Here is a 53,792-nt window from a genome sequence, read left to right as displayed (position 1 = left end):
TGGGACGCAAGGTGAAACTGAGCATACCGGTTCAAGTGGTGTGAAACGGTCGCCCACGCTTCCACTCGCCACGGCGGTCACGCTTCCGGCGTCGGTCGACAATCCTCACTACCGCCAGATCGGGGGTGAGCAAGCCGTACGCCGCTTGGTCGAGCGTTTCTACCAGTTGATGGACGAGCTGCCCGAAGCGCGGGCCATTCGGGCGATGCATCCTCCGGATCTCGCTCCGGCCAAGGAGAAGCTGTTCCTGTTTCTGTCCGGCTGGCTCGGCGGCCCGCCGCTGTATGCCGAGCGCCATGGACCGCCACGGCTTCGGCAGAAGCATCTGCCCTTCCCCATCGACACCGCCGCGCGGGATGCCTGGATGGCTTGCATGAACCGGGCGCTGGAGGAGCAAGTTTCCAACGCCGATCTGCGAGCCCAACTCGCCGCTTCTTTTTTCAAAACCGCAGATTTTCTTCGCAACCAACCCTGAAGGAGTGTTATGACCACTATCACCGAAACACCTCTCGCCAGCCTGGACGCCGAAAAGCGTCTCATCTCTCCGGTTTTCAAGGGAGAGACCAAACCGGGATATTTCGGTTTCCGGGGCGAGATCGCCTTGAAGTTCGCGCAACAATTCAGCGATGAGGCGCGGCCCCCTGAGATCCGCTTCGATCAGGTCATGATCGTCGCCAAGGCCGGCGAGCCGACCATCCCGTTTCTGGCGGGCGTGGCGCTGTCCCTGGAGCACCTCAAGCTGTTGTGCGAGGTCGTGGGGGACAAGCTGTCGCCCACCGGAAAATATTTCTTCTTCGCCGGCAACCTGGATATCTCGAGCCGCTATCAGATCGCTTACGGCGGGACCACCTTCTGGGTGCTGCCGCTGGAGGAAGCGACCGTGTACAACGAACTCCGCGACTTGTTCAACATCGATCGCGGCGATCTGAAAAAGCTCGACACCGCCGGCAAGCTGCAGATCATCGCCGACGCCGCCGCCGAGTTCACCGAGAAGTTTCCGGAAATCACCTTCGAGGAAGGCCTGAAGATCATGGGGCCGATCAAGATCCCCGAGAATCGGCCCGTTTAGACGGAATGGGATTCGCCCTTGCATGGCGCAAGACATCGCCCGCATCGGTCACAGCACCAATCTGGTAGGCGTCCCGACCGGGCTCTTGGCCAGCACGGCATTCAACGAGCACCCGCTGCCGCTGCATATCAGCGGCGTGCGGGAAGCGAATTACGGATTGTTCGATCGGCTCAGGGAAGCCGAGGACGCTCAAACGGCGGCGGAGATCTTTCAGGAATACATGTACGTCCTGTTCGGCCTCAACGGCGAACCGCCGGCCGGGCAGGACGGTACCGGTCCGCGCCGCTTCCGTTCCAGCTATCTGAAGCTCTTGAGCGGCTGGGGGTTCGATTCCAACAATCCCCAGGGCGCGGTTCTCAAGGGCTGGGTGGAAAGCCGCTTCGGCCTGTTTCCGACCTTCCACAAGGAGCCCTTGACGCGCTTCACCTCTCCGGCCTGGATCGCCTATATCGAGGAAAAGATGTCGAGCCGTTTCCACAACAACAGCATCAATCTCCAGCTCGACCTGATGTATGAATTCTGCCAATGGGCCATCGCCCGTTTCGGCTTGTGGGGTCGACGCCATGTCACCCTATACCGGGGCGAGAATCACTTCGACGAACAGCGTCAGATCGGTCCCCGCGAGGGCCGCTGGCTCAATGTGCGGCTCAACAACCTGGTGTCGTTCACGGCAAACCGGGAGACCGCCTGCGAGTTCGGCGACTTCATCCTGGAGGTACAGGTGCCCGTGGTGAAAATCTTCTTCTTCAATAACCTTTTGCCGCGCCATCCGCTCAAAGGCGAATGGGAATACCTGGTCATCGGCGGCGAGTATCGGGTCAAGGCCTCCTACTACTGATGGACACGCAACTACTCCATGACCGCGCCCTCGGTGCTTATTTGGGACTCGCCGTCGGCGACGCTCTGGGCGCCACCGTGGAGTTCATGACGCCGCGGGAAATCCGGCATCAATACGGCGTCCACGACAAGATCGTCGGCGGCGGCTGGCTCAAACTCAAAGCCGGACAGGTGACCGACGATACCGAAATGTCCCTGGCACTGGGCGGGGCGATCATCGAAAGCGGCGGCTGGGACCTCAAGGCCGTGGCGGAAGCCTTCGCCGCGTGGCTCAAGCGAAAACCGCCGGACGTGGGCAACACCTGCCGCCGCGGCATTCGCCGCTATCTGCTGGACGGAAGCCTTTCCGGACCTCCGAACCCCGGCGACGCAGGCAACGGCGCCTGCATGCGCAACCTGCCGGTGGCCCTCGCCACCTTGGGGGATGCGGACGCCTTCTCCCTGTGGACGCTGGAGCAGTGCCATTTCACCCACCACCATCCGCTCTCCGACGCGGCCACGCTGACTCTGGGCCGCATGGTGCAGCGCCTGGTTTGCGGCGGCTCGCCGGAAGACTGCCGTCCGCTCGTCGCGGCGCTGGTCGAGACCCATCCGGAATTCTGCTTCGATCCCTATCCCGGACGCGCCAGCGGCTACATCGTCGACACCGTACAAACCGTGCTGCATTTTTTCCTCGGCACGGACTCCTTCGCCGGCTGCGTCGTGGGCGTCGTCAATCAAGGCGATGACGCCGACACCACCGGCGCGCTCGCCGGCATGCTGGCCGGGGCGGCTTACGGAGTCTCAGCCATCCCCGCGCGCTGGCTGAAAAGCCTGGACACCGAGGTGGTACGGCACATCGAGCGGCAGACCGCCGCCTTGCTCGGAATCGCGGACGAACACGCGCAATCGCCGGGCTGGGTTCCGCCAACCGGCACTTGACTTCGAGAGGACGGAAATCATGGGCAATTTTTCGATCGCGTTCGAAGGTTATTGGAGAGAAAAGAAAAAGAGAGGGATGCCCGCTAAATCCGGGGTCTATTGCGTTTACACCTGTATCTACAGCGGCAAGAAGCAGACCTGCTCGCCGCAGAAGCTCATCTATATCGGCGCCTCGGAAAACGTTCGCGACTGCCTTGAGGATCACGTCAAACAGGCCGATTGGGAATCCCACATCGACACCGGCGAAGAACTCTGCTTCAACTTCGCCCCGATGGATGCCGAAACGCTCGAACGCTGCGCGGCGGCGCTGATCTTCAAGCACAAACCGCCGGAAAACAGCGAATACGTCCGCGACTTTCCGTTCGATACCACCAGTCTCACCCTGTCCGGTACCGCCGGATTTCTGTCCAAATCATTTACCGTGTGAGGATTTTCAACATGTTTACGAAAGCCTGCGACTTGAACGAACTCCGGGAGGGAAAATACGAAGTGGTGGCGGTCAACCGCACCCTGATGCTGGTGGTTTGGCCACAAGGCGACCAGCCCCGTGCGTTTCAGGGGCTGTGTCCGCATTTCAAGGAGCCGCTGGCCGATGCCCGATTCGATGGCAAAACCCTGACCTGCGCGCACCACGATTGGGCATTCGAAGGCGCTACCGGGGCCTGTGTCAAGGGCAAGCCCTGCACGCTCGCCGAATATCCCCTGAAGATCGAGGGCGAGGAGGTGCTGATCGATACCGACGGGATTACGCCCGTGTTCGTCGGCTAGCCGGAGCAGAGGCGTAGGATGTGCTGAACGCAGTGAAGCGCATCGTTCGCGAGTGATGCCTGTCCTGAGCCTAGTCCAAGGGCGCTTCGTACCTCAGCGCATCCTATGAATTCTCCTACAAAGCGGATCGAATCCATGGCAACCATTCTTTTTTACGAAAAACCCGGCTGCGCCAATAACGCCCGGCAGAAGCACCTGTTATTGGAAGCCGGACACGAGCTCATCGTTCGCAATCTTCTCGAAACCCGCTGGACCGCCGAAGATCTGCGCGCGTTCTTTGGCGATAAGCCGGTGTCCGAATGGTTCAACCGGGCGGCGCCCAGAGTGAAATCCGGAGAGGTGGTGCCGGAAGCGTTCGGTGAACAGGAAGCGCTGGCTCTCATGCTCGAAGATCCCCTGCTGATAAGACGGCCTTTGATGCAAGTGGGCGAGCGCCGGGAAGCGGGTTTCGACACGCAGCGCGTCCACGACTGGATCGGTCTGGCTCCGGCGATAAGCGACGGTTCGAACCTCGAACAGTGCCGGCGCGCCGAACACTGTCCGACGCCGGCCGGGAAGCATTCAGTCTGATGAATTCTGATAAGGCCTGCGTCGGGAAAGGATTCCCGACCTACGAATCCGCCACCGAGGAACGCCGAGTAGGTCGGCAATCCTTTGCCGACTTTAGGGCGTGCGTCGGGAAAGGATTCCCGACCTACCAACCCACCACCGAGGAACGCCGGGTAGGTCGGCAATCCTTTGCCGACGCCATGAAGCTACCGGGGGCGCAACCATGAATACCGTATCGGACGCTCTGGCGCGGGTACTGGCCTATCACGAGCGGACCAAGCATCGGCTGGAGCGTTATGCCGCGGGACCGGAAACGCTCGATTGGGACAGCCAGCCAGACCCGTTCCGCCGTTTCGAGGGCGCCCCCGCGATCCGGCTGCCCTTGGCCGCGGATCGGCTGGCGACGCCCTTCGGCGCTTTGTCTACACCCGAAACCGTGACGCCGCAAGCGCTTTCGCTCGAAACCGTCGGTATCTTGCTGGAATTGTCCCTGGGACTCTCGGCCTGGAAAGAGTACGGCCCGGACCGCTGGGCCCTGCGCTGCAATCCGTCCAGCGGCAATCTGCATCCTACCGAAGGCTATGTCGTCTGCCTATCGGTTCCCGAGGTTCCCGACGGCGTGTACCACTATGTCAGCCGCGATCATGTCCTGGAGCAGCGCTGCCGGTTTGCCGAGCCCTCCACGGCCCCGCGACTGTTCGTCGCCTTGAGTTCGATCCACTGGAGGGAAGCCTGGAAATACGGCGAACGGGCCTTCCGCTATTGCCAACTGGATACCGGCCATGCCATCGGCGCATTGCGCTACGCCGCAGCAACCCTGGGCTGGCGCCTTAGTTGGGTGAGCGGTATCGGCTTTGCCGAATTGGCCGCCGGTCTCGGGCTCGATCGGGACGAGGACTTTTCCGGAGCCGAGCGGGAGGAAGCGGAGCTGCTGCTCGAAGTGATCGCAGATCCCGACGACGCGAATTCCGGGAAGTTCGATCCCTCGGAGCTGGTTCCGCCGGAAAGCGCGTGGAGCGGGCGGGCCAACGTGCTCGATCCCCATCCCATGTACCGCTGGCCGACAATCGAAGAGGTCGCGGAAGCAACCCGAGCGCTCGCCACTCCGCCCGAACCCGGCGTGATCGAAACCTACCCGCCGAGGCGGACCGATTGCCCGGAGCCGGCTGCCGCGCTCATCCGGCAAAGGCGCAGCGCGCAACATTTCGACCGGCGAGAAGTACTGAGCACCGCGGGCTTTTACCATCTGCTGGATGCCCTGCTGCCCTGCCGGATTACGCCCTGGGACGTGTGGAACCTCACCCCGCGCGTGCACCCGGTGTTCTTCGTGCATCGCGTCGAGGGGCTGGAGCCGGGACTCTATGCCCTTCCGCGCCGGACCGCGATCGAACCCGAACTGAGAGCCGCCTTCCGTAGCGATTTCTCCTGGACCAAGCCGGCGGGTTGCCCGGAACATCTGCCCTTGTTCAGGATCGCGGAGGCCGACTGCGGCAAGCTGTCCAGAGCCCTCCACTGCCACCAGGCGATCGGCTCGGACTGCGCTTTCGCCTTGGGGATGCTGGCGGAATTCGAGCCGATCGTCGCCGCGCAGACGTGGCGCTATCGGCAATTATTCTGGGAGGCGGGGCTATTGGGCCAGGTGCTCTATCTGGAGGCGGAAGCCGTCGGCATCCGCGGGACCGGCATCGGCTGCTATTTCGACGATGTCTTTCACGACCTCCTCGGACTTTCCGGCCGGGCCTTTCAGTCCCTGTACCACTTCACGGTGGGTTTCCCGCTGACCGACACGCGGATACTCACCCTGCCGCCCTATGCGGGGCGCGATCCGGACTGATCCGCGCATGACAGTACGACTTTTTACGAATCCCGAGAACAGTTCATTGAGCATTACGGTGGATAGATACATGAGCAAGATCACTGATGGTACGACTGCGGAAGGAGAATCAAGCGATGCCTGACACACAGGAACCTGTAATCGTCGTGGCGGAAGGCGAACAGTATGCGCTCTTGTCCAGCGGAAACGGCGCCACCTACATACTCCGCTCAAAGGAAGACCGGGCATCGACTTACATCGAGGGGGACGATGTCGCGGCGTTTCTCACGGAATTCGACACAGTGAAGGCGCAGTACCCGAACTACGACACCGATCGGCTGCTGGCCCAGCTTTGGGACCAAGGCGGCTATAGCTGGATGGCGACTCCGGACGAGGAATGAACGAACCGGGCAAGTACTTTGAATATCGAGGAGACGTTATGACCGCGGAAACCGCGTGGCGACGGCTGAACGTCGCCGAAACCCAAGCTTTGCTGGAACAGCCGGAGCTCTTGATTTTCGATGTGCGAGACGCGGATTCGTTCGCGGCGGGACGCATAGGAGCCGCTCGGCATCTGTCGGGTGCCAATCTGGAGCAGGTGCTCATGCGGACGCCCAAATCGCAGCCGGTGCTGATCTACTGCTATCACGGCAATGCCAGCCAGACCTATGCGCAAATGTTCCGGGACTTCGGCTTCAAGACGATCTACGATCTGATCGACGGCTACGAGGCCTGGCGCGCCACCGTGCCCGCGCCGGGTTCCGCGGACTTGAGCCCTGCCCTTCGCGACTGGCTGAGCGAACAGGGTTTCCCGCCCGACAACATCGAGGCAACCCGCGACAACCGGATGACGCCCCTGATGCACGCCTGCCGGCTCGGCGACAAAGCCATCGTGGAGGCGCTGCTCGAAGCCGGAGCCTCGCTGGAACCCCTCAACAGCGACGGCAATAATGCCCTCTGGCTGGCCTGTTACGGGGAAAACCTCGGCGTCATAGGTCGCTTGATCGAGTGGGGCATCGCCGTAGACCATCAGAACGAGAACGGTGCGACTTGTCTTATGTACGCCGCATCCACCGGCAAAACAGCGGTCGTCGCTCGCTTGCTGGCGGCCGGCGCCGATACCGGCATCAAGACCCTGGACGATTTCACCGCCCTGGACATGGTCGCCAATCTGGATTGCTTGAACTTGCTGCGCGCAGCGGCACGCTAGCGATCCGTGCCGCTGCGCGCAGATTTGTCGACCGGCCTAGGCTTCCATGGCGTGGTGTTGAACCCCGCTATGCACCTTCACTCCGGTCTTGGGCTCCGCCCAGGCGAATCCCGCGTCCGGGTCCATCGGCGCCAGCCCATGCTCCTGCATGAGCTGGTCAGCCAGATCCGCGAGCTTACTTTCCAGGCTTTGAGCCGGATCATTATTGGGATCTTCGAACCGGTCCAGAGAAATCTCCGGGCCTTCTTCACCGTCGATCATGTGGATGAGGAAAAGCTCTTCGATGCCGGGGCGTCCGTGTACCGTGGCCCTGAAGGTTTCTCCCCGATACGAGAATTCACGCACCATGTTACCTCCTGATCTTGGATTATTTTTGGTTAATAAAAATAAGAACTTATCTAAGTGCGCGCGAGGCACTTCGGGGCCAAATTCTACCACAAAAAGTATGGTTATTTTGCAACCCGATACGGTCTCTTTGCTGAACTAACAATCGCCGGTTTGCCGATACACGGCGTCAAAGAAGCCGCCAGCCTATCCGTTATTCGAAGAGGTTTAAAACCATGAAATACGCTTTTGCCCCTCCTCAGATCGTTACGCTTCCAGCCATGTCGTGCAATCCGTTTCCGGTGCGGCGCATCTTCTGCGTCGGACGCAATTATCCGGAGCATGCGCGGGAAATGGGCGCCGACCCGGAGCGCGAGCCGCCGTTCTTCTTCATGAAACCAACCGATACCATCCTGCCCAACAACTCGGTCCTGCCCTATCCTCCCGGAACCGAGAATCTGCAACCGGAAGTGGAACTGGTCGTCGCCATGCAGCTCGGCGGGAGGCAAATCCCGATCGAGATCGCCAATGATTACATCTTCGGCTACGCGGTCGGCCTGGACATGACACTGAGGGATGTGCAAAAGACCGCGCGCGAAAAGGGACTGCCCTGGGACATGGCCAAGGGATTCGATCACTCGGCGCCCTGTTCGGCGATCACTCCGGAGTTCTATACGGGCGTGATCGCCCAGGGCAAGATCGAGCTCAAGGTCAACGGTGAGGTCCGTCAGAGCGCCGACGTTTCGGACATGATCTGGAAGATACCCGAAATCATCAGCTATCTGTCCACAATGGTGGAAATCTGTCCCGGTGACCTGATCTTTACCGGCACGCCGGCCGGGACCGCTCCCGTGGTCAAGGGCGATGTCATCGAAGCGACGGTTGCCGGACTCGAACCCTTAATCATCACCATAGGATCATGAAACTCTATATGACGCCCGGTTCGTGCTCGACCGGCATACACATTTTGTTGGAAGAATTGGACCTGCCTTTCGAGGCGTATCTGGTCAATCTCCTGGCGGGCGATCAGAACCGGCCCGATTATCTGGCCCTGAATCCGAAAGGCACGATTCCCACCCTGGTACGCGATGACGGCTCGGCGCTGACCGAGTTTCAGGCCATCGCCTGGTGGCTGGCCCGCGCCTACCCCAAGGCGAAACTGCTGCCGGACGATCCGGACGGCGAAGCGCGGGTGATCGAGGCCATGGCCTATGCCGTGGGCACGATCCACATGCAGGGTTTCGCTCGCATATTTACCACCGATCAATTCACGTCCAACGAAGCCGACCAAGACGCGGTCAAACGGCGTGGCATAGAGATCGTCGCCAAGGGTTACGCGGTGCTGGATACGCTGCTGAGCGGGCGGGAATACGTGGCGGGGCGGTTTTCCATCGCCGATGCGGCGCTTTTCTACGTGGAATTCTGGGGCGATAAGCTCAAGCTCGAACTGCCGGAAAACTGCCGGGCGCATTATCGGCGCATGCTGGCCCGGCCGGCCGTGCAGAGGGTATTGCGGGAAGAAGGCTATCGTGTTTGAGAGGGTGTATCAGCGGGTTTGTCGGCAAAGGATTGCCGACCTACGACTGCCCTTAGTTCCCTCTCTCGGAGGGAGAAGGAGCCAAATCCGTAAGTCTTGAGACTGTGTTTTTTTCGTCCGATCTAAATCTTTAACTTCCGAGGAGAACGACGCACCATGACCGAAGCCATGCAGGGCCGTTGCCGCTATTTCCTCACCTACACCGGCGTGAAACTGCCGCTCAAGCTGATGACCGAACTGGAACCCGCCCAACTGGAAAACCGCAACACCTATTTCCGGGGATATTTCGACGATGAGGGCCGGCTGGTCGGCCTGCAAAAGCTGGTCTACGGGGAAGTGGAAATGGAACACCGCTATGCCTACCACGCCAACGGCGCCCTCAAGTCGGTCGAAATCGTCGACGCCGACGGCGAATTGAACGGGATGGCGTTCGACGAGAACGGCGAACCGATCTAAAGCCGCTGACTACGAGCGGCACCCTAAAGTAGGTCGGCAATCCCTTGCCGACGCAGAACTCGTCGGGAACGGATTCCCGATCTACTGGCCCGGAACGCGCATGTCCATGGTAGGGTGAGTTAGGTACGCCCTCACACAAGGTGCGGTTGGGCCAACGGGTTCGTCGGCAAGGGATTGCCGACCTACGAATGCTTGAGTCGATCTACCCTGGCCGAAGGCGCCAGCGACTTCCGCCAAGCCTGTTTTGCCGTCCGAGCGGGATGAAAACGCTCTAACTTTGGCGCGCACGGTAACCCACCAACACAAGGCTACCGAACATCGGTGGGTTACGGCGCACTCGAAGTACGGTGATCGACCATCAGCGCATACCGGAGTGCGCCTAACCCACCCCACTAAATCCCGGTTATCGTTTGTATATTCAAGAGAGCGGAGCTGTGGTATTCGGCACATCCCGAGGACCTACCGGTCACGCCGGATGCCATCCACAGCCAATACCACGATCTCGACCAGTTTGTGATCCTTATTGCCGAGGCTGACCGAAGAAGGCCATCCATTGAAAAACGACCACGTTGCTATGGGCGCCATGGTGTAGTCGTAAGCAATCAGTGACCCACTCTTGCGCGCTTCCCTCAACTTCCCTTCAATGATCATCTGTCGCCAAGCCCAAAGGTCGGCACCGGAATCCAGAGCTTTCATGCACACCACGCTATTCATTTTCAATCGACCGGGAATCTTTTGCACAATATCCTCCCGGCCTTTCTGACTTACAACTTTATGCTCCGTCACCTCGGTCTCCGAACCGAGTGTGCAATTGCTGAAGTAAACGTGGAACTCACCGGCCTGCAATTCAAAGACCATTCCGGAAGCCGGATCGCTGGAACTATCGATATTCGCAGAGTAGCTGGAACTCCCCAGCGAACTATTGACCGGCAGTCCGCCAGCCGCCGCGGTTGAAGTGATCGAGACAAGTCCGAGAGCCAGAGTCAAACCAGCAATGTGTTTCATGACCGTAATCTCCTTTCGAGTGGAAGTGAAATAACGCAGGGGAATAATTCCTGTCGCGTGACTTCTCTGTCTCAAAAGCGATGCCAGGTCGTGAGAGAAACGGGAACAACGCTCCAAGGCTTTGTTTTAGCATCAAATTATTGAACAAGGAGGAAAAGCGGCGGGTTCTCGGCTCGACCCAGCCGAGGCCGTTTTTTACGTCAATTCGTATCTAATACGATATGTCGTAAATTTGGTCATGACCTACTTCCATGCGAATACGAAAACGGCACATATCCAACAAAAAACGACCAAACCCGATTGGCAGGGCGGATCGCGTGCTGCAATCCTTTCTGCGGGGTTAGCTCACCTCGTCTATCCAGGCCATCTGCACGGCTTCGAGCACTTTCTCGTTGCATTTCTCGGCGCTGTCGTCGAAGCCGTCCAGGCGCATGATCCAGTCGAGCAGATCGGTGAACCGCACATACTTGGGATCGACGTCGGGATGGCTCTCGGCCAGCGCGATGGCGATGTCGAAGGTATCGCTCCATTTCATGGGCTTGCTCCTCAAGAGAAGGTTGGTGATGAAGTCTGGACTGGAAAACCCGTGTTATTCCAAATTGCTTTCAATAAGGAATTAATTTTTGTAGGGTGGGTTAGGCCGCGAGGCCGTAACCCACCGAGCGGCCTCGAATCGGTGGGTTACGCTTCGCTAACCCACCCTACGTAATATTCACTCGAATGCCGAATGGAATTACGCGTCGGCCCAGCGTTCGCTGCGCAATGCTTCGGCAATGGCCCGAGCTCGCTTTTCGAACGCCTGCGCCGAAACTTCCGGGTCGGTTTCGGTCGGCTCGGAGGCGGGCGCCATCTGTCCGGCGAAAGCCTTAAAAGCTAGCCGAAGCAGCTCGGCCTTGGGATACTCCGCACCGGCCCGCCCCGGATAGGCTCGATAGTCGCAGGCGCATACCGCCAACAACTGCTCGAAACGCTCGGGGTAATGGACCGCTTCCGCCCGTTCCAGCATGGCGGCGATCGCCGCGGCCCGCATGTCTACCGCACGGTGGACTCGATCGCATTCGCGCAGCACCAAGAGCGCCAGGTCGCGGCATTCGGCGGGAACCTTGAAGCGTTCGCAAACCGCTTCGACCAGGGGTTCGCCGCGTGCTTCGTGACGGTAGTGGGCGGGCCAGAATTCGCGCGGCGACGCCGCTTTCCCCACCTTGTGCAGCAGCGCCGCCCAGCGCGTGGCGAGCGGGGCGTCTATCCGCGCGGTTTCGTCGATCAGAAGCAGCTGGTGTTCGCCCACGTCGACTTCCGGCGGATCGTCCGCGCTCTGCGGAATTCCGAACAGCGCGTTCAGTTCCGGCAGCAATCGAGCCAGAGCGCCGCAACCGCGCAGGACTTCCAGCATCCGCGACGGACGCCCGCCCATCAGGCCTTGGGACAATTCCGGCCAGGCCGCCTCGGGATTCACCGCGTCGAGAGCGCCGTCCGCCACCAGGGCGACGAGCCTGACCATGGATTCGGGTGGCACCACGAAATCCGGGATGTGCGCGGCGCACGCCGCCAGCCGCAGGATGTCCAGCGGATCCTCGCCTAGAGCGGGTGGGATGGCATAGGTAATCATGACGAGCAGCTGACTTCGATGTTCCGCAGTTCTTCCGGAGGCGGGGCGGCATAGGCGTCCATCTCCGGCTGCTCGTCGTAAGGCCGGGCGAGCAGACGAACGAGCTTGGCGACTTCGGTATCGTCCCCGGCTTCGGCCCTTTCGATGGCGGCCTGGGCCAGATGGTTGCGCAGCACGTACTTGGGGTTGACGCGGTTCATGTCCCAGGCACGGGCCTCGTCGTCGGTGTTTCCTTCGGCGCGCAATCGTGCCCGGTAATCGGCGATCCAGGCGTCGTAGGCTTCCAGGTCCACGATCTCCTCGCGGGCCCCGACCGCCGGCTCGTCGCTGTCGGTACGCACCTTGGAAAGATGACGGAAGCTCCGCGTGAAATCGCTCTTGCCGCGCTGAAGGATGGCCAGGAATCGGTTGACCAGATCGACATCGCCGTCACGCACCTCGTAAAGGCCCAGCTTGTCGGCCCAGCGGCGCATGATCGCCTGGGTATACACCGGGGCGTAGCGCTCGAAAATGCCGGTCGCGATTTCCAGGGCCTCCTCCTCGCTGTCCGAGAGCAGCGGCAAGGTCGCCCGCAGCAGCCTCGAGCAATTCCACTGGCCGATTTCGGGCTGTGCGTAATAGGCGTAGCGGCCCTCGAAATCGGAATGGTTGCAGATATGGTATTGCCGGAACGCGTCCATGAAGCCGAAGGGACCGTAATCCAGGGTCAAGCCCAGAACCGAGAAATTGTCGGTGTTCATGACGCCGTGGCAGAACCCGAAGGTCTGCCACTGCGTCATCAGCCGGGCGGTGCGCTCGACCACCTCGCCGAGCCAGGCGGCATGACGGTCGGAACGGTCTTTCAGATGCGGGAAATGCTCGTCGATCACATGGTCGGCCAAAGGCGCAAGGTGCTGGCGCTGTCCGTTGTGATAGAAAAACTCGAACTGTCCGAAGCGGACGAAACTGCGAGACACCCGGCAGACCACGGCCGCGGTTTCCACCGTTTCGCGGTACACCGGCTCCGGCGACGCCACCAGGCTCAGGCAGCGCGTGGTCGGTACGCCGAGGGCGTGCATCGCCTCCGAACAGAGATATTCCCGTATCGAGGAACGCAGCACCGCGCGCCCGTCGAGCCCGCGCGAATACGGCGTCGGCCCGGAACCCTTGAGTTGAAGCTCCATCCGCGCCCCGGCGGGCGTCCGAACCTCCGCGATCATGAGGGCACGCCCGTCCCCGAGCTGAGGAACCCATGCCCCGAACTGATGCCCGGCGTAGACCGATGCCGAAGGCTCGTATTTCGGCCACGGCCGGTTGCCCGCGAGAATCTCCAAGAGTTTCGGAGAATCGGCCTCGCTGACGTCGAGCCCCAGTTCCAAGGCCAGAGATCCGTTGAAGTGGACCATCCTGGGCTCGGGCAAGGGCGTTGCCGACACCGGGACATGATAGGGCTCGCCCAATTCCTTGTAGCGCGGAGCCAAGGGGAGCTCCCGATGAGAATGGCGCGGAGAAAACCCGTGCATCGTTTCGGATCGCAGTGGCGTACGGTCCGCCTGACCCCGCCTCGTTGAAGCTTTCCGACGTGCGGGCATGGCGCCGGCGTGTGCGTTACGAGTCTCAGTCATCGCCGGCGCTCCCGGAAAAGACTTGAGGGTCGATGCTCCATTCTTCGACCACACGCCCGGATTCGGCGCCTTCCGGATCGAAGCTGCGTTCCTCGAAGTAAACCCGGCCGTCCCGCGCCATGACCAGGGCGGTGCTGGAGCGGGTTCCGGATTCCGCCCCCACCACGAAACAGGCGGACAGGCGTTCTTCTTCCGCGCGGCTGATGCCGGTATCGGGGAGCCCTTCGTTTGTGGTTTCGCGATCCGCCAGCATGACGAAACCCGCTTTCGCGAAGTCGGCCGGCGAGACCGGCTTGGCGGTGCAGATCGGATCGTCGGCGCCCCGGACGCCGGCCTTGGAGAGATCCGAGTAAGCGCCCAGCAGCATCGCGAAGCCGCCGTGCGTTCTCAGATAAGAACCCAGCAGCGTGTCCAGGCGCACGCACTTGGGCCAGGGTTCGTCCAGCAACCCGTCGGACAAGGTGTGAATGCCGGGAGTGAGCGCCAACGGCAAGCGGGCGCGGGTGGCGGCGTAGTACATGTGACGCGGCGAGCCGATCAGCAGATTGAAGGGCGAATGTCCGCCCCGGCTGCGAGCGAAGCGGCGGGCGTGGACGACCGGCTCCTCGCCGGAAGAGAGATAGTCCAGCGGCAGCTGGCCGCGCGTCGGCGCGTCCGGGTCCGAAGGCGCGCCGTCGCGAAACGGCGTGACCAGCGCGAAACGCCCGTCGCGGGCAACGCCGAACCAGGTTCCGCCCCGCGCCAGGTCGCGACCGCCGAGACAGGCGGGCTCCTCCGGCCACCATGCCGCCGGTGCGGTCGCGCGTTCATGCCTTTCGTCCCGGTTGGCGATCAGAATCAAGGGAAAATCGGGGTGGGCCCCCCAGGCCAGTGCGACCGTGCTCATAGAAAAACCCGATCCTTAGTCGAATACCCCATCCCATACGCCGAGCTGCGGGAAAGCCCCGAATCGGGACAAGTGCATTGACCCGGATACGTCGAGATCGCAATATGCGCACTTTCACACATGACAAAATCACCCATGTCGGAAGAAACGATGCCGGATGAATCCGGTCCTCTGGCCTTCTTCAAGGCGCAGCACCAAGCCTTTACCGAAACCCTCGCCGCCCGGCGCGGTCGCGAAGACCTGATCGACGGACTCTTGGAACAGGCCTTCAGCAGTTTCGAAGGCAATGTCGAAATTCAGTCCGAGGGACTGCCCCCCTTGGCCTGCCACAAAGGATGCTCCACCTGCTGCACGCTCCGCGTCACGGCGACGGCGCCCGAAATTCTGCTGATCGCGCGTTACGTTCGTTGGGCCTCCGACGCGCTGAAACGCGCCGAAGTCGATCTCGAGCAGCGCCTAGCCGATGCCGATCGCGTAACCCGAGGCTTGAGCGAAGAGCAACGGGTGGCTCTCAGGCGCCGGTGTCCCTTCATTGCCAACGGCGTCTGCGTCATTTACCCGGTACGGCCACTCGCCTGCCGAGGCCATGCCTCCTACGACAAGCGCGCTTGTGTCGAGGCCGCGGCCGGACGCGCCGGCGACATCCCCTTCTCCGCCCCGCACATGACCGTCCGCAGCCTGGTTCAGCACGCGATGCAATCGGCGCTTCGGGATGCCGGCTCCGCGTTCGGCGCCTACGAGCTCAACCAGGCGGTCTCCATGGCCTTGGCCGACGGCAAGCTCCAGGAACGCTGGACGGCGGGCGACGACGTCTTCGCCGACGCTTTGGCGACCGAAATCAGCCTCGACGAAATGGCGAGCACCTTCGAGGCCATCAAGGCTCATCCGTAGGGCGGAATAGCGAAGCGTATTCCGCCGAATGGCTTCCGTGTACCGCTCTGCGGGAAACGCTATGCAGCCAGACCCAAGTCCATCCCCCGGAAAATCGAGCAGCGCTTGAAAACTTCCAGGGACGGCGGCACCCGCTTCTGCTGACAGTATTTCGCCACCAGCTTGGCCAGTCCCTTGATGTCACGCCCGGTGGCTGCCGGAAACAGATCCGCCAGCTCGTCGATCAGCGGCGGGGCGACCTCCAACGCGAACTGTTCGGTCATCACTTTCCAGATCTTGATCCGATTTTCCCGATCCGGCGGGTAGAACTTGATCAGCGCGATACAGCGCGACACGATGGCCTCGTCGATGTCGTCCACCCGGTTGGTGGTGAGAAACAACAGGCCGTTGAAATATTCGAGCACCCTCAGAAACACCCCGACCACGGCATTCATGGTGATGTTGTCGTCGCGCCGCTTGATGTAGACGTCCGCCTCGTCGATAAGCATCACCGCACCCCAGCGCTGGGCACGGGTCAGAACGTCCTTGAGCGCCGTTTCCATGGCAGCGACATTCAGCCCCAGCTGACCGGAATGCACCCGATACAGCGGCCGCTGGATGATTTCGGAATAGACCTCCGCGGTCAAAGTCTTGCCGACGCCGGGAGGACCGGCGCACAGCACGGTCGTGCCTCCGGACTTGCCGGCGACGATATCGTCCATCAGGACATCCATCTCGGCGGTCAGGATGTCGATGAGATCGGTCTGTTCCTCCGGCAGAATCAGCTTTTGCTTCAGGGCCGGCTGATACTCGTAGGGTGTGATGTCGTCCACGTGCACCCAGAGATAATGGTGCAGGTCAAGGTGGAACATGAGGATGTAGAAATGCACCGGCAACTGGGTGAACAGTCCCTTGGGCATGGCGTCCTGAGACTCCCGGACCTCGTCCTCGGCCTCATAGTGATTGCTCTTGGCCGCCTTGCGCAGATAAGGCCCCAGAATATCCCCGGGCGCATCCAGGGTCAGCGCGCGCGAGCTCAGGATGCCCTCGTCGTTGACCAGGCGCGCGCTGCCGCCGCCGGACGAGAGCACCACCACGTCCTTGCGGGACCAATCGGTATCCCGGTGCGAAGCCGTCGGGTCCTCCGCGTAGAAACCGGTGCCTTTTCCGGAAAACTGGGCGCCGTAACGGGCACGCCAATCGAAGTAACGCTCCGCGGTCTCGTCGTAGTTGCGGATGAGCTCCGGCGTTTCCTTGAGGAAACCCTTGGCGGCGAAAATCTCTGCCACCGTCTTGCCGGCGATGTCGCTCGGCATGATTCGGATGGTTTGGGTTGCGATCGCCCCTTTGGCATTGGCTTTCAGCTCGATGAAGACTTTCCCGATCTCGTCGTTCGAGGCCGGGGTGTAGTCGAGCCGGGTGATGACATAAGGCAAGGGACGGCCGGCCACGCTCGCGGTGAACAGCCAGCCGCGGATCGCATCCGCCGCCAAGTAGCGGGCGATCGCAGGCAGCACCATCTCGAGGTCTTCGGCTTCGAAGCGCACCCCGTCGTCGTTCATGGCCTGCTGCAAGGTGGCGAGTTGCGCGGCCTTGGCCTGCATCTCCGGCCCCGCCTGCCGGTAAAGATTCCCTAAAAACGCGAGCGCAGGGCTCGACAGTTGCCTGAACGGCACCTCGACGCGATTGCCGAAACGCAATTGTTCCTTCAAGTGCGCCAAATCCGGGAACTCTTCGACCATCGCTTCGATGTAGGGCCGCTCGATCTGAAGCTTCATTCTCTGCTTATCCCCAAAAAGCCGTTTATGAACCTCGTGCTAAGCCGCCTGCTCCGTTGGCGTCAAGGCAGTGATGCTCAGGGCATGGATGTCGCCCGGCATCATTTCGCTCACCGCCGAATAAACCAGTCGATGGCGCTCCAGCGTCGAACGGCCCTCGAAGCGGCGGGAACACACGGTCACGAAAAAGTGGCCGCCACCCTCGTGGGCATGGCCGGCATGGGACCGGCTGTCGTCGACGATTTCCAGGTGAACCGGCTCGAAGGCCTGTTCCAAAAGCGCCCGAAGACGGGCGCCGCGATCCGTAGTCATGAGCCGTTGCCTCCGCGATTCATCTCAAAGGTATAAACGATCTCTCCCGAGCCATGCGGTTCGTAGGTCGGCAATCCCTTGCCGACGAAACGGTCGATCCGCGCCTTGCGTCGGAAAGGATTTCCGACCTACGGAACCGCCGACGCCTCCCTAACCTCCGTACGCCGCTGCCTACGAGATTCGGATTAGGCCACGGCCCTGCGGGACTCCGCCGGCGTTCCGGTGAGCCCGGCGACGAACTCGGCCAAGGGCATGTCGATCCGTTCGATGCCCTGTTCCGCGAGGAACCGCGCCTCATTGCGGGTGAGATCGCCTTCCAGGACCGCGAAATGCCGGTCGCTGGAACGCTTCATGATCTGCCGCGCATAATTGCGCTCCAGCTGGTTGCGGAAACGGCAGCCCAGGAACAGGAAGCTGCGGCCCGTCCTGATGTCCTTTACCCGGTCCGGAATCGGCGTCTGGATATCGATTTCGGTGAGAACTTCCACGTAGTCGGAATCCGAGACGATGAAGTTGGACGCAGGCGCGATGGAACCCAGCGGCTTGTAGAGCAGGGTCGCCCATCCCGCGGCTTCCCCCGGCTCCGCCTTTGTGTCGTCGGCATGGAAATAGTGAACCCAGTCTCCCAGGTGCTCCGCGCGGCTCACGCCCTGCACTTGCCCGAAATCGCGGCGCGAAGCCAGGGCCGCCGCCATGCTGGCGTCGTACCAGACGTCGACGATCAAGGGCAGCGGGTTCGGGAGATTCGCCAGGAAACCGTGCAGAACGGTCGGTTCCGGCGGGCTCCGAAAGGCTTCCTGCAAAAGTCCGACCAGCGTCTTCCGATGCTTGAAATTCTCGATGTATTGACTGGCGGCGGTAAGATTCTTCCGGATCTTGTGGGGCACGGTGACCTTGGCCGTAATCAGTTCCACCAAGGCCTCCGGCGAACTCGGAATCGCGCCGCCGGGCGCCAGACTCAGAATCTCCGGGCCGAGATACGGAATGACCCGTCCCGCCGCCAAATCTTCTGCCAATTGACTCGGAAACGGCGTGCTCATGATGTCATCCCCGCGGCGCAAGAGGCCTTCAAGGCGTCCACCTCGGTGCGCAGCAGGCGGAACAGCCCGCGTCCGCCGGACAAGGCCTGGTAACTGTTCTGGGTGTTGTTGCACAGGTATTTGTACCAGTCGTGCGGCTCCACCCCTGACGGACGCTCGCCGATTTCGGCCACGGTGCCGTCCGGAAAGAAACGCAGGTGAATGACGCATTCCGTCCGCTGCTCGGCATTGAACGTCGCGCCGGACGCGACGACGGCCGATTGGGGTTCAGAAGGAGTAGCGACAGCTTCTTTGGTATCCATAACAATGATCCTCTGGTTAATGGTTTATAAGTTCGATTATTACTTTGTTATGAACGCCCAGGGCGGCCTGACAAGCCAGCCTGGACAGCGATTCGGCTCCGCAAAGCTGCGTGAGCCGATCGCGTTCTGCCTGGCGCACCTTGGATAAGCCGCGCCAGCCCTGCCGCACGAGCACATGGCACTCGCCGCAGCGGGCCCGTCCACCGCAACGGTGGGCGACAGCCTCGCCCGCCGCCGCGATGGCCTCGAGCAAATTGGCGCCTCTCGCCACCTGCACCGTCTTGCCCGAAGGCAGTACGGTCACCCAGGCTTTTGCATTCCGCCTCTTTTCGGTCCGCAAAAAGCCCGACATGGTTTCGGAGCGGCGTCAGAGGTAAATGGCCGATCCCGCCCCGATATTGATCGAGGCGTCCTTGGCGGTCTTGACGATGAAGCCCACCTGGTCCTCCGTGATATGGTTGTGGAAAGGCAGCGCAACGGCGCGGTCCGCCAGCTTCTCGGTGACGAAGAAATCGCCCTTGCGATAGCCCAGGTTTCCGTAAAAACGCTGCTGATGCAGTGGCCGGCAATAGGCCACGGCCTCGATCTGCTCGGTTGCCAAATCGTGAATGATGGCGTCCCGGCTGGAACGGGAAAAACGGGTGCCGAGATGGACCAGGTAGAGAAACCAGTGCGCCTCGTCCACGTCCGGAGCGAGATACGGCGGCTTGATGCCCTCGAAGGATTGCATGTGGGCGTTGTAATAGGCTTCGATCTCTTTCCGGCGCTCCAGGATTCCCGGAAGACGCTTGAGCTGCACCAGCCCGAGAGCGGCGCCGAGTTCGCTGAGTTCCGCCCGATACGGCGGCGTTTCGCCCAGTACCACCGAATGCCGTTCGTCGAGGCGGCGGCCTCGGAAGCTCCGCAGCCGAGCGGCCAAATCGCCGTCGTCGGTCACCACCATGCCGCCCTCGCCGCAGGTCAGCGGCGACGGCTGGGACAAATCGAACACCGAACAGTCCCCGAAGCTGCCCACCAGCTTCCCCTGGTAACGCGAACCGATCGCCTCGCTGGAATCTTCGATGAGCAGCAGGCCGTGTTTCGTGGCCAATTCACGGAACGCCGGCCACATCGCCGGATGGCCGTTGGTATTGCCGGCGACTATGGCGCGGGTTTTCGACGTGATTCCCGCCGCGGCCTTTTCGGGAACCAGCGTCCCCGACCAATAATCGATGTCGGCAAAGATCGGCGTCGCCCCGGCCAGCGCGATGCCGTGAACGGTTTCGCGGAAACCGAACGCGGACGCGATGACTTCGTCCCCCGGACCTATGCCGTAGGCCTTGAGCGCCAGCATCAGGCCGATGGTGGCGCTGCTCACCGCCACGGCGTGTTTGCGCCCGAGATATTGGGCGAAAGCCTCTTCGAAAGCTTCGACCGTGGGCCCCGCGCTCAGCCGCGGCGATTTCAGGACCTCTTCCACGGCTTCGAGTTCGGACAGGCTGATGTCGGGGTCCGAGAGCAAGATGGTAGGTGAGTTTTTCATGGTCGATAACTACCGTTTCTGGGCGACGATCAGACCGGTTGCCGCGGCCGGATCGCCGGTAATGCGTACGCAGTGTTCCGAGGTGTCTATCAGGTAAACGCAGAACTCGGGAGTTTCGAATGTCGGAGTTTCGGAACTCATGTCGCTGGCGTCGCAACGTGTCAGCGACAGCCCCGGAAAATTCTTGCGCACGCTCGCACAGCGTTCGGCGGCGGGCGCCTCGCCTTCCAGAAGCATCCGGATTTCCCCGAGCGCCTCGTTACTGAGCGCCATGGTCAGTCCCCGCTCACCCGACGCGCGTCGACCGTGATCGGCAGCGCGGTATCGGCGGCCATGGCAGGCAGCGACAGCTCCCAGCCGTTCGCCAGCGTCACCATTCCGCCCCACAGTTCCGGCTTTTCCTGGGAAACGATGGGTTCCTCCAGGTCTTTTTTCGGAACGTAAACGGACAGCTCGCCGGCGGAATTTCTTCTGATCATGACCTTCATGCGGTACTCCAGTTGGTTTCAAAAAATCAATGTTTTGTAGTTTTGTAACTTGTAGGATGTGCTGAACGAAGTGAACCGCATCGTTCGCGATTGATGCCTGTCCTGAGCTCAGTCGAAGGGCCTGTCCTGAGCCTAGTCGAAGGGCGCTTCGTACCTCAGCGCATCCTACGTCTTGCCCTTTCTCACGCTGTGAGGGGAGACAAAGGCCGGTGCTCCTAGGAGTCATGCGGCCTCCGCCTCGAACATTCGGACGATTTCCGGAAGCACCGCTATGATCCGGTCGATTTCCTCTGCCGTGGTATAGCGGCTCAAGGAGAAGCGGATCGTGGCCAGCGAGGCTTCCGGGGCCAAGCCCATGGCGGTCAACACGTGCGAGGGTTCGGTTCCGGAGGCGGTGCAGGCCGCTCCGGCCGAGGCGCAGATTCCAGCCCGGTCGAGCTTGTCGAGAACCGGCTCGGCCTCGATCGTTCCCAGGCACAGGCTGGTGGTGTTCGCCACCCGCTCGGCGCCGCCGCCGTTAACGAAGGCACCGGGAATACGCGCCAGCAGTTCCGCCTCGAGACGATCGCGCAAAGCCCCGATCCGGGACCCGGAGTTTGCCGGAGCGGCTGCGGCCAATTCGGCCGCCACCCCGAGGGCGACGATCCCCGGCACGTTCTCGGTGCTGCCGCGGCGCCCGCGCTCCTGGTGTCCGAACAAAAGCGGCGGAAGCTTTCGGCCCTTGCGCACGAACAGCACGCCAATGCCTTTGGGTGCATGAATCTTGTGGCCCGAAAAGGACAGGAAATCCACCGGAACTCGGGCTAAATCGATGGGCGTCTTGCCGACCGCCTGAACCGCGTCGGTATGAAACAGCGCGCCCCTGGCCTGGGCTATCGCCACGGCTTCCTCGACGGGGAACAGGACGCCGGTCTCGTTATTGGCCCACATCAGCGAAACCAGGGCCGTATCCTCGGTCAGGGCGCGTTCGAGTTCTCCGAGATCGAGCCGCCCCTGTCCGTCCACCGGCAAATAGGTCACCCGCACGCCCTGGGATTCGAGATGGCGCAATAGGGCCAGCGTTGACGGATGTTCCACCCGGCTGGTGACGATGTGGCGCCGCCCCGGCGACAGGGCGAGCGCTCCCAGAACAGCCTGGTGATTGGCCTCGGTGCCGCCGCTGGTAAAGACGATTTCCGGCGGCGTGGCGCCCAGGAGCGCCGCCACTTTGGCGCGGCCGGCGATGCTCTCGACCTTGGCCGCTTCGCCGGCCCGGTGCTTGCTGGACGGATTGCCGTAACTCTCCCTGAGACACCGGGCCATCGCGTCGGCGCACTCCGGCGCTACCGCCGTGGTGGCGTTGTTGTCCAGATAAATGATTGGGTCGCTCATTGCCAGAACTGCCTATCCGGGTCTTCGTTCAAAAGTTCGAGAATCTGAGACAAGGCGTGGTATTCGCCGTGCTCGATCCATAGGCCCGCCTTGTGATCCTTGCGGTACAGCCTCCAGCACCGCGAACTATCCTGAAATTCCAGCCGGGCGATATCGATCACCCCGCCATCGGGATCGATGTTCCGCGAGCAGCACGGGCTGACGATTTCATATCCGGCCTCGATCGGACGGACCACCGGAGTCACGTAGCGGTAGCGCTTGCGCTTCCCGAGCGCGCGGTCGATACGCTTCCGATCCACCTCGTTGGGATGAGGACACACGGACATCAAATTGGATACCGCAAGATTGCCGTTCATCGGATCAAGACCTCCGCACAACTCTTTCCGTCCATGTTCCGTCCGTTCGCTCTCGCTCGTTCCCAAGCTCCCGCTCGGGAACGCGGCCTCGAGAAGCTCCCGCTTCGCGACACAGGAAGCCGGAGCTTCCTAAAGATCCGGTTCCCAACCAGAAGTCGGGAACCAGCGTAATGCGTATGCCGTCTACAGAATCCCGGCCACCTGCCCTCGGGCTTGGTCGGATCGAAGCTCCTCTTCTAAGCAGCCCACGACGCAGCCGTTCGGAAACTCGACCAGGTACACGGGAATTTTCGCTTCCTCGTGGAATCCCACCTGCACGATCTCGCCTTCGCTGCCCGCTGCCACCAGCAAGGCCCCCGGCTCGCGATCAGGATAAGTGCCGTCGTTGAAGAGATCCGTTTCCGCCCAGACCTTCTGTCCCCATTGATAAATCGGTGTGCGTGGCTCGATCATGCCGTCTCCCCTCCTTCGGGAACCGGAACGGTTTTCGGGGGCGGCGGATTGTCCAGGGATTCGATTTCGCGGCCCTTCATGCCCACCGCGTAACCCCGTTCCGGAAAATCCACGGCGTAGATGTAAAACTGTTGAAGGAAGGTGTTGATGCTCTTGATGTATCCCACCTCACCTTTCTTGACCAGGACCTCGCCGATATCGCGGCCGTTAAACGTGCCGTCGTTCCGGACCACCTTTTTCGACTTCACCTTTTCGCCGAACTTGAAGCGCGGCGGATCGTTCAATTCGTTGACATCGCTGTCGCGTACAATAGTGGTAGCCATATCGCTCCTCGATGAGTGATTGTGGTTTAACAAGCTTCCGGTAAAACATCGGCATCGTGCCGCCCGGCGAGGCGCTGCTCGACCAAGTCCCGCACCGTGGCGTCGGAATCGCCGCGCATCGGCGCGAGCTCGGCGAGATCCAGCCGGCTGGCGACCTCGTAGCGCACGCGCCAGTCGGGGTCGTCCCGATAATGTTTCAGTTGACCGGCATCCATGCGTCTAATCGCTTCCAGCCGCACGTCCAGTTCCGGGTCTTTCGCCATCGTGTGCAGCCATTCGGCGCCTGCGCGCCGCGCCACGACCTTGCGCACTTCCCGATCCGGATCGTGCAGCATCCGAACCAGCATGCTCGGCGGAAGACGCCGGGCTACGATCTGCCTGACGTAGTAGTCGGGATCGTCGATCATCGAGGCGAGATCACTAAGCTCCAGGCGTTCCGCCACCCGGATGCGCACCTCCCGATGCGGGTCCCGGCCGAGCGCCTTCAGATGCCGGGAGCGAAGCGGCAGGCGCTGCGCTACGCTCTGCCGCACGGTTTCGTCCGGGTCCGCGATCAGGCGCGGCAACTGAAACACCTCCACGTATTTCGCCGCCACGGCCCGCGTCTCGAAATACGGGTGCTCCAGATACTCCTTGGCGAGATGCGGATTCCACCGGAAGAACCGGTCGATACGGCGGGCGTAACGGTCATGCACGCAAGCATGGCCCAATCGGCACCGCCCATTCGCCGATTCCGCAAGGCGCTCGCATCCGGAGCAGTCCAGCAGATTGCCGTGCCAGTCGCGGGCTTCGTCGATTTCAGTCGTCGTCCCCATTGGCTTGCCTCTCAAGGACATCCAGCAGCACCTTGCCGCCGAGCTTGTCGCCCGGGTCGAGTTCGACCAGTTTCTCGACGGCGGCCCGCCCTTCCTCAATCTGTCCCAATCGCAGATTCAGATAACCGTAACCCTTAAGGGTAAACAGGAAGAATCGGGGCAGAATCGCGTCAAAGCTGCCGAAATCGGCGTCCGTCGCTTTCGCTGCACGCCAGTCTTCCGGCAAGCCGTTGTCGAGAGCGGCTTTCTTCAGACAGTCGCGGGCAACGTCCAGGGCCTCCTGCAACCGGTTCTTGTAAAAATAGAACCGGTACAGGCCGATATACACGGCGGCGTGGCCAGGTGCCGCCTGCCAGGCGGCTTGCAGGTGCGCAAGCGCTTCCTCGTCCCGGTGGTAGCTAAGCCCGGCCTGGCGCAGATGCCGCTCGGCCTCTTCGGGCAATCCCGAGCCCAGGCAGGCTGCCGCGGCGGCATCTATACCAAGTCCGAAGTCCGAAGCATCCGGCATGAGCGATGGCGCCTCTGAGGATTGTGCTTGCGCGAAACTGTTCTGCATGTCGGCGCAACCGTCCGTCAATGACTGCTCTTGACCTGGATGGAGGACACCGACACCGTCGCTGCGCCCGCCGAACTGCTGCTGCTACAAGTGCCGCAACCCGTCGAATTGGGGTTGTGGAACACGAATCCGCTGGACGTCGGCGTCTCGGAAAAGTCGATGGTGACGCCCTCCAGCAGCAAACGGCTTTCCGCCGGCAGGAACAGTTTGAGGCCGTTAACTACGACCACGGCGTCGCCCGCCTTGGGCTCGGCTTCCACGCTGAATTCCGATGCCAGGCCGGAGCAGCCGCCGGGGCTCACCGACAGGCGAAACCCAGCGTCTTCACCGACGCCGCCGAAGCGCACCATGCGCCGGATGAACTTTTCCGCAGTCGGGGTAATAGTCAGATCCATGGTATCCACCTAGGCCGCTTGGTAACGGGGATAGTTGTCGTCGATGATGCAAGTGTCGTCGATGGGGCAGACGGCGACGCATTGCGCTTCGTCGTGATGCCCGATGCACTCGGTGCACTTGGCGGGGTCGATGACGAAAAGACCGTCCTTCGTCTCGGAAATCGCCTGGTTCGGGCATTCGGGCTCGCAAGCGGAACAACCGGTGCAGTTGTCTTTCACGATCTTGTAGGCCATGTGTTTACTCCTCTGTCAGTGGTGGGGCCGCCTTCCGGGACTAGCCGTCCCGAAAGGCGGGTGAATACCGGAAAACGGTAGCTCTAAGCCGCTTCCGCGGAGGTCAGCGCACCCTGGCGGATTTGCGCGTCGCCGCGTTCCACGTGCTCGATTTCGCCGCTTTTCACCTTGTCCAAATAATCCTTGAAGTAGGCGATCGCGGATTGCTCGATGAACTCGCCCGCGAATTGATCGACGGGATCGATGCCGGCCGCCTTCAGATCGTTCTTCGGACAGCCGCCGATCTTGGCCACGAATACCGCGTGGCAGTCGTTGATGGCGCGGATGATGGTCGCGAGAGAATCTTCCTCGCCATAGCCGCCCTGGCAGTAAAGATCGACCCGGCGGTGGCCGACGAATTTGGCGCCCGCGGTCGAGAGCTCGTAGACCTGGAACTCCTTGGCGTGTCCGAAATGCTCGTTGACCTTGCCGCCACCCTTGGTGGCCACGGCGATGAGCATCTTGATGTCGGAATGCTCGCCCGCCAGGGATTCCATCTCGGCTTTCTTGGCCGCGACCACCGCGTCACGCTCCTTCTCCACCGCCGCCTGATAGGCCTTGCGGGATTCGAGGTCATAACTGACTTCCATTTCCATGATCTTGTCGGTGGTGAACTCGGCGCTGCGGTCCTCGCCCAGCAGCCCCACCGCGTCGGCTCGGCACTGGCGGCAGTGGCGCATCATGTTCATCTCGCCCTCGCAGCTGTCCTGCAGCGCCTTGAGCTCCTGGGCCGTGGGGCCGCGCTGACCGGTCAGGCCGAACACCGTGCCGTGCTCGGGCGCCGAGATGAGCGGCATGATGTTGTGCAGGAACGCGCCGCGCGATTTGACGGCTTTGTTGACTTCGACCAGGTGCTGGTCATTGATCCCCGGGATCATCACCGAATTGATCTTGGACAGGATGCCGCGCTCGGTCAGCATCTCGAGCCCTTGCAATTGCCGATCGGTCAGGATCTTGGCCGCTTCGACGCCGTGATAGCGCTTTTTCTTGTAGTAGATCCAGGGATAGATCTTGGCCCCGACTTCCGGGTCGATCATGTTGATGGTGATGGTGACGTGATCGATGTTGTACTTGGAAAGCTGCTCCACGTGGTCGGGCAGCGCCAGGCCGTTCGTGGACACGCACAGCTTGATGTCCGGCGCCGTTTTGGCTATCAGTTCGAAGGTTTTGAAGGTCTTCTCCGGATTGGCGAGAGGATCGCCGGGACCGGCGATGCCGAGCACGGTCATCTGGGGAATGGTGGACGCCACCGCCAGAACCTTCTTCGCGGCCTGTTCCGGAGTGAGTTTCTCGCTCACCACGCCCGGACGGCTTTCATTGGCGCAATCGTATTTCCGATTGCAGTAATTGCATTGGATATTGCAGGCCGGAGCCACCGCTACGTGCATGCGCGCGTAATGGTGATGGGCCTCCTCGCTGTAACATGGATGGTTTTTGACCTTCTCCCAGATTTCGGGTGGCAGGTCGTTTTCGCCCGCACCGGAACCGCAACTGGCTTTCCCGGATCCTCCCGAGGTCCCGCAGCCTTTATGCTCGGCGACCTTTTGCATGATTTCGTCTACGTCCGCTCCGGCGTGCGTGTCGACGCCCTCGGCACCCGATTGATGCTGCACTGTCTGCATGGCTTGCTCCTGTCTGTCTATTCGCGCTGTTCCGTCTCAGTGCGGGCATAGCGGCACTTCCTCATCGTGCGGCTTGACCGTCAGAGCCGAAACATCCGTTGAACCTAGTACCGATGGTTTACAGTGCAATCCGCGTACCATCCATATATGCCTTTATATTCAAGTGGATAGATTCATTCCAACCGGCATGGGAATGTCCGGACAAATACAAAGCAGCCAACATTCATGGGAATTTGTTTAAAAGCGGACAAAAAAAAGGCGGTCAACGACCGCCCGAGTTCGCCTTTCGCATGCGATAGCGTTTACATCATCGACTGCTCGTAATTCTGGATGCCGATCTTGGCGATCAGACCCAATTGCGTTTCCAGCCAATCGACATGTTCCTCCTCGCTTTCGAGAATGTGTTCGAGGAGTTCACGGCTCACGTAATCGTTGACCTGCTCGCAATAGGCAATCGCCTCGCGCAGCAACGGAATGGCGTCCATTTCCAGGGCCAAGTCGCATTCCAGCATTTCCACGGTGTGCTCCCCGACCTTGAGCTTCCCCAAATCCTGGAGGTTCGGCAGGCCTTCGAGGAATAGCACGCGTTCGATCACCTGATCGGCATGCTTCATCTCGTCGATGGATTCGTGATACTCCTTCTCGTTGAGTTTATGCAGGCCCCAGTTCTTGAACATCCGCGCGTGCAGGAAATACTGGTTGATCGCGGTCAGTTCGTTGGTGAGGACTTTGTTGAGATATTCGATAACCTTGCTGTCGCCTTTCACGGGGAAAGTTCTCCGTTTGTATTGTTATTGAAAAAGTAGCCCAAACGCGGCGCACTCAATCATCATCGTCGTCATCGCTTGCGGTGCGGCGACGCTTGACGGTTTTCGGATCGGCCGTGATGGGACGGTAAATTTCGATGCGGTCTCCATCGTTGATCGGACTGTCCAGCTTCACCAGCTTGCCGAATATACCGACCTTTTGCCTGGTCAGATCGATTTCCGGGAAGCACTCCAAGATACCCGAGCGGCGGATCGCTTCTTCCACCACGCTGTTGTCCGGGACCTCCAGCCGCATCCATACCTGGCGATCCGCTTCCGCGTAACATACACCGACGTGCATATCTCTTCACCCAATTAGACGTTTTCGGCCAAAGGCTGTTCGATCGCCGCGTTTCGCAGCGGCCTGCGCGCCAAACGCTTATCCAGCAATCTTTTTCCGGCAAGAATAAAACCCAGCATCAGGAAACCGCCCGGCGGCAAGGCCATCAGCAGGAATCCGCGATACTCCGGGATCAGCGTGGTTTCCAGCCAGGCGAACCCCTGCCCCAACAGCAGGGAAGCATTGGCGAACAGCGTTCCCGAGCCGCTAACTTCCCGAGCCGCGCCCAGGACGACCAGAGCCAGCGTAAACCCAAGCCCCATCATGAGCCCGTCGAACAGGGCGTAAACCGGCGGCTTGCGCGAAGCGTACGCTTCCGCCCGGCCGAGAATGGCGCAGTTGGTCACGATCAGCGGAATAAAGAGCCCCAGCACTTTGTGCAATTCATGCAGCCAGGCGTTCATCAGCATGTCCACCAGGGTGACGACCATGGCGATCAGCGCCACGAAGACGGGAATTCGGATTTCCGACGGTATGAGCAGCCGGCCGTAAGAAATCAACAGATTGCATACCATCAGAACGGCGGTCGTGGCGAGCCCCATGCCGAGCCCGTTGGTGGTCGTGCCGGTGACCGCCAGGAGCGGGCACAAAGCGATGCTCTGGCTGAAGACGATGTTGTTGCTCCACAAACCTTCTTTGGCGATTCTGCTCAAGGATTCGGACATGACGGCTTTCCTCCGCTACTCGGTTGCCGTTAAAAGCTCCTGGCGGTGGCGCTCGAAGAATTTGAGCCCGCCTTCGACGCCCTTGACCACCGCCCGCGGCGTAATGGTGGCGCCGGCGAATTGGTCGAAGTCGCCGCCGTCCTTTTTGACCCGCCAGCCTTGCGGGGACGTATTGCTCAGGGATCGGCCGTTAAACCCCAGAATCCAGCCGGACTTGGAGGTTTCGACCTTATCGCCCAAGCCCGGCGTCTCGGCATGCGAGATAACCCGAACGCCCAGGATTTTTCCGTCGCGGTCCACGCCCACCATCAGGGTAAGGTCGCCGGCATAGCCGCCGGTAGCCAGCATCTTGAACGCCACGGCGCTGACTTCGCCGCCTTTTTTGGCGACGAAAACCTCGGTTCGATCAAGGCCGGTCCCTTCTCCCGCAGACGGAATCACCCGCAGGCTTGCAAGCACGTCGTTATCGTAAAGCGCTTCCGGCAGCACCTGTCCCAGCGTCGCCCGGAGATCTTCGGCCTGGCGCTCCGCGATCGCCTCTTTGGTGATCAGATCGCCTATCCCTAAGAGCAGACTGGCAGCCAGGGCGCAAACGGCCAGCAAATAGGTCTGATAGTCCAAACGCTGCCGAAGCGCATCCAGATCATCGAACTTTCGGCGCAGTCTTTGCCATCGCAGGAGTGCAAATTGCAGAAGCGTCTCTTTATTCAAGGCGATCATTCTTTACCCTCCGGCAATTTCAAGGGCTTGCCCTTGTAATCGCGCCCGTAGATGCGGGGCCGGACGTAATAGTCGATCACCGGGGTCAACGCGTTCATCAACAGCACGGCGAAGCCCACGCCCTCGGGAAACCCGCCCCAAGTACGGATGACGAAGATCAAGAGCCCGCAGCCGGCACCGAAAATCAGCTGCCCTTTTGGGCTGCCGGGCGAGGTGACGTAATCGGTTGCGATAAAGAACGCGGCCAGCATCACGCCGCCGGCTCCGAGGTGCCACAGCGGACCGAGATAACGATCGCCGTCGATGAGGTGGAAGATGGTTGCGAGGCCGGCAACGGTGACCAGCAAGGCTACCGGGATGTGCCAAGTGATGATCCGCTTCCAAAGCAGCCATACGCCGCCGACCGCCACCAGCAGGGCCGAGGTTTCGCCAAGGCTGCCGGGAATCCAGCCCAGCCATGCTCCGGCCAGGCCGAACTGTCCGTTCGCAAACGCCTCGACTAGCGTTTTGCCTTGAGACAACTCGGTCTTGGCATGGCCTATGACGGTCGCACTGGCGAAACCATCGATGCCGGCACCGCCAAAGGTGATTCCCAATGCCTGGAGCAGGCCGGGGGCGTGCCCGGAGAATAGAGGCGCAGGCTGGACCCAGGTCGTCATTTCCAGCGGAAACGACACCAGCAGGGCGACACGCGCGAGCATCGCCGGATTGAACAGATTTTGGCCGATGCCGCCGTAGATCTGCTTGCCGACGATGATGGCGAGACCCGCTCCGGTCACGCCTATCCACCAGGGCGCCCAGGGAGGAAGGCTCAAAGCCAGCAACCACCCGGTCAACAGTGCGGAACCGTCCAACAAAAAAAGCGAAGCCGGTTTGCCTGCCAACTTCAGGCAAACGGCTTCGAACAGCACCGCTGACAAGACAGTCGTCAAAAATAGATAAAGGGCCGGCCAGCCGAATAGAAACAGGCCGAACGCGGTAGCCGGCAACAGCGCCAATACCACCTGCGCCATGATGGCTTGCACCGGATGGTCGGCGCCGGTTAATGGAGCGACGGGCAGGTATACCTTGCTCATGACGCATCCTCCTTGGCGGAAGCCTGCGCCTTGCGCGCAGCAGCCGCTTGTTTGGCCCTTTCCAGCCGCAGCCGCTTCTCCTCGGCCAGGCGATTGGTCTGTTCGGTTTTCTGCTGGGCCTGTTGGCGCGCCATCAATTCCCCGCTCGCATATTTGAAGTAATGCACCAGGGGAATTCGCGACGGACAGACATAGGAACATGAACTACAGCTGATGCAGTCCCTAAGCCCGAAACTCACCGCGGCATCCAGCTGGCCGGCGCGGATGCGGGTCATCATTTCCAGCGGCAGCAATCCGACCGGACAAGCCGAGACGCAACGCCCGCAGCGGATGCAGGGCCTAGCGTCCGCGGCCTGGATTTCTTCGGGCGTCAGCGCCAGGATGCCGCTGGTGCGCTTGACCAAGGGCACTTGAACGTGAGGCAGATGATCGCCCATCATCGGCCCGCCCATCACGTAGCGGGCCGTCCGTTCGGGCTTGTGCCCGCAGAAGGCGAGCAGCTCGGACAACAGCGTACCGAACGGCGCCTCCACGTTGCGCGGCGACTCCACCGCTTCGCCGCTTACCGTAACCACCCGGCTGATCAGCGGCCGCCCGTTACGAACGGCCCGTTGCACGGCATAAGCGGTCGCGACGTTGTGCAGCAGCACGCCCACGTCGGTGGGACGCCCCCCCGCGGGCACTTCCTTGCCGGTCAGATGGGTGACGAGATTCTTTTCCCAGCCCATGGGATACAGGGACGGCACCTGCACGACCTCGATGCGGCCGTGTTTTTTCGCCGCATCGAGCATGGCGGCATACGCTTCCGGCTTGTTGTCCTCGATCGCGATCAGGGCGGTCGGGCATTGCAACCCGTGCAGCATGATCCGGACGCCCTCGACGATCTCCGCGGCGCGCTCCCGCATCAGCCGATCGTCGCAGGTCAGATACGGTTCGCACTCGCCGCCGTTGATGATGAGCGTGTTGATCCGGGTCCGCCATCCGAGGTTCAGCTTCATCGCCGACGGGAAGGCGGCTCCGCCCAGGCCGACGATGCCGGCCTGGTCGACACGGGCGCAGATCTCTTCGGGCGTCAGGCCGAACGGATCGGCTTCGTCGGGCCCCTCGATCCAGCGATCCTCCCCGTCCGGTTCGAGAACGATGGTCGGGGTCGGGAGTCCCGAAGGATGCGGCGCCGGATATTCTTCGATGCCGGCCACGGTTCCGGAAGTCGAGGCATGCACCGAGGCCGAGACCGCACCCCGGCTCGCCGCGAGCAACTGCCCTTTCAGCACCTTTTCGCCGGCCCGGACCACCGGTTCCGCAGGCTGCCCCAAGTGCTGCTGCAGCGGCAGGTAAAGCCGTTCCGGCAAAGGGAAATCGGTGACTATGGGTTTATCGGCGGTCGATTCCTTGCGCGGTTCCGGATGGACACCGCCCCTGATTTTGCTGCGTCGGCGCCATAGCGCGTTGATGTCCAGTACGACCATTTTCAGGCTCCCGCGGCAGCGAGATCGGGTTTGGCCCAGCGCCAGTTACGCAAGGTGGTTTTGATGGGCTGCATCCCGAGACATTCGGTCGGGCAGACCTCCACGCACTTGCCGCAGGCGATGCAGGCATCGGCGACCACGGCATGGATCTGCTTGGGCGCTCCGACGATGGCGTCCGTAGGGCACACCTTGAAGCAGCGGGTGCAGCCGATGCAGGTCGCTTCGCTGACTATCGCCACCATGGGAACCTGGTCTTCCACGCCGGCCAGGTCGATGTCCAGAGAGAGCTTGCTCGCTAACTGTTCGGCCAAGGCCTTTCCGCCGGGCGGACACAGCGTGGCGGACGCCTTGCCGGCCACCAGGGCTTCCGCCGCCGGCCGGCAGCCGGGATAGCCGCATTGGCCGCATTGCGAGCCCGGCATCATCTTTTCGATCTCGTCGACCAGCGGGTTGTCTTCGACCTTGAAGTAGCGAGCGGCAGCGCCCAGCATGAAGCCCAGAGCAAGTCCTAAAGCGGTAAGACTGAGTACGGCGAATAGGATGTACATAAGCTGGCCTAATGTGTGTTGAGTCCTGCGAATCCCATGAATGCCAGGGACAGAATCCCGGCGGAGATGAAAGCGATCGGCACGCCGGCGAAAGCTTCCGGAACGCTCATGAGGGCCAGGCGCTCCCGAATGCCGGCGAAGATGACCATGACCAGGGTGAATCCCAGGGCGGAACCGAATCCGAACAGGGCGCTGTGCAGGAAATCGTATTCCTGCTGGATGTTCAGAAGGGCCACTCCCAGCACGGCGCAGTTGGTCGTGATGAGCGGCAGAAAAATGCCGAGGACCTGATAAAGCACCGGGCTGGTCTTGCGCACCACCATTTCGGTGAACTGGACCACGGCGGCGATCACCAGGATGAAAGACAGGATCCTGAGGAAGCCGATGTCGAGGGGGGCCAGCAGGTAGTGCTCCAGGAGCCAACTGGCCACGGCGGTCAGCGTGAGCACGAAGGTGGTCGCCAAACCCATGCCGAGCGCCGAATCCAGCTTCTTCGACACGCCCATGAAGGGACACAGCCCCAGGAACTTGACCAGCACCACGTTGTTGACCAACGCAGTCCCCAGCAAAAGCATCAAGTAATCGCGCATCGTGTTCTCGCCTCCGCCGATTGCCGTATCCGTCAGTCCGTATTCTCCATTCGCGCCGGCGTGCTCGCGGCGCTCTTGCTAGCCTCATGACCAGAAGCGACGAGTTCTTCCTTTCCGATCGCGCCGCAGGCATAACACTTGAACGCGACGCTGAATCCCTGCTTGCTGCAGGCGTGTTCCTTGGCTTGCCGGCAGCCCACGGCTCCGCAGGCCGTGCAGCGGTAGAGCTGGCCCCTGCAGGCACTGGCATACCCGCCGACCCTTTCACCGTCGCAGATCGACATGTCATTCTTTAATTTTTCGTAATTCGCCATAACAGTCTTCCCAAGTTAATACCAATAAAAAACCCAAGACTCGTGAGAACGCTCTCCGCATCAGGACGGGGAGCACTCCGAAAGATCGACCTGAACCATCCCGTCTTCGACCCGAAGCGGATACTCTTCCAGCGCACAGCGCGGCGGAATCAGGCCTTGGCCGGTACGCGCGTCGAACACCCAGTTATGGAAGGTGCAAGTGATGGTCCGTCCGTTGAACCCGCCGTATTTCAAACGGGCGTTGTGATGCGGGCAGGTACCTTGAAAGGCCTTGAGTTCCCCGCCATCCGGCCAGACCAGCAATATTTCGCGGCCTTCCACGGTAAAAGGCACCATGTCGCCTTCGCCGAGGTTTCTGTGCTTGCATAGGCTGGTGTAACTCACCGTCACCGCCTACCAGGGGACCGAGGCGTCTACCAGCTTGGCCTTGATTCCGGCCGCTTCCATGTCCGCCAGGGTCTTGTAAAAGGTGCCTTCATGGATGAGCGTGCCTTTCTGGGACAGCACCGCGACATAGCGCGCCACGGTATCGACCTCGCAGCGGTAACCGCCGCCCGGCTCCTCGGTCCGGCGGGCATTGCCGGCCCAATCCACGAAAAAACCCGATGCAACCGTCATGCTTTTTTCTCTCCTCTTCTTCAAGTAGCCAAGGCCATCCGCAGCACTCGTGCGAAATGCACGCTCTCGCGTTGCGCACCGTCGCGAATCTGATGACGGCAACTGGTACCGTTGGCGATCAATAAAGTATCGGTATCGGCCTCCCGCACTTTCGGCAACAGCGCGAGCTCGGCCATCCGCATGGAAACTTCGTAGTGTTCGGCCTCCAGCCCGAAGGCGCCGGCCATGCCGCAGCAGCTCGATTCGATGAACTCGACCTGGAGTTCCGGCACCAGACCCAAGACTTTCCGCATCGCTTTCAATGCGCCAAAGGCCTTTTGGTGGCAATGTCCGTGTACCATCGCCCGCGCGCCAGGCACGGATTTGAACGCCAGCTTGAGGCGCTTGGCGTCGTGTTCGCGGGCCAAAAACTCTTCCAGGAGGACCGCCGCCTTGGCGATCTTGTCGACCTTCTCCCCCAATCCGAGGCTGTAATACTCGTCGCGCAGCATGAGGAGACAGGACGGCTCCAGTCCGACCACGGGGAGCCCGCGCTCCACATAGGGCCACAGCGTTTCGACCATGCGCCGGGCCTCTGCCCGTGTTTCCGCGATCAAGCCGTGAGAAAGAAAAGTGCGCCCGCAGCATAGAGGCCGTTCTCCGGCCGGCGGCCTCGCGATGTGTATCCGATAGCCTCCCGCCAGCAGTACTTCCAGCGCGGCCTCCGCGGTTTCGGTATCGAAATGGTTGGAGAAGGTATCCACTAGCAGGACGATTTCGCGGCCGTCCGGAGCACCGATGCCTTCTCTCGGTGCAGAAGCAAGAAAACTCCGGGCTGCGCCACGCGGCAGCGAACGCTTGGCGGCGATACCAAACACGCGTTCGACCCATCGCGCCAAAAAGGGGAAGCGTTCACGGAAAGAAATCAGCGGATTCAGCGCCGCGAGCCGGTGGGCGAAACGCGGCATATGGGCGAAGAGACGCTCGCGTAACGGCGCTCCGCCGAGCGCTGCCCAGCGCTGAGCGAGCGTTTCGACGCGAAGCAGCGCCATGTCCACGCCGTTCGGGCACTCGCGCTTGCAGCCTTTGCAGCCCACGCACAAATCCATTGCCTCGGCGAGTTCCGGACCGGCAAAAGGCTTAACGCCGTACTCGCCGTTCAAGGCAGCCTTGAGCGTGGCAGCCCGGTGCTGAGTCGAGTGTGCGACATCCTGAGTGGCGCGAAAGCTCGGGCACATCACGCCCTTTTCGGTGCGCTGGCACTGTCGGTTGCCGATACAGACGGCCGCCGCCTTGCCGAAGGCGCCGCCCGCGGCAGGTACCGCCGCGTAGGCGTCGCCAGCACCGTAGCTGTCATAGGCCGACCAGTCGAGTTGGGTATCCATCGCGCTCAATGAGAATAAAAAGCCGTCGCCAAGCATCAAGCAATAACGATGCCCATTCTCAATATAGACGCACAATACTGTTTTGTAAGGATATTTTTGAAATCGCCAGCGCCTGATTCGATTTTTCGCTATGTCAGGTTCGTGACAAAACCCTGTCTTCGTATTCCTCTTGTCGCGACCCCGAGGCGCATTTCCGACAAAACGGGGTTCATCGAAATTTGGAAGCCCCCGCCGCTATTTACAAATCGCGAGCTCGCTATTTCCTTTACTAAATAGCGTAAGAATGTAGAATCGGGCGCGTTCGGGGCTTGCATCGCACTCGACAGGCTGCCGAATCTGCACAACTTTCCTGTTCGATGGGGGTTCGCCATGACCATTCAGTGGAACGCCGATCTGCCGGACGACTATCACCGGCAAGCCATAGCGCCCGTGAGTTTCGAGCGCCACGTGGATACCTTCGCTCATGCCTGCAAGGAGCTAGGATTCGATGATGCCGGAGAACGATGCTTCTATCGGCATGAATTCACGCTGACCGAGGACCGCTTCGACGCGGAGGAATTTCCCGTCGAGGTCGGCGTTTACTGGGAAAGGGTCATCGCCTGGCGGCTCGTCAGCGGACTATGGCTTAAGCTGAAAATCTGGGCCGATCGCCTCGACCGATGCCCCCGCCGCTTCGTTACGCAAGCGCCGGAGCTCGTCGAGGAAGCGGAGATCGAGCGTTAGCGCCTTTTCACTTCAAACAGGTTTCGATTCCTGGGTCATCGCGAACGATGCGGTTCATGCCTCACCGCATCCTACGGACTCAAGGCGGGCGGCCAACTGGGAAAGGCTCTAAAGCTTCTTGATCTCGATGTTGTATTTCTGAAGAGCGTAGTGCATCTGCCGCGTCGTCATCCCGAGCAGCCGCGCGGCCTTGGCCTGCACCCACCCGCACTCCTCCATCGCCCAGATCAGCCTTTCGCGCGTCGATTTGAATTCCGGCACTCCTCTTCCCGCTTGCGAATCGTGATCGGGTTCGGCTGCGGCGGGAGCTTCCGCGGAAACGGCCGGAACCGGGCTCGACATTTGCGAGATCGGCCTCAGCGCCAGCGAAAAACACATGTTTTTCTGGCATGGCAGATTGATGTCGCGAATCGTTTTGCCGCGGGACATGGCCGCAGTCCGCTCCACGCAGTTTTCCAGCTCGCGGACGTTGCCGGGCCAATAGCATTCCGCCAGGATCTGTTTCGCCTCCGGCGACAGCATGAGCTGGCGCTGATTGGCGTGGTTGAAGCGTTCCAGGAAATGATCGGCCAATGGAAAGATGTCTTCGCGCCGTTCGCGCAGCGCCGGCAGGAGAATGGATATCACATTGATCCGAAAATAAAGGTCGGCCCGGAATTCGCCCTTGAGCACCGCATCCTCGAGATTGCGGTTGGTGGCCACGATCAGCCGTACGTCGACCTGTATCGGTTTATTGCCGCCCACCCGTTCGAATTCCCGTTCCTGCAGCACGCGCAGAAGCTTGACCTGGAAATTGGGAGATACGTCGCCGATTTCGTCGAGAAACAGCGTTCCGCCGTGGGCCAGCTCGAAGCGGCCTTTTCGCTCCTGCGTCGCGCCGGTGAAAGATCCTTTCTCGTGGCCGAACAACTCGGATTCCAGCAGGGTCTCGGACAAGGCGGCGCAATTGACCCGCACGAAAGGCCCGTCTTTGCGCGCGCTCAGATGGTGAATCGCGTGCGCGATCATCTCCTTGCCGGTCCCGGTTTCGCCGCGCAGCAGCACCGTGGAATGAACCGAGGCCGCCCGTTCCACATCGGCGAACACCTCTTGCATGCGCTGGCTCTGGCCGATGACGTTGACCAGCCCTCGAACGGGCTGGGCCGCCTTTTGCAAGCGGTGCTGCTCGATGATCCGCTGTTCGCGTTCCGCAGCCACGAGCTGGTGGAGCCTGATCGCCTGGCCGACCAGATTGGCCACCATCTTGAGCAAACGGACGTCGTGCTCCAGATGCCCATGGTAGGTCGTCATGTCGCGGTCGGCGCTGAGGACGCCTATCGTGTCCCCCATGGCCTTGATCGGAATGCCTATGAACGCGATCCTTTGCCCGCTCGAAAGATCGCGCGAGCCCGTCCTGTTGAGAAACTGCGGCTCTTCGGCGATATTGCGAACGACGATGGGAACGCCTGTCTTGATGATCTTGCCGACGATTCCTTCGCCCTTCCGGAATTGTCCTCGCTCGATTTCATCGCGAGACAAACCCGCCGCCCCAATAACATGCACGTCGGCGTTGTCCTGCACCAAGCTGATCATGCAGCGCAGCATGTGCATGTGCGATGAAAGAACGTTGAGCGCCTCCCGGAGGGTTTTATGGAGATCCAGGGAGGAGCTGAGAATCTTGCTGATCTCGTAAATCGTGATCAGCTCCAAATTCCTTTGCTTTTCCAATGGGTTAGCTGCTTCTCTTGCTGACATAGCCGGCCTCGTACGGTGGGGTTAGCCCGCAATTCCCTGATATGCTCGAATGCAGCTCTGATGAGCCTCCGCTGGCAACTTCAGAACTCGATTAATGGGATGAAGCAGGTTTTATGCCCGGTTTCGGCTTTGGAAATGGACCTCGGCCGCCCGGTTACGATCCGGAACGGCTGCCTTGGTCATAGGTAGCCCCGAAGGGCAATGCCGGTCGCTATCGGACCGGCGGGACTGGTTCGATCAAGCTACGGAAAATGCGGCATGGGACACGTCGATAAACGGTTCAACATTGACGGAGATTTGCTGTATTCGAGGTCGGAGTTCGTCCCATCCTCATCACGTCGGGCGAGCCAGGCTCAGAGCCGCCCACCTCTTATATTGCCGACGTTTCGCAATGCGTATAAACGGTCATTTTCAGGGGGAGTCATCGCGGCAACCAGATTTTCCAGCGACTCGATGCGAGCCTTCATGTCGGCCATGGTCTGATTCACGACATCCGGGATGTGGTGATGATCGAGATCGATCCGCTGCGGATTCATGGTAACGCCTTCCTTGGGCTGCACGATCCTCCCCGGAATGCCGACCACGGTCCGGTTTGCCGGCACGTCCTTGACGACGACCGAATTGGCGCCTACGCGCACGTTGTCGCCCAGGGTAATCGGCCCGAGAATCTTGGCGCCGGCGCCGACCAGAACGCCGTCGCCCAGAGTCGGGTGGCGCTTGCCTTTGTTCCAGCTCGTACCTCCCAGCGTGACGCCATGGTAAAGCGTGACGTCATCGCCGATTTCCGCCGTTTCGCCTATGACCACCCCGGCTCCGTGATCGATGAAAAAGCGGCGGCCGATGGTCGCTCCGGGATGAATGTCGATATTGGTCCAAAGCCGCGTCAAGAACGCCAGCAAGCGCGCCCCGTAAAAAAATCCGCGTTGCCACAGACGATGGGCCACGCGGTGTATGAGAACGGCATGCAGGCCGGGGTAAGTCGTCAACACTTCGAAGCGAGTACGGGCGGCGGGATCGCGGCCGAAAACGCAGGCCACGTCTTCTCGCCATTCCGCGAATAGATTCTGCGCCCGGGAACCGGAGGGCGGTCTTGGCGACGGGGCCGACGCGGGCCGAGCGTCCGAATCCGAGAGAGATTCAACTTTGCGGTCCAGAATCTCATAGCTCGCTTGATGTCTCATGGTCCCGCTACCTCTATCTCGCTCGTGCGCCGTTGACGGCTTGAAAAGTACTCGTGGAGAAATACCGACTGCCGGTGGCCTCGGTTTGATGAATTCGCATTCGGGTACAGCCATTCGGCAATGATTTGGTTCTTCGGAAGCATGCCTCATGCCATGACAAATCCAGACCAAAATGCCTTTAAATCAACGCTTGGCGGACTTATGCCGATCGATGCCGATAGTGGCAAACACGACAATCCGTAATTAATTGTGAGACTTCTTACAAATTCGGGTGGCGAATCCGTTCTCGTCGTCCAAACGATTCTTGGAGATTCGAGACGATCGCGGATGGGGCATAAGCTTGCCCCTTATAGTGCAGTCGTTGAGTTTTTCGTGAGGATTTGCGGTTCGCGCTGAACCACTATGGACGGCGCGGCACCATATTAGCGCATAGCCGGCGGATACGTTTTCCGTGGCCGAATCATACCTTCGAAAATTGCGCTATGGTTCAAACACTTATCGGATGGTCAATATCTGGCACAACCGTTGCTTAAAGATTATCGGCATATCTTATCCTCCCACTTCAACGAGTGTTGAGTTAACCCGGCTTCGGCCGGGTTTTTTATTGAGAATAAAAAAAGCCCCGTTTGTCGGGGCGGTTCGTCCGTGAACCTGGTTGGCGGCGCCATTCTGTCGCACCGTTACCCGCGCGGGAATGCGTATTAATGCGTATTCCGGGATATTACGGTTTGCCGTCCGGAGAATTTGGTCTACGCTGAATATGTCGCATCAATTCTTGTGATTGTCTTCGGCGACAACCCGGCTCGCACCCCGTAGCCGGGTTTTTTATGGGTCCATCGGCGGACGGGAACTCGTTTGTTTTAACCTTGATTCCAAAAACCGCCGTCCTTGCTCTTCGCCATCCTGGACGAGACGGGCGATATGTTCGGGGCAGCGATCGAGTTTGCTTTCGTAATTCAAGCTTTTCGCCAATTCGACCGACATCTCTATTCTCGGGATATGGTAGGGCGCGTCCGGATCGTCGGGGAACGATCGAGGAATCTTTATTGGTTCCTTGATATCGAATTCGGCCAAAAATTCGTCCTTGAACGCTCCTGCGACGATGAAATCGTTGATCCGCTCGATTTGGCGCAGACTGTGAAACAAGGATATGTTGCCCGTCAGTTCGTTATGGCGATCAAGAATGTCGTCCGGCGCGACCGGGATTTCATCGGCCGTGGTTGGATTGATCTTAATCACCCAGATTTCATTGGGGATGTTTCGAGCGCCGACGAACCGGGGATCGATCAAAGTAGAAATCGGCGGATTGTCGGAAAACAGCCCGTCCCAATAGGCCATTTCGCCAATCGACACCGCCGGGAAGATGCTGGGAACGCACGCCGAAGCGAGGAGATAATCGATTTTGATCGGCTCGAGGTATGAACTGAACTTATGCAGTCGGCCGGTGAGCACATTGCAAGCGCCTATGATCAGAATCGGCGGCTCCGTTTGCTGACCCAGAGCGGCCAGTTTGTCTGCATCGATATGGGTTTCCAACAGCGTCCGAAGATCCGTGAATTCGTTCCGAATACCGAGAGTCGCAACCGAAAAGGAACTGCGCGCCACCGGAGACGAGGGGCTCACGTTGTACTGGGGCATCAGTCCCTTTCCCGTCAGATAAAGCGAGTGGATAACGGAATCATTGAAAAGGCGTTCCTGATACGTCTGGGCGGTATTGTCGTTCCAGAAATCCAAAACCCGCTTGCAAAAGGGTTTTTCGCCGTGTTTCAAGGCGTACCAAAGCATGAAACCGCAGATGGCACCGCCCGAGGTTCCGCTAATGCTGACGATGTTGAAATGATCTTGAACATTGTTTTCCGCAAGGGCTTTGAAGACGCCGGCCGTAAACGCGGTTTGGCTTCCGCCTCCCTGGCAGGCGATGGCAACTTTGGGTTTCATCGAGAAAAATCCTCCGAAAATGCGTTAAGCAGATGATGAGCAGGATTGTGATTTCGTCCTGATCCCCGGTTTACCAACGGCCGGCCGAGTGGTTTCGCCTTTCTACCTAACCGGATAGGTCGCCAACTGGCCCAGCCCAACCAAAACCATCACCCCGGCGATGCTCAACAATGCGACGCGGACCCGAAACTTACTGAAATGCGCGGCGATGCCCGTGAAGAACAGGGCGGCGGAAAAGATCACCGTTGTGAGTACATAGTCGTCGCCCTGCTGGTTGGCTGCCTGGGCCTGATCGGAAGCTGTCCCCGCTTCCTGTTCCAATTGAGCAGCCCGGTCGGAAAGTTCCTGGCGGTACTCCGGCAGGACGAAGGGCGAGCTGGGTGCGGCAGCATTTTCCAGCGGCCGGCTGGCCACCCAGGCTTCGAAGGCCGGCCTGAATTCGGGTCGAAAGCGTTGTTCGAAAAATCTCGCCCGTTCTTCGTCGCCGTCCTTATAGGCATTGAGCCACTCGATGAAAAGCTCCAGGTCGACGGATCGGTAAAGATAGGCGAACGTGGACATGCGGGTCGCTTGGACCCACCGTATGGAGGAAGTGTTGTAGTTGGTCGATTGAACGCCGCTCCAGCGTTTGGACTGGTAACCGGCCCACGACGAAGCCAGAGCCGCAACCGACAGCAGGATCGCGCTGGCGATGTCCAGCCAATATTCGTATGACATAGAAGCTTGATGCTGCGCCGTCCCCTCATCAGAGGACGCGGCCGTCTTGCCGGATTCGGTGCTGTCGTCCTTTGCCATCGTTCCTCCCTGTTGTTGGCCTCACGGCCCCTTACTTCTCCATACACAGGCCGCCGTTATTCGGAGCGTTTCCTCGATCGGCAGTCTCGGCAAAGACCGAATGATCGCCCTCGAAATCCCCAGGATGGATTTCGCTGCCCACTCCGGCGAGAGAATGCGCTCGGGGCGTTACACGATCAATACAGGAAATTACAGGGGGGAAGCACCGCTAACTCTCCTTCTTGGTTATGTTTATCGGGCGGAAAACCCGGTTTGGCCGGGTTTTTATCGGATGATTGATCAAAAGATCATGTCTTGTGACAAGCGACATCTAGCAAGATGCTTTGCACACAACTTTGCATCATTTGGCGCGAAGTTCTCTTTTTTATAAAAAAATCAACATAATACGTTTGCATATTGACTTGCACAAAAGTGTTCACCAATGTCGGACATCACTGTCGAAACCCATCGGGCAGGACCATTCACGTTTCGCGTCGGGGCCAAACTAGAAGCATTAAAAAGCTGTTGAATAGTAAAGAAATCAACCTACGACAGTACCAGGTACTGGAATATTTGGCGTCCCGTCCGAGCGGAATTAAGCTTTATGAACGCAATCTTTGGTATCGCTCTATTTACCGCAATGTTTCTGCAGCTACGGAAAGCCGCGATTGGAAAAACCTGCTGGCGCAGGGGTTGGTGGAAAAAACCGAGCATGGAGTTGTTTCTCTGAAGCGCATGTAGGCCACGACCAAGCGGTCTGATTCCATTCGGCATTCGAGTGAACATTAATCGTAGGGTGGGTTAGCGCAGCGTAACCCACCGATTCGAGGTCGCTCGGTGGGTTACGGCCTTGCGGCCTAACCCACCCTACAAAAATTAATGCCTTATTGAAAGCGATTTGGGATCACCTCATTGCCGGCGGCACATAACCGCGGCTCGCCCTTTTTGTGCCGGCTGGAACACCCGCAAAGGGACCGGATGGGATCAAGAAAGGACAATACGCATCTTTCAAGTCGCTTGGCACATGGCCGCCTCGCTCATTGGACCACATTCTTTTCAAACCTCGCTGCTCTAACCAAGTGCTAGGTTTGAAGACAGGTCCTTAGACAGGATCGAGACGTGGCACAGACCTTTACCCTTTGATAGACCCGTTGCATCAAGAATATCCTCGTCTTACATGCTTATTTCTTGATCACACTCCGAGCCATGAAGCAGCTCTCGCTCGTTCATTTCTGCTTCGACCCATTGAATTTCCTGCACAAGGCTTGTCAGAAGACCGTCCTCGGTCTGGGGTCTTAGCTCTTCGGGCAGAACATGCCAGGTATAGGTTTCAATTTCCAGGTGCGGTTTTAAGTCCGACGTGTTCCTGAGAAAGTCGAACACCTTACCGATCTGATCACGGGTCGTTCCTAATGCTCCATTTCCGAACCCGCTGATTTGTAACGGGACATGGAAGTGAATACGCCAAGGTGCATGCGTCGCCCAAGCGGAGTCATTCAATACGATGGGAAGATCCCTTGCACCTATTACCCGTCCATCGCCAAGTTGCGAACGTACTTGATGAAGGTACCGCGGCTCGGCAAAACCTTGTAAAACTTGCCGAACTTCCGGGTCCGACGGGTCGATGACCTCCAATGCGCTGGAAAGCTGAATTTTTCCGATTTCAATGCCCGCGTTTCGAAGTCGAGCCAATGACGCGGAAACATCTTCGAACATGACGGCTTGGTGGCAGACATCGAGGCATACGCCCAAGTACTCGCGAATCAGTTCGGGTTTCAGGCGTGCGCGCTGTGCCGCTTCCGGGAGATCGCGCTGAAAAAAAACAATGGCTTCATCGGTGGACTCCAGTGCGGCATCGGGCTCCATTTCCAGACACACGCGGATACGTTTGCCGCTGACTTCGTGCAGCCGTTCCAGTGCTGCTGCAAGTCTGCACAAAGTATCTGCCGCTTTTCGGGTTTGCTCGATCGTCCACCCATACCTGTATCCAAGGGGAACCGTCGATATGGTGGCCTCGCTTTGCCATTCCGGTAAGCATGCCGCGAGCAATTGGGCGAGATCGAGGGTGTAATCGTAACGTGCCGGTTCCGTCCAAGCGGGCAGGTAGACCCGTTCCTTGAGCGAGATCGAGTGAAATCCGCCGTATGGAAACCCGTTCAAGGTAAAGAGTTCGAGCCTGCATCGATTGAGAAGATCGATAAATTCGAGGCCCTGCCGGGATATTTCCCGCAACTCTGCCGCAACGCTTTGGCTGAGCCAGAGCCCGGTTCCCATGGATGCAATCCGGCGACGCTCGCGCACGCCGTTGACCGAATAGCTGATTACGCGGCGAACCTCGTCGAAGGTTTCTCCCGGGTGAACGTTGGCGCAATAAGTGAGCTCATGGCGATGCCATTTGGGTCGAGATGCGTCACTCACTGCACGACCGGTAGTTGTCCGCGCAGCACCGAATTGTTCTCCCAGAGTCGGGTCTGGTCGATTTTGACAGGTCCCACTTCTTCCAGGGAAATGCGGCCACTCTGCGCATAAAAGTTGATTGGGTTGACGTACAGCACGTATTCGATCTGATCCTCGTTGAACCCGGCCTGACGCATGGCTTCGCCCGTCTTCGGCACTTTGAGCGGATCGCTCCGCCCCCAGTCAGCGGCGCTGTTGACGACCATCTTTTCCAATCCGTATTTCTGCAGCAGGGCCACCATGCGCTCCTCGCTCATCTTGGTGTGCGGATATACCGAGTGCCCGCGCCAGCAGCCGGTCTCCAAAACCAAAGGCAGCGTCTCCTCGTTCAGATGATCGATCAACACCATTTCTTCATCCATGTTCATCTCCCGAATGAGGGCAATGGTTCGCTCGGTGCCGCGCTTTTTATCCCGATGGGGGGTGTGCACCAACACCGGCAGGTTCAAGTCCTTGGCGATTTGCAACTGCTCGGCGAAGAATCGCTCTTCCCCGTCGGTCATGTCGTCGTAGCCGATCTCGCCTACGCCGACGACACCGTCCTTCTCGCAATAAAGCGGTATGAGTTTCATGACCTCTTCGGCTAGAGCCGTGTTGTTGGCTTCCTTCGGGTTCAGTCCGATAGTGCAATAATGCCGAATGCCGAACTGACTGGCCCGGAAACGCTCCCAACCGACGAGCGAGTCGAAGTAATCTATAAAAGTGCCCGGCTGGGTACGCGGTTGCCCCTGCCAGAAAGCGGGCTCCACTAAGGCGACTATGCCGGCGGCCGCCATGTTCTCGTAGTCGTCGGTGGTACGGGAAAGCATATGGATGTGAGGGTCGAAATAGCGCATGAAAGACTCCTGGACTTCAACTGATATCAACCACCTGCGGCGGCGCCTAGAATTTCCCGCACGTGCTCGTCCGTTTCGAGGCTAAACCGCTGATCGAGCGCGGCGCGCAGCTCCGGAAACCGCTTTAACGACTGCACCATGGCCTTCGCCGAGTAGTACCGATGCAGTGGGTTCGGGTCGTCAAGATAACGACGTACAAACTCGACACCCTTCACTGAGGCATAGGGTAAAAGGGCCATCCAGATTTCCGGAGGCACGTCGCGATCGGCGGCCAACAGTTCGTCGACGTAGTCCTCGCACATGCGCGAGAGTTCGGAATTCACGCGTTGTCCGAGACCGTAGATCAAATCGGCGTTAAGGCGTACGAAGAGAGCCTTGAGCACCATCTGATTGAATTCCCGATCGGAATAATAGGCCGCGGGATAAGGATTCAGCAGTGCGATCGACGAAACCAGTACAAGGCTGTTGGCACGTCCGGCTTCCAGCGCCAAGGACTTCAAGCGATCGGCGGAAGGAAACAGTGCCAGCCCTCTGACGATCGCGGCACGCTCGGATTCATCCCCTTGGCGAAAAAGGCTCGTTACCAGCGTCTCCGCCTGCTCCGGCTCCCGCTGCAAACATAGAAGAATCATGGCAATACGGCCTGCGTCGCCGCTTTCCCAGTGATCTATCGCGACCGGCCCGACTGAGCTAATCAAAGGCGAATATCCGGCGCCAAGCGGTTGGCGGCCAAGCTGCCGGCGGGCCTGGGTTGAACACCGGCCGAGATCGGGTGCCAGCGCTTTGCTGTTCTCGAGTTTAGTTAGCGCTTCCCGCAGCCAGTCATTCTGCTGGTCGGAGCAAACGTCGCCAATCGCGCTGACCAGGCTGTTCAACATCTCAGTCATTGATGAATCCGGTAAAAAGCCTGCCACGGGAGCGATCGATTCTTGTTTATGTAACCCTGATATGCCGGGCGAGCAGGCGGCTTGGCAAAACGAAGGATAACACCAGTACTCCACCCCACCAAGGTCCGCCGCAGAAAGCGAGCAGAGCGTCGAGCGGAATGATGCCCAGCACCAGGCTCTTGACGGAACGCTGCACGCTCTCCGGTGTCGGCTCGCGGTAGGTCGCTATCAGTTCCCGCAGAACGCTCCATAGAGCGAGCACCAAAAGGACCAAAGGCCAAGCGTGCGGCAGCGTTCCCGACATAACCAGACCGACAAGAAGCAGAGCGGCGCCGATGACTCCTACAATGCACTGCACGATAGGCCTTCGGGAGAATCCGGACGTCTCTATGGAACTGAGCCGAGTCAGGCTGATCACGTAAATCAGGATCACCAAGGGCACGGACAGCAGCGCGCCGTCGAGATCGACGATGGACAACCCGAGTACCCAGTTCAAATAGCGGCAGCCGCCCATCGCCAGGGCGCCGACGGCACTCCCTTTGGCCAAGCCGTCGTAGATAAAGATGAGCGCGGCCAGCGCGAGCGCCCAATACAACTGAGTCTCGCCGACCATCCCCGCGGAGACGACGCCTAACGCCAGGAGCAGCCCCCCCAGCAACCATGCCGTCGAAATCGGGATTCGACCGGAGGGGAGCGGTCGGAACGGACGATCGCGGCGATCTTCCTCGTAGTCGAAACAATCGTTGAAGACCATTCCGCCCGAATAAAGAAATGCCGAGGCCAGCATGAGAAGCAGCAAGCTTCCCCAGCGTATCTGCCCACCCGTTGCAATCAGATGGGCTGCCAGGCTGTTCGAAACGGCGGTAAAGGCGTTGGGAATGCGCACCAATTGCAAATAAGGCAGCCAGATTCTCTCGGCGATCACGGGTTTTCTCCCAACAGCGCAGTGAGATAAGCAAGCGCCCGGCTTCCCGCTTCCACGGGTTTATCGGGGTAGCTGTAGAGTTCGACGGTAAGAAATCCCCCGTAGCTGATACCCCGCAAGGCGTGCAAGTAACGTTGGAAAGGCAGTTCGCCGTCGCCGGGAACTCGATGGAAATGTTTTCGGTCTTTGATGTCCTCGACGTGCACGTTCCAGATGCGTCCCTCCAGAGCGGAAACGGTTTCCTCGACAGGCTCGCCGTCAAGGAACGAGTGGCCGATATCGAGGTTGACGCCGAGCACAGGCGAACCCACGGCGCGGATCACGTCCAGCGCTTCGGAGGCCCGCTCGACCAGCAAGCCCGGTTCGTACTCGATGCCGATTCGAACGCCGTAATCGGCAGCCACGCCACAGATTCTGACTAGGCTTTCGACGAAATAGGCTATCGACCGCTCCGGTTCGCAGGCTGACGTCGGCCGGCCGGAGGTCACGCTCACACAGCGCGCGCCGACCTCTCTGGCCAGCCGGACAGCTTCGATGGTGTAGTTTTCGCGCCACCGCCGCAGCTTTTCGTCCGGGTTTGTGAGAGCCGGTTCGAACACGTTTTCCGGCGGCGAAGGCGAATAGTATCCATTGGCCGTATTCGCATTCAGATTGCTTACCCCCAGTCCCGTCTCGTTCAAGATCGCCTTTACTTCGTCCAACGCGCCGCGGTCGACCTGCCCCGGAAACCAGTGAGGACGATCGCAAAGTATCTCGACGCCGGCGAATCCCAGCGAGGCGATTTGCCGGAGTGATTCCGGCAAATCGAAGCGGGTAAAGGCGTTTGTGCTATACGCGAGCTGCATCTAAGTCCCCCAATCAAAACTTCCAGTCGGCCGCCAAAACGAAATTCCGGCCGGGTTCATTCAGACCCGATCCGTGAATGCGGTAGTCTTCGTCGGTCACGTTTTCCAGGGCCAGGCTCAGCTTGAGGTCGCGGTAGACTTGCCAGCCGCCGCGCAGCGTCAAAACCGTGTAGCCCGGCGTTCCTCCCGGAGGAATGCGCTGATTGTCGGCACGATCGGAAGAACTCAGCCGGTCCTGTTCCTCGGCGACCGTCACCACGCCTTCCGCCCATAACTTGCCGTCCGGATGATCCCATCGGAGCCCTACGTTGCCCATGATCGGCATCAGCCGATCGATGTATTCCTCGGTCGGAGAGGAACTCGCCGACGGATATCCGTCGATACGCCCGTGCATCCAGGTGAATGCGCCGAACGCGGTGAACTGGGACAGAAACCGATAGCTCCCGGCGATTTCGACGCCGTGGATATATCCGTCTCCGGCATTGCTCTTGGTCACCTCTCGGCTTCCGTTCACGGTTCTGCCCGTGGGTTTTCGAACGATCATGTCTTCGACGTCGGTGTAAAAATAAGCAATCTGGCTCGAAAAGTTTTCGTGCTGGGTCTTGATGCCGAACTCGTAGGCGATGAAGTCTTCCGGCCTCAAATTTGGCGCCGGAGTCTCCAACTCCCCCGATCGGGCGATGTCGAAGCGGGTCAGGTCGGAGAGGTTCGGCGCGCGGAATCCTTGGGAGATGCCGCCGAACACGTGCCAATGTTCCGCATCGTCGACGTGGTAGGTGGCTCGGACAGTCCCGAGCACGTTGTCCCAGCTTCTTTCAAGCCGTGTCTGCCGGCCGGTCAGGGGGTCCTTGACGCGATCGGCGCCCGCTTCGATGTGGTTGTAACGGCCGCCTATGACCAAATCGAGCGAATCGATCAGCCTGATATCGTCCTGAACGAAGACCCCCAGCGTGTCGTAGCGCGCATCGTCGGCGACCGGGCCCTGAATTTCCTTCGATGTCAACCGCCCGGCGGCATTGTAGTTATTCTGATAGGAACGCACCTCGTCATGGTAGTACTCGACGCCGTAAGTCCAAAACCCCACCGGGCTAAAACTGTCGAGCTGGGCGAAAAAGCCGGTGGTGCCCACGTCGAATCCGTTTCGCTCGCTGCGAAGATTGTTCCGGACCCGCAACTGGTCCTCGCTCTGGAGATGATAGGAAACGCTGACCCGAGCGCCGTCCACGAAAGAATCGAAATTCCTGCCATGGTACTGGAGATAGGTCAGCTCCCGATACTGATCCAAGGAGAGTTCCCGGTCGGTTCCGACTTGAGTGCCGGCGAAACTCTTGCCGAACGCGGTTCTGTGCGTACGCCACGCATTGTCCGGATCGACCCTCTGATGAGCCAGCACGAACTTGTGGTCTGGATTGAGGAAATACTCCAGCTTCAAATCGGCATCCTGCTCGTCGTAGCCGGTCATCGGCTGCTTGCCGGTAGGCTCGCCTGCCTCCAAATCTCCATAGCTCTTGATCGACGCGCCGGCCAGGAAGCCGATGCGCTGATCCCAACTGCCGCTGATTTCCGCCCGGCCGGTGTGGGAGTCCTCGGCATCGGCGAAACGATAATAGACTCGCCGGTCCCACAGAAAACCGTCGCCGTACTCATCGCGGCCGCGGGTCAAAGCATTGACGGTGCCGCCGACGGCATCGCTGCCGTAAAGCACGGAACTCGGCCCCTTGATGACTTCCAAGCTCCGGACGGTGAGCGGATCGACAGTGTTCCAGTATTGGTTGGGACCGTCGCGGAAGACCGAATTATTGAGCCGGATGCCGTCGATCAGGAACAGGGTCCGGAAACCCGTGAAGCCGCGCAGAAATGGCGAACCCTGGCCGTGGCCGGTCTTTTGCACCATAACCCCCGGCATCCCGCTAAGTGCTTCGGGCACCGTCCGTGACATGCGGCGGTTCTGAATATCCCCGTCGGTGACGCGCTCGGTGCTGTAAGGCAGATCGAAAGCGGGCTTATCGGTCCGGGTACCGGTGATCATGATCGGGGCAAATTCGAAGAACTCGGTTCCGGGCGATAGTGAGTCCCGCTTTGCCGTATCGGCACGGGCCGGAGATCCATTGATCAGGCTGATCGTCAGCAATGTGAAGGTGAAGGGATGCTTAGTCATTTTTTGTTGTCTTCTTGCACAAAAACCCCCGAAAACCGCCGACCCTTTCGCAAACCAGCAGCAACAGATAGCTCGCGCCCGCCAACCCCGCCAAAAGGGGGCGCAAGCTCACGGCGACCGGCGAATCGACGGCGATTTCGCCATCGCTCGGCCAAGGGCGAATCAGCCCCTCCCGAAACCATCTATCCCCCAGGGACTCGCCGTTTCCGGAAGAACCGGCCTCTTCCTCCGATTCATGCAGGGCCGCCGTTTGCAGGCTCCGGTCCCCGGCTTTGAATACCGCGCGATAGATACCCGGCAGACTGACCGGCAGATCGCCCCGATAGCGGCCGGGAGCGATGCGATTCAGGGGAATCCGGTACGTGCCGCCCGAAGGCGTGGTGACGACGGACTCAACCGCCGGGTACTCGGCCCACTCGCTCTTATCGGAAGCCAAAGCTTCGAGTTCCAGCTCCAGACGGCCCGGACGGTCATGGATTTGGGCATGCAGCAAGGGACTGAGGGTGGCGGCACTGATCCAATCGATGAGACCGCCGAAAAAACGCCCCCAGTCGGACCACGCCAGCCAAGCCGGGGCCCACGCGTTCAAGCCGGCCGGAAGAGCCGCGACCTTACCGCCGCCGACCTGCCTGACCGCCAGCAGCGGATCGCCGTTCGGCGATTCCAGAAAGACCGTCGCTTCGGGCTGGGGGCTGGTGACCATATACCCGGACAAGACCGGCCAGGACACGACATCGGTAAAGAAAGGCAGCGTTTTTCGCGATTGGGGAGCGACTTTTCCCAATTCCGCCGCATCGCGGTATTTTTCCACTTCGCGCCGCATGAGCCGGGGAAGTTGGGCCAATTGCCGAACATGCATGACCTTGCCGCGCCCCATACGGGCGAGCCGCTCGAGCGCGGGCATGGCAGCTTGGTTGCCCACTGCCAGAGCGATCACTTCGATATCGGCGTCCGCGAGTTTTTTCTCGATGCCGCCGAAATCGCCCTCCAGGAAGCGGCCGTCGCTGACCAGCACCAGGATGCGCCTTTCGGTCCCGTCGTGTGACAAACGTTCGACCGCCGATTCGAGGGCCGGCAGCAAGCGGGTGCCGCCGGAAGGCGTGAAGGCCAAAGTCCGTTCCAGCATTTTCGCCGGCTCCTCGTAAACGCCGAGAGGCAGGACCTCGTGAACGCCGGCGTCGAATACGGTGAGACCTACGCGGTCCCTCTCCCATAAACCCCGGACCGTTTCCAGCACGGCTCGACGGGCCATGCCCAAGCGGCTGACTCCGCCGCGGTCCTGGTCCATGCTGCCCGACTTGTCGAGCAGGAATAAAACCGATGCCGCCTGCTGGGTGTCCCGGCCTTCGGCCGTCACCGGCAAGATTTTCTCCAGGGCCGAATGGCGGTAAGCGCCTGCGCCGAAGCTGTTCGCACCGCCCAGCACCAGGAGCCCAAGCCCCGACCGACGCACGCCGTCGATCAAGGCCGACCAGGCATCCGGAACCATGTCGCCGATGGCCACGTCGTCCAAAACCACTGCGCCCCAGCTTTGCATGTCGAGCTCACGCCGGGGAAACTCCACCGGCGGGATGATCCGCACGGCCCGCCCTATTCGCTGTAAGCCGAGCGCGGCGGGCGGCGGGCGGTTTGCCGAGCTGACGTAAAGGATGGGCCGCGGGTCGACTGCATTGATCAGTGCGATACGCGCGTTATTGCTGAAATCCCGGTCCGTGCCGGATTCAAGTGAGAATTCGAGCCTGCATATGCCCGGCGGGCAGGGGTCGATCGGAATCTGGGCGACGTTTTCGCCCCGTCGCCCGAAATCGATTTCGATGCTTTCGCGATCCTGCCCGTTCACCCGCAAGGCCAGCCGCCCCGTCGTCGAGGGAGAGCCGGATACGCGAACGATGACAGGAATCTTCTGCCCGGCATGAACGTAAGTCGGGTATTGGACGTCCAGAATCGCGCCATCTCCAGGGTCGGCTTCGCCGGATGGAATAAAGCCGTAGACCGGAACACTCGATGCGGCGGCTATTTTCAGGGCATGTTCCGCTTGGCCACGGGTTTCACGCATGTCGCTGACCACCAGCAGGGCGGATGACCGATCGGGGCGAACCCGCCGGAGCGCGGCTCGCAAAGCCGTCTCGAGATCGGTGGCGCTACGGTCCAAGGGCAGCCGCCGGGGATAACTCGGTGACGACAGTAATTTTTCCCGCCCTTTCTGTCCGTCTATGGATGCGGAGTAATCGTCGACCGCTGCGGCGGCGAAACGGATGATATGGAGTTCCGCGCCCGGAGCTTCGGCGAGCTGTTGCGCCAACACCGGCCATGTCGTATCGAGTCCGTTCCCCATGCTCGCGGAGTCGTCCAGGAGAATGAAAAACTCTTCGATGGCGGTATTCCGGGATATCGTCGGATTGAACAGAGCCAGCAGCAAAAGGCCCAAAACGCCCAAGCGGGCGTACAGAGCGCGGGATGACGGGATATCACCGGTCATGGGCGTTCAAACCGGCTTGGCGAATTTTTCCGCCCGCCCGATGCATCGCCGCATATCCAGCACCAGCAGCCCAATCGCTCCGATGATCAGATAAGGACTCAGATCGACACCGGCTCCGCCTGAAATCCGATCCGGCCCAGCCATCGGTTCGGGCATCGGTAAGGGGGCTATCCGCGATTCGCCGCTCGAGCGCCGGGCCGCATGCACCCGGTCGAGACGCGCCTCCGGCAAGAGCCGTTCGATCAATCCGGCGATCAGCACGGGATATTCGGGCTGTTCCGCGAACGCCTGAAATTCCATGTCGAGGCGAACATCAATCTCACTGGGATTTTCATTAGAGGCGATCAGCCACTCCGATCCCGCAGCGAGGAGCGCCTTGCCGGAATCGGGGCCAAACGCACCGGCGGGAAAAGCGCGTAGCCATCGGTGGTCGAGAAACACGTGTTTCAGTTCTCGCGCCCCGGATGTCCACAGGACCGGTTTGCCGAGGGTGTGGGAACGCCCCGTTCGTTGAAAACGAAGCCGCGCCCGGCTCGCGCCGGCTTCGCCGTTTCCGCAGACGACGGCGAGATCGACATCGTTTCCGTCGCCCGATGGAAACGTCAGGGCGGGATGCACGCTCAAGGCCGTCGATAAGTGACGCCCGCAAGCGCCGAAAACTCGTGCACGAATTCTTTGCGGATAAGCCAGGGCCAATTCGTCGTCGTAAGCGAGCGCATCGGCCGGTTTGCTGCGCGCGATGAGCGGACCGTCGACCGGGTCCGGCAGATCGAATGCAAGCGTTTCGGTGCCTCCGCTCGATACGACCACCGACCAGCTTCGAAGCATATGTTCGCCCACGTAAAGCTCGATCGTCCGCCGGGCTTCCGCATCGCCCGTGTTCGCCAATTCCAGAACGCCGTTCAATCCGTTCTCGCTCTTGAGCGACGGCCGCAGAGCGAGAGCGGTGAGCGCCAGGTTGTCGCGCGCCCTGCCCACTTGCACGATACGACTCAATGGCGCGGTATCCGCCCAGCGATTTACATCGGAATCGGCCCCATCGGTGACCAGCCAATGAACGGCGTCGGGACCCATTTCCATCGCCAGAGGCATCTGGACACCCGGTCCGGGATCTTGAAACCAACTGTCGACTTCCCCTTCCCAGCGATTCGCGGATAAGGAATCAAAACGGACGGAACGGCCGGGATACGTCAACGAATGAATGACCGCCCGGAAGGGAGACAAGTCTTCCAGGGCTTCGCGCAAAACCTGCAAGGCCATCTCGTGGCGCTTCGCTTCACC

General features: G+C 60.2%; 65 protein-coding genes (2 of these 65 only partly in view). 18 read left to right on the top strand and 47 right to left on the bottom strand.

The genetic code is table 11. From position 1 onward, the window contains the following. The 11 genes from ACR2R1_RS22730 to ACR2R1_RS22680 form a co-directional block, all read left to right on the top strand. On the top strand, window positions 1-44 hold the 3' end of the coding sequence (locus tag ACR2R1_RS22730) for a response regulator (protein WP_077729062.1). The gene continues 382 nt to the left of window position 1, outside the view; 44 of the gene's 426 nt are visible here — the last part of the coding sequence; its start codon lies beyond the left edge, outside the window; its stop codon occupies window positions 42-44. Beyond that, complete coding sequence (locus ACR2R1_RS22725; protein ID WP_347258239.1) at window positions 41-475, top strand: group II truncated hemoglobin; 435 nt, start codon at window positions 41-43, stop codon at window positions 473-475. The genes ACR2R1_RS22730 and ACR2R1_RS22725 overlap by 4 nt, the downstream gene beginning before the upstream one ends. Before the next feature lie 9 nt (window positions 476-484). Continuing rightward, window positions 485-1,069 carry a hypothetical protein gene (locus ACR2R1_RS22720; protein ID WP_347258238.1) on the top strand — a complete coding sequence of 195 codons (585 nt, stop codon included), beginning with the start codon at window positions 485-487 and terminating at the stop codon, window positions 1,067-1,069. A gap of 22 nt (window positions 1,070-1,091) precedes the next feature. Continuing rightward, window positions 1,092-1,907 (top strand): NAD(+)--dinitrogen-reductase ADP-D-ribosyltransferase, encoded by an 816-nt coding sequence (locus ACR2R1_RS22715; RefSeq protein ID WP_077729059.1) that lies wholly within the window; start codon window positions 1,092-1,094, stop codon window positions 1,905-1,907. Next, a complete protein-coding gene (gene draG, locus ACR2R1_RS22710; RefSeq protein WP_434112087.1) occupies window positions 1,907-2,827 on the top strand; it encodes an ADP-ribosyl-[dinitrogen reductase] hydrolase in 921 nt (306 codons plus the stop codon). The genes ACR2R1_RS22715 and draG overlap by 1 nt, the downstream gene beginning before the upstream one ends. A gap of 76 nt (window positions 2,828-2,903) precedes the next feature. Then, window positions 2,904-3,254 (top strand): GIY-YIG nuclease family protein, encoded by a 351-nt coding sequence (locus tag ACR2R1_RS22705; protein WP_434112085.1) that lies wholly within the window; start codon window positions 2,904-2,906, stop codon window positions 3,252-3,254. Between the two features lie 11 nt (window positions 3,255-3,265). After that, window positions 3,266-3,595, top strand: a complete 330-nt coding sequence (locus ACR2R1_RS22700; RefSeq protein ID WP_077729056.1) for a Rieske 2Fe-2S domain-containing protein — start codon at window positions 3,266-3,268, stop codon at window positions 3,593-3,595. A 135-nt stretch (window positions 3,596-3,730) separates the two neighbouring features. Next, entirely contained in the window at window positions 3,731-4,165 is a 435-nt protein-coding gene (locus ACR2R1_RS22695; protein ID WP_434112083.1) for an ArsC/Spx/MgsR family protein, read from the top strand. Between the two features lie 202 nt (window positions 4,166-4,367). After that, complete coding sequence (locus ACR2R1_RS22690) at window positions 4,368-5,978, top strand: SagB/ThcOx family dehydrogenase (protein ID WP_434112081.1); 1,611 nt, start codon at window positions 4,368-4,370, stop codon at window positions 5,976-5,978. Between the two features lie 116 nt (window positions 5,979-6,094). Next, a complete protein-coding gene (locus ACR2R1_RS22685) occupies window positions 6,095-6,358 on the top strand; it encodes a hypothetical protein (protein ID WP_077729053.1) in 264 nt (87 codons plus the stop codon). 38 nt (window positions 6,359-6,396) lie between these two features. After that, a complete protein-coding gene (locus tag ACR2R1_RS22680; RefSeq protein ID WP_434112079.1) occupies window positions 6,397-7,167 on the top strand; it encodes a rhodanese-like domain-containing protein in 771 nt (256 codons plus the stop codon). Between the two features lie 36 nt (window positions 7,168-7,203). Here ACR2R1_RS22680 and ACR2R1_RS22675 read toward each other — a convergent pair whose 3' ends face one another. Further along, complete coding sequence (locus ACR2R1_RS22675; protein ID WP_077729052.1) at window positions 7,204-7,515, bottom strand: hypothetical protein; 312 nt, start codon at window positions 7,513-7,515, stop codon at window positions 7,204-7,206. Window positions 7,516-7,727: 212 nt separating this feature from the next. On the opposite strand from ACR2R1_RS22675, the gene ACR2R1_RS22670 reads away from it, so the two are divergent. The 3 genes from ACR2R1_RS22670 to ACR2R1_RS22660 all read left to right on the top strand — a co-directional run bounded on the left by ACR2R1_RS22670 (window position 7,728) and on the right by ACR2R1_RS22660 (window position 9,484). Next, complete coding sequence (locus tag ACR2R1_RS22670; protein ID WP_434112077.1) at window positions 7,728-8,414, top strand: fumarylacetoacetate hydrolase family protein; 687 nt, start codon at window positions 7,728-7,730, stop codon at window positions 8,412-8,414. Continuing rightward, window positions 8,411-9,028: a glutathione S-transferase family protein gene (locus tag ACR2R1_RS22665; protein ID WP_434112075.1), complete on the top strand. Its 618-nt coding sequence runs from the start codon at window positions 8,411-8,413 to the stop codon at window positions 9,026-9,028. The genes ACR2R1_RS22670 and ACR2R1_RS22665 overlap by 4 nt, the downstream gene beginning before the upstream one ends. Before the next feature lie 156 nt (window positions 9,029-9,184). Further along, window positions 9,185-9,484 (top strand): DUF6156 family protein, encoded by a 300-nt coding sequence (locus ACR2R1_RS22660; RefSeq protein WP_434112073.1) that lies wholly within the window; start codon window positions 9,185-9,187, stop codon window positions 9,482-9,484. Between the two features lie 459 nt (window positions 9,485-9,943). On the opposite strand, the gene ACR2R1_RS22655 is transcribed toward ACR2R1_RS22660, so the two are convergent. The 5 genes from ACR2R1_RS22655 to ACR2R1_RS22635 all read right to left on the bottom strand — a co-directional run bounded on the left by ACR2R1_RS22655 (window position 9,944) and on the right by ACR2R1_RS22635 (window position 14,588). Continuing rightward, window positions 9,944-10,489, bottom strand: coding sequence for a phage tail protein (locus tag ACR2R1_RS22655; protein ID WP_434112071.1), 546 nt, complete (start codon window positions 10,487-10,489; stop codon window positions 9,944-9,946). A 340-nt stretch (window positions 10,490-10,829) separates the two neighbouring features. Beyond that, window positions 10,830-11,024, bottom strand: a complete 195-nt coding sequence (gene iscX, locus ACR2R1_RS22650) for a Fe-S cluster assembly protein IscX (protein ID WP_077729047.1) — start codon at window positions 11,022-11,024, stop codon at window positions 10,830-10,832. A 198-nt stretch (window positions 11,025-11,222) separates the two neighbouring features. Then, window positions 11,223-12,098 carry a tRNA nucleotidyltransferase gene (locus ACR2R1_RS22645; RefSeq protein ID WP_077729046.1) on the bottom strand — a complete coding sequence of 292 codons (876 nt, stop codon included), beginning with the start codon at window positions 12,096-12,098 and terminating at the stop codon, window positions 11,223-11,225. After that, window positions 12,095-13,558 carry a protein adenylyltransferase SelO gene (locus ACR2R1_RS22640; protein WP_434112069.1) on the bottom strand — a complete coding sequence of 488 codons (1,464 nt, stop codon included), beginning with the start codon at window positions 13,556-13,558 and terminating at the stop codon, window positions 12,095-12,097. The genes ACR2R1_RS22645 and ACR2R1_RS22640 overlap by 4 nt, the downstream gene beginning before the upstream one ends. 136 nt (window positions 13,559-13,694) lie before the next feature. Then, window positions 13,695-14,588 carry an NRDE family protein gene (locus ACR2R1_RS22635; protein ID WP_434112067.1) on the bottom strand — a complete coding sequence of 298 codons (894 nt, stop codon included), beginning with the start codon at window positions 14,586-14,588 and terminating at the stop codon, window positions 13,695-13,697. A 135-nt stretch (window positions 14,589-14,723) separates the two neighbouring features. Between ACR2R1_RS22635 and ACR2R1_RS22630 the strand changes: the two genes are divergently transcribed. Then, window positions 14,724-15,479: a YkgJ family cysteine cluster protein gene (locus ACR2R1_RS22630; protein ID WP_434112065.1), complete on the top strand. Its 756-nt coding sequence runs from the start codon at window positions 14,724-14,726 to the stop codon at window positions 15,477-15,479. Window positions 15,480-15,538: 59 nt separating this feature from the next. Here ACR2R1_RS22630 and ACR2R1_RS22625 read toward each other — a convergent pair whose 3' ends face one another. From ACR2R1_RS22625 to ACR2R1_RS22485, 29 genes are all read right to left on the bottom strand, one after another. Continuing rightward, on the bottom strand, window positions 15,539-17,236 hold the full coding sequence (locus tag ACR2R1_RS22625) for an AAA family ATPase (RefSeq protein WP_434112063.1): 1,698 nt from the start codon (window positions 17,234-17,236) through the stop codon (window positions 15,539-15,541). 39 nt (window positions 17,237-17,275) lie between these two features. Then, window positions 17,276-17,548, bottom strand: coding sequence for a BolA/IbaG family iron-sulfur metabolism protein (locus tag ACR2R1_RS22620; protein WP_133718228.1), 273 nt, complete (start codon window positions 17,546-17,548; stop codon window positions 17,276-17,278). A 185-nt stretch (window positions 17,549-17,733) separates the two neighbouring features. After that, entirely contained in the window at window positions 17,734-18,588 is an 855-nt protein-coding gene (locus ACR2R1_RS22615) for an SIR2 family NAD-dependent protein deacylase (RefSeq protein ID WP_086135369.1), read from the bottom strand. Then, on the bottom strand, window positions 18,585-18,890 hold the full coding sequence (locus ACR2R1_RS22610; protein ID WP_434112061.1) for a hypothetical protein: 306 nt from the start codon (window positions 18,888-18,890) through the stop codon (window positions 18,585-18,587). The genes ACR2R1_RS22615 and ACR2R1_RS22610 overlap by 4 nt, the downstream gene beginning before the upstream one ends. 16 nt (window positions 18,891-18,906) lie before the next feature. Beyond that, a complete protein-coding gene (locus tag ACR2R1_RS22605) occupies window positions 18,907-19,194 on the bottom strand; it encodes a 2Fe-2S iron-sulfur cluster-binding protein (protein ID WP_240502428.1) in 288 nt (95 codons plus the stop codon). A gap of 63 nt (window positions 19,195-19,257) precedes the next feature. Then, window positions 19,258-20,412, bottom strand: coding sequence for a DegT/DnrJ/EryC1/StrS family aminotransferase (locus ACR2R1_RS22600; protein ID WP_077729039.1), 1,155 nt, complete (start codon window positions 20,410-20,412; stop codon window positions 19,258-19,260). Window positions 20,413-20,421: 9 nt separating this feature from the next. Beyond that, window positions 20,422-20,685, bottom strand: a complete 264-nt coding sequence (locus ACR2R1_RS22595) for a hypothetical protein (protein ID WP_077729038.1) — start codon at window positions 20,683-20,685, stop codon at window positions 20,422-20,424. 2 nt (window positions 20,686-20,687) lie between these two features. Then, complete coding sequence (gene nifT, locus ACR2R1_RS22590; protein ID WP_077729037.1) at window positions 20,688-20,900, bottom strand: putative nitrogen fixation protein NifT; 213 nt, start codon at window positions 20,898-20,900, stop codon at window positions 20,688-20,690. 222 nt (window positions 20,901-21,122) lie between these two features. Further along, window positions 21,123-22,271: a cysteine desulfurase family protein gene (locus tag ACR2R1_RS22585; RefSeq protein WP_077729036.1), complete on the bottom strand. Its 1,149-nt coding sequence runs from the start codon at window positions 22,269-22,271 to the stop codon at window positions 21,123-21,125. Beyond that, window positions 22,268-22,627 carry a DUF3024 domain-containing protein gene (locus ACR2R1_RS22580; protein WP_077729035.1) on the bottom strand — a complete coding sequence of 120 codons (360 nt, stop codon included), beginning with the start codon at window positions 22,625-22,627 and terminating at the stop codon, window positions 22,268-22,270. Before ACR2R1_RS22580 ends, ACR2R1_RS22585 begins: the two co-directional genes overlap by 4 nt. A 183-nt stretch (window positions 22,628-22,810) precedes the next feature. After that, on the bottom strand, window positions 22,811-23,080 hold the full coding sequence (locus ACR2R1_RS22575; protein ID WP_077729034.1) for a nitrogen fixation protein NifZ: 270 nt from the start codon (window positions 23,078-23,080) through the stop codon (window positions 22,811-22,813). After that, window positions 23,077-23,403, bottom strand: coding sequence for a nitrogen fixation protein NifZ (locus tag ACR2R1_RS22570; RefSeq protein WP_077729033.1), 327 nt, complete (start codon window positions 23,401-23,403; stop codon window positions 23,077-23,079). The genes ACR2R1_RS22575 and ACR2R1_RS22570 overlap by 4 nt, the downstream gene beginning before the upstream one ends. Window positions 23,404-23,429: 26 nt before the next feature. Continuing rightward, window positions 23,430-24,218 carry a 4Fe4S-binding leucine-rich repeat protein gene (locus tag ACR2R1_RS22565; RefSeq protein ID WP_077729032.1) on the bottom strand — a complete coding sequence of 263 codons (789 nt, stop codon included), beginning with the start codon at window positions 24,216-24,218 and terminating at the stop codon, window positions 23,430-23,432. Further along, window positions 24,202-24,774: a tetratricopeptide repeat protein gene (locus tag ACR2R1_RS22560; RefSeq protein ID WP_240502427.1), complete on the bottom strand. Its 573-nt coding sequence runs from the start codon at window positions 24,772-24,774 to the stop codon at window positions 24,202-24,204. The genes ACR2R1_RS22565 and ACR2R1_RS22560 overlap by 17 nt, the downstream gene beginning before the upstream one ends. A gap of 17 nt (window positions 24,775-24,791) precedes the next feature. Then, entirely contained in the window at window positions 24,792-25,169 is a 378-nt protein-coding gene (locus ACR2R1_RS22555; protein WP_077729031.1) for a HesB/IscA family protein, read from the bottom strand. A gap of 9 nt (window positions 25,170-25,178) precedes the next feature. Next, window positions 25,179-25,403: a 4Fe-4S binding protein gene (locus ACR2R1_RS22550; protein ID WP_077729030.1), complete on the bottom strand. Its 225-nt coding sequence runs from the start codon at window positions 25,401-25,403 to the stop codon at window positions 25,179-25,181. An 83-nt stretch (window positions 25,404-25,486) separates the two neighbouring features. Beyond that, window positions 25,487-27,064: a nitrogenase cofactor biosynthesis protein NifB gene (nifB, locus tag ACR2R1_RS22545; protein WP_156879316.1), complete on the bottom strand. Its 1,578-nt coding sequence runs from the start codon at window positions 27,062-27,064 to the stop codon at window positions 25,487-25,489. 302 nt (window positions 27,065-27,366) lie between these two features. Then, window positions 27,367-27,831 (bottom strand): bacterioferritin, encoded by a 465-nt coding sequence (gene bfr, locus ACR2R1_RS22540; RefSeq protein WP_077729029.1) that lies wholly within the window; start codon window positions 27,829-27,831, stop codon window positions 27,367-27,369. 55 nt (window positions 27,832-27,886) lie between these two features. Continuing rightward, a complete protein-coding gene (locus tag ACR2R1_RS22535) occupies window positions 27,887-28,171 on the bottom strand; it encodes an RnfH family protein (protein WP_077729028.1) in 285 nt (94 codons plus the stop codon). Between the two features lie 14 nt (window positions 28,172-28,185). Further along, window positions 28,186-28,875, bottom strand: coding sequence for an electron transport complex subunit E (locus ACR2R1_RS22530; RefSeq protein ID WP_077729027.1), 690 nt, complete (start codon window positions 28,873-28,875; stop codon window positions 28,186-28,188). A gap of 15 nt (window positions 28,876-28,890) precedes the next feature. Beyond that, window positions 28,891-29,595 (bottom strand): electron transport complex subunit RsxG, encoded by a 705-nt coding sequence (rsxG, locus tag ACR2R1_RS22525; RefSeq protein WP_156879315.1) that lies wholly within the window; start codon window positions 29,593-29,595, stop codon window positions 28,891-28,893. After that, window positions 29,592-30,671: an RnfABCDGE type electron transport complex subunit D gene (locus ACR2R1_RS22520; RefSeq protein WP_434112055.1), complete on the bottom strand. Its 1,080-nt coding sequence runs from the start codon at window positions 30,669-30,671 to the stop codon at window positions 29,592-29,594. The genes rsxG and ACR2R1_RS22520 overlap by 4 nt, the downstream gene beginning before the upstream one ends. After that, window positions 30,668-32,140, bottom strand: a complete 1,473-nt coding sequence (gene rsxC, locus ACR2R1_RS22515) for an electron transport complex subunit RsxC (protein ID WP_434112053.1) — start codon at window positions 32,138-32,140, stop codon at window positions 30,668-30,670. The genes ACR2R1_RS22520 and rsxC overlap by 4 nt, the downstream gene beginning before the upstream one ends. A 2-nt stretch (window positions 32,141-32,142) precedes the next feature. Next, window positions 32,143-32,688 carry an electron transport complex subunit RsxB gene (gene rsxB, locus ACR2R1_RS22510; RefSeq protein ID WP_133718216.1) on the bottom strand — a complete coding sequence of 182 codons (546 nt, stop codon included), beginning with the start codon at window positions 32,686-32,688 and terminating at the stop codon, window positions 32,143-32,145. A gap of 8 nt (window positions 32,689-32,696) precedes the next feature. After that, a complete protein-coding gene (rsxA, locus tag ACR2R1_RS22505; protein WP_077729022.1) occupies window positions 32,697-33,278 on the bottom strand; it encodes an electron transport complex subunit RsxA in 582 nt (193 codons plus the stop codon). Window positions 33,279-33,310: 32 nt separating this feature from the next. Next, complete coding sequence (locus tag ACR2R1_RS22500; RefSeq protein WP_434112051.1) at window positions 33,311-33,592, bottom strand: hypothetical protein; 282 nt, start codon at window positions 33,590-33,592, stop codon at window positions 33,311-33,313. A gap of 60 nt (window positions 33,593-33,652) precedes the next feature. Next, the gene (locus ACR2R1_RS22495) at window positions 33,653-33,976 is read right to left on the bottom strand and encodes a Rieske 2Fe-2S domain-containing protein (RefSeq protein ID WP_434112049.1); all 324 of its coding nucleotides are present in this window, start codon (window positions 33,974-33,976) and stop codon (window positions 33,653-33,655) included. A gap of 9 nt (window positions 33,977-33,985) precedes the next feature. Next, on the bottom strand, window positions 33,986-34,210 hold the full coding sequence (locus tag ACR2R1_RS22490; RefSeq protein WP_077729020.1) for a hypothetical protein: 225 nt from the start codon (window positions 34,208-34,210) through the stop codon (window positions 33,986-33,988). Between the two features lie 20 nt (window positions 34,211-34,230). Then, entirely contained in the window at window positions 34,231-35,574 is a 1,344-nt protein-coding gene (locus ACR2R1_RS22485; RefSeq protein ID WP_434112047.1) for a (Fe-S)-binding protein, read from the bottom strand. 369 nt (window positions 35,575-35,943) lie between these two features. Here ACR2R1_RS22485 and ACR2R1_RS22480 point away from each other — a divergent pair, with 369 nt between their 5' ends. Continuing rightward, entirely contained in the window at window positions 35,944-36,297 is a 354-nt protein-coding gene (locus tag ACR2R1_RS22480; protein ID WP_077729019.1) for a hypothetical protein, read from the top strand. A gap of 108 nt (window positions 36,298-36,405) precedes the next feature. On the opposite strand, the gene nifA is transcribed toward ACR2R1_RS22480, so the two are convergent. The 4 genes from nifA to ACR2R1_RS22460 all read right to left on the bottom strand — a co-directional run bounded on the left by nifA (window position 36,406) and on the right by ACR2R1_RS22460 (window position 41,945). Beyond that, window positions 36,406-38,031, bottom strand: coding sequence for a nif-specific transcriptional activator NifA (nifA, locus tag ACR2R1_RS22475; RefSeq protein ID WP_086135363.1), 1,626 nt, complete (start codon window positions 38,029-38,031; stop codon window positions 36,406-36,408). A 353-nt stretch (window positions 38,032-38,384) separates the two neighbouring features. Further along, window positions 38,385-39,212: a serine O-acetyltransferase gene (gene cysE / locus ACR2R1_RS22470; protein WP_077729017.1), complete on the bottom strand. Its 828-nt coding sequence runs from the start codon at window positions 39,210-39,212 to the stop codon at window positions 38,385-38,387. A gap of 825 nt (window positions 39,213-40,037) precedes the next feature. Continuing rightward, the gene (locus tag ACR2R1_RS22465) at window positions 40,038-41,150 is read right to left on the bottom strand and encodes a patatin-like phospholipase family protein (protein ID WP_077729016.1); all 1,113 of its coding nucleotides are present in this window, start codon (window positions 41,148-41,150) and stop codon (window positions 40,038-40,040) included. Window positions 41,151-41,252: 102 nt separating this feature from the next. Further along, on the bottom strand, window positions 41,253-41,945 hold the full coding sequence (locus tag ACR2R1_RS22460; RefSeq protein ID WP_077729015.1) for a hypothetical protein: 693 nt from the start codon (window positions 41,943-41,945) through the stop codon (window positions 41,253-41,255). A gap of 100 nt (window positions 41,946-42,045) precedes the next feature. Between ACR2R1_RS22460 and ACR2R1_RS22455 the strand changes: the two genes are divergently transcribed. Both ACR2R1_RS22455 and ACR2R1_RS22450 read left to right on the top strand, forming a co-directional pair. Continuing rightward, window positions 42,046-42,315 (top strand): hypothetical protein, encoded by a 270-nt coding sequence (locus ACR2R1_RS22455; protein WP_077729014.1) that lies wholly within the window; start codon window positions 42,046-42,048, stop codon window positions 42,313-42,315. Window positions 42,316-42,449: 134 nt separating this feature from the next. After that, complete coding sequence (locus tag ACR2R1_RS22450) at window positions 42,450-42,665, top strand: hypothetical protein (RefSeq protein ID WP_434112044.1); 216 nt, start codon at window positions 42,450-42,452, stop codon at window positions 42,663-42,665. Between the two features lie 432 nt (window positions 42,666-43,097). On the opposite strand, the gene eboE is transcribed toward ACR2R1_RS22450, so the two are convergent. The 8 genes in view from eboE to ACR2R1_RS22410 are tightly spaced (at most 46 nt apart) and all read right to left on the bottom strand, a layout consistent with a single transcriptional unit that may run on beyond the window. Continuing rightward, entirely contained in the window at window positions 43,098-44,342 is a 1,245-nt protein-coding gene (gene eboE, locus ACR2R1_RS22445; protein ID WP_434112042.1) for a metabolite traffic protein EboE, read from the bottom strand. Beyond that, window positions 44,339-45,217, bottom strand: a complete 879-nt coding sequence (locus ACR2R1_RS22440) for a TatD family hydrolase (RefSeq protein WP_077729012.1) — start codon at window positions 45,215-45,217, stop codon at window positions 44,339-44,341. Before ACR2R1_RS22440 ends, eboE begins: the two co-directional genes overlap by 4 nt. Window positions 45,218-45,243: 26 nt before the next feature. After that, window positions 45,244-46,104, bottom strand: a complete 861-nt coding sequence (locus ACR2R1_RS22435; protein ID WP_434112039.1) for an EboA domain-containing protein — start codon at window positions 46,102-46,104, stop codon at window positions 45,244-45,246. A gap of 46 nt (window positions 46,105-46,150) precedes the next feature. Beyond that, window positions 46,151-47,029 (bottom strand): UbiA family prenyltransferase, encoded by an 879-nt coding sequence (locus ACR2R1_RS22430; protein WP_434112037.1) that lies wholly within the window; start codon window positions 47,027-47,029, stop codon window positions 46,151-46,153. Next, the gene (locus tag ACR2R1_RS22425) at window positions 47,026-47,874 is read right to left on the bottom strand and encodes a sugar phosphate isomerase/epimerase family protein (RefSeq protein ID WP_434112035.1); all 849 of its coding nucleotides are present in this window, start codon (window positions 47,872-47,874) and stop codon (window positions 47,026-47,028) included. The genes ACR2R1_RS22430 and ACR2R1_RS22425 overlap by 4 nt, the downstream gene beginning before the upstream one ends. 13 nt (window positions 47,875-47,887) lie before the next feature. Further along, on the bottom strand, window positions 47,888-50,032 hold the full coding sequence (locus ACR2R1_RS22420; RefSeq protein WP_434112033.1) for a TonB-dependent receptor: 2,145 nt from the start codon (window positions 50,030-50,032) through the stop codon (window positions 47,888-47,890). Then, complete coding sequence (locus ACR2R1_RS22415; protein WP_086135353.1) at window positions 50,025-52,511, bottom strand: VWA domain-containing protein; 2,487 nt, start codon at window positions 52,509-52,511, stop codon at window positions 50,025-50,027. The genes ACR2R1_RS22420 and ACR2R1_RS22415 overlap by 8 nt, the downstream gene beginning before the upstream one ends. Before the next feature lie 6 nt (window positions 52,512-52,517). Continuing rightward, window positions 52,518-53,792, bottom strand: the 3' portion of a protein-coding gene (locus ACR2R1_RS22410; RefSeq protein WP_434112031.1) for a BatA domain-containing protein. Its footprint extends 297 nt past the window's final position; the window shows 1,275 of its 1,572 coding nt (coding positions 298-1,572); the start codon falls outside the window, past its right edge — the gene reads right to left on this strand; it ends in the stop codon at window positions 52,518-52,520.

The organism is Methylocaldum sp. GT1TLB, assembly GCF_051027445.1.
Lineage (GTDB): Bacteria > Pseudomonadota > Gammaproteobacteria > Methylococcales > Methylococcaceae > Methylocaldum.
The sequence above is the reverse complement of the archived record's forward strand: the minus strand, read 5'-3'. Positions and strand labels throughout refer to the sequence as shown.

What these genes read in the sequence shown, in the direction of transcription:
- ACR2R1_RS22560 (WP_240502427.1), bottom strand. Translation starts at nt 24,774, where the DNA reads ATGCAGAACAGTTTCGCGCAAGCACAATCCTCAGAGGCGCCATCGCTC.
- ACR2R1_RS22695 (WP_434112083.1), top strand. Translation starts at nt 3,731, where the DNA reads ATGGCAACCATTCTTTTTTACGAAAAACCCGGCTGCGCCAATAACGCC.
- ACR2R1_RS22655 (WP_434112071.1), bottom strand. Translation starts at nt 10,489, where the DNA reads ATGAAACACATTGCTGGTTTGACTCTGGCTCTCGGACTTGTCTCGATC.
- ACR2R1_RS22675 (WP_077729052.1), bottom strand. Translation starts at nt 7,515, where the DNA reads ATGGTGCGTGAATTCTCGTATCGGGGAGAAACCTTCAGGGCCACGGTA.
- ACR2R1_RS22425 (WP_434112035.1), bottom strand. Translation starts at nt 47,874, where the DNA reads ATGCAGCTCGCGTATAGCACAAACGCCTTTACCCGCTTCGATTTGCCG.
- ACR2R1_RS22700 (WP_077729056.1), top strand. Translation starts at nt 3,266, where the DNA reads ATGTTTACGAAAGCCTGCGACTTGAACGAACTCCGGGAGGGAAAATAC.
- ACR2R1_RS22415 (WP_086135353.1), bottom strand. Translation starts at nt 52,511, where the DNA reads ATGACCGGTGATATCCCGTCATCCCGCGCTCTGTACGCCCGCTTGGGC.
- ACR2R1_RS22620 (WP_133718228.1), bottom strand. Translation starts at nt 17,548, where the DNA reads ATGACTACGGATCGCGGCGCCCGTCTTCGGGCGCTTTTGGAACAGGCC.
- ACR2R1_RS22550 (WP_077729030.1), bottom strand. Translation starts at nt 25,403, where the DNA reads ATGGCCTACAAGATCGTGAAAGACAACTGCACCGGTTGTTCCGCTTGC.
- ACR2R1_RS22625 (WP_434112063.1), bottom strand. Translation starts at nt 17,236, where the DNA reads ATGAAGCTTCAGATCGAGCGGCCCTACATCGAAGCGATGGTCGAAGAG.
- nifB (WP_156879316.1), bottom strand. Translation starts at nt 27,064, where the DNA reads ATGCAGACAGTGCAGCATCAATCGGGTGCCGAGGGCGTCGACACGCAC.
- ACR2R1_RS22665 (WP_434112075.1), top strand. Translation starts at nt 8,411, where the DNA reads ATGAAACTCTATATGACGCCCGGTTCGTGCTCGACCGGCATACACATT.
- rsxC (WP_434112053.1), bottom strand. Translation starts at nt 32,140, where the DNA reads ATGGTCGTACTGGACATCAACGCGCTATGGCGCCGACGCAGCAAAATC.
- ACR2R1_RS22440 (WP_077729012.1), bottom strand. Translation starts at nt 45,217, where the DNA reads ATGCGCTATTTCGACCCTCACATCCATATGCTTTCCCGTACCACCGAC.
- ACR2R1_RS22600 (WP_077729039.1), bottom strand. Translation starts at nt 20,412, where the DNA reads ATGAAAAACTCACCTACCATCTTGCTCTCGGACCCCGACATCAGCCTG.
- nifT (WP_077729037.1), bottom strand. Translation starts at nt 20,900, where the DNA reads ATGAAGGTCATGATCAGAAGAAATTCCGCCGGCGAGCTGTCCGTTTAC.
- rsxB (WP_133718216.1), bottom strand. Translation starts at nt 32,688, where the DNA reads ATGTACATCCTATTCGCCGTACTCAGTCTTACCGCTTTAGGACTTGCT.
- ACR2R1_RS22435 (WP_434112039.1), bottom strand. Translation starts at nt 46,104, where the DNA reads ATGACTGAGATGTTGAACAGCCTGGTCAGCGCGATTGGCGACGTTTGC.
- ACR2R1_RS22705 (WP_434112085.1), top strand. Translation starts at nt 2,904, where the DNA reads ATGCCCGCTAAATCCGGGGTCTATTGCGTTTACACCTGTATCTACAGC.
- ACR2R1_RS22645 (WP_077729046.1), bottom strand. Translation starts at nt 12,098, where the DNA reads ATGATTACCTATGCCATCCCACCCGCTCTAGGCGAGGATCCGCTGGAC.
- rsxG (WP_156879315.1), bottom strand. Translation starts at nt 29,595, where the DNA reads ATGATCGCCTTGAATAAAGAGACGCTTCTGCAATTTGCACTCCTGCGA.
- ACR2R1_RS22465 (WP_077729016.1), bottom strand. Translation starts at nt 41,150, where the DNA reads ATGAAACCCAAAGTTGCCATCGCCTGCCAGGGAGGCGGAAGCCAAACC.
- ACR2R1_RS22485 (WP_434112047.1), bottom strand. Translation starts at nt 35,574, where the DNA reads ATGGATACCCAACTCGACTGGTCGGCCTATGACAGCTACGGTGCTGGC.
- ACR2R1_RS22610 (WP_434112061.1), bottom strand. Translation starts at nt 18,890, where the DNA reads ATGGATACCAAAGAAGCTGTCGCTACTCCTTCTGAACCCCAATCGGCC.
- ACR2R1_RS22490 (WP_077729020.1), bottom strand. Translation starts at nt 34,210, where the DNA reads ATGACGGTTGCATCGGGTTTTTTCGTGGATTGGGCCGGCAATGCCCGC.
- ACR2R1_RS22635 (WP_434112067.1), bottom strand. Translation starts at nt 14,588, where the DNA reads ATGAGCACGGTCGCACTGGCCTGGGGGGCCCACCCCGATTTTCCCTTG.
- rsxA (WP_077729022.1), bottom strand. Translation starts at nt 33,278, where the DNA reads ATGCGCGATTACTTGATGCTTTTGCTGGGGACTGCGTTGGTCAACAAC.
- ACR2R1_RS22660 (WP_434112073.1), top strand. Translation starts at nt 9,185, where the DNA reads ATGACCGAAGCCATGCAGGGCCGTTGCCGCTATTTCCTCACCTACACC.
- ACR2R1_RS22685 (WP_077729053.1), top strand. Translation starts at nt 6,095, where the DNA reads ATGCCTGACACACAGGAACCTGTAATCGTCGTGGCGGAAGGCGAACAG.
- ACR2R1_RS22565 (WP_077729032.1), bottom strand. Translation starts at nt 24,218, where the DNA reads ATGGGGACGACGACTGAAATCGACGAAGCCCGCGACTGGCACGGCAAT.
- ACR2R1_RS22615 (WP_086135369.1), bottom strand. Translation starts at nt 18,588, where the DNA reads ATGAGCACGCCGTTTCCGAGTCAATTGGCAGAAGATTTGGCGGCGGGA.
- ACR2R1_RS22520 (WP_434112055.1), bottom strand. Translation starts at nt 30,671, where the DNA reads ATGAGCAAGGTATACCTGCCCGTCGCTCCATTAACCGGCGCCGACCAT.
- ACR2R1_RS22720 (WP_347258238.1), top strand. Translation starts at nt 485, where the DNA reads ATGACCACTATCACCGAAACACCTCTCGCCAGCCTGGACGCCGAAAAG.
- ACR2R1_RS22555 (WP_077729031.1), bottom strand. Translation starts at nt 25,169, where the DNA reads ATGGATCTGACTATTACCCCGACTGCGGAAAAGTTCATCCGGCGCATG.
- ACR2R1_RS22580 (WP_077729035.1), bottom strand. Translation starts at nt 22,627, where the DNA reads ATGAACGGCAATCTTGCGGTATCCAATTTGATGTCCGTGTGTCCTCAT.
- ACR2R1_RS22420 (WP_434112033.1), bottom strand. Translation starts at nt 50,032, where the DNA reads ATGACTAAGCATCCCTTCACCTTCACATTGCTGACGATCAGCCTGATC.
- ACR2R1_RS22670 (WP_434112077.1), top strand. Translation starts at nt 7,728, where the DNA reads ATGAAATACGCTTTTGCCCCTCCTCAGATCGTTACGCTTCCAGCCATG.
- ACR2R1_RS22480 (WP_077729019.1), top strand. Translation starts at nt 35,944, where the DNA reads ATGACCATTCAGTGGAACGCCGATCTGCCGGACGACTATCACCGGCAA.
- ACR2R1_RS22680 (WP_434112079.1), top strand. Translation starts at nt 6,397, where the DNA reads ATGACCGCGGAAACCGCGTGGCGACGGCTGAACGTCGCCGAAACCCAA.
- ACR2R1_RS22535 (WP_077729028.1), bottom strand. Translation starts at nt 28,171, where the DNA reads ATGCACGTCGGTGTATGTTACGCGGAAGCGGATCGCCAGGTATGGATG.
- ACR2R1_RS22585 (WP_077729036.1), bottom strand. Translation starts at nt 22,271, where the DNA reads ATGAGCGACCCAATCATTTATCTGGACAACAACGCCACCACGGCGGTA.
- ACR2R1_RS22690 (WP_434112081.1), top strand. Translation starts at nt 4,368, where the DNA reads ATGAATACCGTATCGGACGCTCTGGCGCGGGTACTGGCCTATCACGAG.
- ACR2R1_RS22595 (WP_077729038.1), bottom strand. Translation starts at nt 20,685, where the DNA reads ATGGCGCTCAGTAACGAGGCGCTCGGGGAAATCCGGATGCTTCTGGAA.
- ACR2R1_RS22455 (WP_077729014.1), top strand. Translation starts at nt 42,046, where the DNA reads ATGATCGCCCTCGAAATCCCCAGGATGGATTTCGCTGCCCACTCCGGC.
- ACR2R1_RS22500 (WP_434112051.1), bottom strand. Translation starts at nt 33,592, where the DNA reads ATGGCGAATTACGAAAAATTAAAGAATGACATGTCGATCTGCGACGGT.
- nifA (WP_086135363.1), bottom strand. Translation starts at nt 38,031, where the DNA reads ATGTCAGCAAGAGAAGCAGCTAACCCATTGGAAAAGCAAAGGAATTTG.
- ACR2R1_RS22715 (WP_077729059.1), top strand. Translation starts at nt 1,092, where the DNA reads ATGGCGCAAGACATCGCCCGCATCGGTCACAGCACCAATCTGGTAGGC.
- ACR2R1_RS22575 (WP_077729034.1), bottom strand. Translation starts at nt 23,080, where the DNA reads ATGATCGAGCCACGCACACCGATTTATCAATGGGGACAGAAGGTCTGG.
- ACR2R1_RS22460 (WP_077729015.1), bottom strand. Translation starts at nt 41,945, where the DNA reads ATGGCAAAGGACGACAGCACCGAATCCGGCAAGACGGCCGCGTCCTCT.
- cysE (WP_077729017.1), bottom strand. Translation starts at nt 39,212, where the DNA reads ATGAGACATCAAGCGAGCTATGAGATTCTGGACCGCAAAGTTGAATCT.
- ACR2R1_RS22570 (WP_077729033.1), bottom strand. Translation starts at nt 23,403, where the DNA reads ATGGCTACCACTATTGTACGCGACAGCGATGTCAACGAATTGAACGAT.
- ACR2R1_RS22630 (WP_434112065.1), top strand. Translation starts at nt 14,724, where the DNA reads ATGTCGGAAGAAACGATGCCGGATGAATCCGGTCCTCTGGCCTTCTTC.
- iscX (WP_077729047.1), bottom strand. Translation starts at nt 11,024, where the DNA reads ATGAAATGGAGCGATACCTTCGACATCGCCATCGCGCTGGCCGAGAGC.
- draG (WP_434112087.1), top strand. Translation starts at nt 1,907, where the DNA reads ATGGACACGCAACTACTCCATGACCGCGCCCTCGGTGCTTATTTGGGA.
- ACR2R1_RS22530 (WP_077729027.1), bottom strand. Translation starts at nt 28,875, where the DNA reads ATGTCCGAATCCTTGAGCAGAATCGCCAAAGAAGGTTTGTGGAGCAAC.